The 57,671-nt window shown below is 70.0% G+C and carries 48 protein-coding genes and 2 pseudogenes (2 of these 50 running past the window's edge); 20 read left to right on the top strand and 30 right to left on the bottom strand.

The genetic code is table 11. The annotated features are described in order from the left end of the window. Window positions 1-613, bottom strand: the beginning of a protein-coding gene (locus ACWDSL_RS01325; RefSeq protein WP_450480474.1) for a FlgD immunoglobulin-like domain containing protein. Its footprint begins 1,694 nt before the window's first position; the window shows 613 of its 2,307 coding nt (coding positions 1-613); its start codon is at window positions 611-613; the stop codon falls past the left edge of the window. A 416-nt stretch (window positions 614-1,029) separates the two neighbouring features. Between ACWDSL_RS01325 and ACWDSL_RS01330 the strand changes: the two genes are divergently transcribed. Further along, window positions 1,030-2,664 (top strand): ABC-F family ATP-binding cassette domain-containing protein, encoded by a 1,635-nt coding sequence (locus tag ACWDSL_RS01330; protein WP_450480476.1) that lies wholly within the window; start codon window positions 1,030-1,032, stop codon window positions 2,662-2,664. Window positions 2,665-2,745: 81 nt separating this feature from the next. Beyond that, window positions 2,746-4,407, top strand: a complete 1,662-nt coding sequence (locus ACWDSL_RS01335; protein WP_450480478.1) for an ABC-F family ATP-binding cassette domain-containing protein — start codon at window positions 2,746-2,748, stop codon at window positions 4,405-4,407. Between the two features lie 62 nt (window positions 4,408-4,469). On the opposite strand, the gene ACWDSL_RS01340 is transcribed toward ACWDSL_RS01335, so the two are convergent. The 5 genes and pseudogenes from ACWDSL_RS01340 to ACWDSL_RS01360 all read right to left on the bottom strand — a co-directional run bounded on the left by ACWDSL_RS01340 (window position 4,470) and on the right by ACWDSL_RS01360 (window position 9,135). After that, window positions 4,470-6,011, bottom strand: a complete 1,542-nt coding sequence (locus ACWDSL_RS01340) for an ATP-binding protein (RefSeq protein ID WP_450480480.1) — start codon at window positions 6,009-6,011, stop codon at window positions 4,470-4,472. Beyond that, on the bottom strand, window positions 6,008-6,712 hold the full coding sequence (locus ACWDSL_RS01345) for a response regulator transcription factor (RefSeq protein ID WP_450480482.1): 705 nt from the start codon (window positions 6,710-6,712) through the stop codon (window positions 6,008-6,010). Before ACWDSL_RS01345 ends, ACWDSL_RS01340 begins: the two co-directional genes overlap by 4 nt. Window positions 6,713-6,760: 48 nt before the next feature. Then, window positions 6,761-7,636: an ABC transporter permease gene (locus ACWDSL_RS01350; protein WP_450480568.1), complete on the bottom strand. Its 876-nt coding sequence runs from the start codon at window positions 7,634-7,636 to the stop codon at window positions 6,761-6,763. Between the two features lie 171 nt (window positions 7,637-7,807). Then, window positions 7,808-8,170, bottom strand: a pseudogene (locus ACWDSL_RS01355) (ATP-binding cassette domain-containing protein); the annotation flags it as partial. Window positions 8,171-8,364: 194 nt separating this feature from the next. After that, entirely contained in the window at window positions 8,365-9,135 is a 771-nt protein-coding gene (locus tag ACWDSL_RS01360; RefSeq protein WP_450480484.1) for an SbtR family transcriptional regulator, read from the bottom strand. Between the two features lie 87 nt (window positions 9,136-9,222). On the opposite strand from ACWDSL_RS01360, the gene ACWDSL_RS01365 reads away from it, so the two are divergent. The 6 genes from ACWDSL_RS01365 to ACWDSL_RS01390 all read left to right on the top strand — a co-directional run bounded on the left by ACWDSL_RS01365 (window position 9,223) and on the right by ACWDSL_RS01390 (window position 16,992). Then, entirely contained in the window at window positions 9,223-10,137 is a 915-nt protein-coding gene (locus tag ACWDSL_RS01365; RefSeq protein WP_450480486.1) for an NmrA family NAD(P)-binding protein, read from the top strand. 96 nt (window positions 10,138-10,233) lie between these two features. Further along, entirely contained in the window at window positions 10,234-11,637 is a 1,404-nt protein-coding gene (locus tag ACWDSL_RS01370; RefSeq protein WP_450480488.1) for an alpha-amylase family glycosyl hydrolase, read from the top strand. Beyond that, the gene (locus ACWDSL_RS01375; RefSeq protein ID WP_450480490.1) at window positions 11,630-13,042 is read left to right on the top strand and encodes a glycosyltransferase; all 1,413 of its coding nucleotides are present in this window, start codon (window positions 11,630-11,632) and stop codon (window positions 13,040-13,042) included. Before ACWDSL_RS01370 ends, ACWDSL_RS01375 begins: the two co-directional genes overlap by 8 nt. Further along, complete coding sequence (locus tag ACWDSL_RS01380) at window positions 13,039-14,787, top strand: GMC oxidoreductase (RefSeq protein WP_450480492.1); 1,749 nt, start codon at window positions 13,039-13,041, stop codon at window positions 14,785-14,787. Before ACWDSL_RS01375 ends, ACWDSL_RS01380 begins: the two co-directional genes overlap by 4 nt. Window positions 14,788-14,800: 13 nt before the next feature. Beyond that, window positions 14,801-16,009: an MFS transporter gene (locus tag ACWDSL_RS01385; protein ID WP_450480494.1), complete on the top strand. Its 1,209-nt coding sequence runs from the start codon at window positions 14,801-14,803 to the stop codon at window positions 16,007-16,009. Further along, on the top strand, window positions 16,006-16,992 hold the full coding sequence (locus tag ACWDSL_RS01390) for a zinc-binding dehydrogenase (protein WP_450480496.1): 987 nt from the start codon (window positions 16,006-16,008) through the stop codon (window positions 16,990-16,992). The genes ACWDSL_RS01385 and ACWDSL_RS01390 overlap by 4 nt, the downstream gene beginning before the upstream one ends. 35 nt (window positions 16,993-17,027) lie before the next feature. Here ACWDSL_RS01390 and ACWDSL_RS01395 read toward each other — a convergent pair whose 3' ends face one another. The 3 genes and pseudogenes from ACWDSL_RS01395 to ACWDSL_RS01405 all read right to left on the bottom strand — a co-directional run. Next, on the bottom strand, window positions 17,028-18,698 hold the full coding sequence (locus ACWDSL_RS01395) for an ATP-binding SpoIIE family protein phosphatase (protein WP_450480497.1): 1,671 nt from the start codon (window positions 18,696-18,698) through the stop codon (window positions 17,028-17,030). Between the two features lie 302 nt (window positions 18,699-19,000). Beyond that, window positions 19,001-20,890, bottom strand: a complete 1,890-nt coding sequence (locus ACWDSL_RS01400) for an ATP-binding cassette domain-containing protein (RefSeq protein WP_450480499.1) — start codon at window positions 20,888-20,890, stop codon at window positions 19,001-19,003. A 266-nt stretch (window positions 20,891-21,156) separates the two neighbouring features. Beyond that, window positions 21,157-22,050, bottom strand: a pseudogene (locus ACWDSL_RS01405) (flavin monoamine oxidase family protein); the annotation flags it as partial. Between the two features lie 67 nt (window positions 22,051-22,117). On the opposite strand from ACWDSL_RS01405, the gene ACWDSL_RS01410 reads away from it, so the two are divergent. Further along, window positions 22,118-22,624, top strand: coding sequence for a MarR family winged helix-turn-helix transcriptional regulator (locus ACWDSL_RS01410; RefSeq protein ID WP_450480501.1), 507 nt, complete (start codon window positions 22,118-22,120; stop codon window positions 22,622-22,624). Between the two features lie 30 nt (window positions 22,625-22,654). Here the strand turns inward: ACWDSL_RS01410 and ACWDSL_RS01415 are convergent, their stop codons facing one another. From ACWDSL_RS01415 to ACWDSL_RS01460, 10 genes are all read right to left on the bottom strand, one after another. Continuing rightward, complete coding sequence (locus tag ACWDSL_RS01415; protein ID WP_450480503.1) at window positions 22,655-23,626, bottom strand: WD40 repeat domain-containing protein; 972 nt, start codon at window positions 23,624-23,626, stop codon at window positions 22,655-22,657. Window positions 23,627-23,692: 66 nt separating this feature from the next. Beyond that, window positions 23,693-24,001: a hypothetical protein gene (locus ACWDSL_RS01420; RefSeq protein WP_450480505.1), complete on the bottom strand. Its 309-nt coding sequence runs from the start codon at window positions 23,999-24,001 to the stop codon at window positions 23,693-23,695. Continuing rightward, complete coding sequence (locus tag ACWDSL_RS01425) at window positions 23,998-24,558, bottom strand: RNA polymerase sigma factor (protein ID WP_450480506.1); 561 nt, start codon at window positions 24,556-24,558, stop codon at window positions 23,998-24,000. The genes ACWDSL_RS01420 and ACWDSL_RS01425 overlap by 4 nt, the downstream gene beginning before the upstream one ends. A gap of 168 nt (window positions 24,559-24,726) precedes the next feature. Continuing rightward, window positions 24,727-26,652 (bottom strand): bifunctional serine/threonine-protein kinase/glutamate ABC transporter substrate-binding protein, encoded by a 1,926-nt coding sequence (locus ACWDSL_RS01430; protein WP_450480570.1) that lies wholly within the window; start codon window positions 26,650-26,652, stop codon window positions 24,727-24,729. 186 nt (window positions 26,653-26,838) lie between these two features. Beyond that, entirely contained in the window at window positions 26,839-28,083 is a 1,245-nt protein-coding gene (locus ACWDSL_RS01435; protein WP_450480508.1) for a cytochrome P450, read from the bottom strand. A gap of 49 nt (window positions 28,084-28,132) precedes the next feature. Next, window positions 28,133-29,527 carry an NAD(P)/FAD-dependent oxidoreductase gene (locus tag ACWDSL_RS01440; RefSeq protein WP_450480510.1) on the bottom strand — a complete coding sequence of 465 codons (1,395 nt, stop codon included), beginning with the start codon at window positions 29,525-29,527 and terminating at the stop codon, window positions 28,133-28,135. After that, window positions 29,517-29,744: a ferredoxin gene (locus ACWDSL_RS01445; protein ID WP_014172977.1), complete on the bottom strand. Its 228-nt coding sequence runs from the start codon at window positions 29,742-29,744 to the stop codon at window positions 29,517-29,519. Before ACWDSL_RS01445 ends, ACWDSL_RS01440 begins: the two co-directional genes overlap by 11 nt. Window positions 29,745-29,931: 187 nt before the next feature. Further along, window positions 29,932-30,828, bottom strand: coding sequence for a dioxygenase family protein (locus tag ACWDSL_RS01450; protein ID WP_450480512.1), 897 nt, complete (start codon window positions 30,826-30,828; stop codon window positions 29,932-29,934). Between the two features lie 142 nt (window positions 30,829-30,970). Further along, entirely contained in the window at window positions 30,971-33,526 is a 2,556-nt protein-coding gene (locus ACWDSL_RS01455) for a PA14 domain-containing protein (protein ID WP_450480514.1), read from the bottom strand. 251 nt (window positions 33,527-33,777) lie between these two features. Next, complete coding sequence (locus ACWDSL_RS01460) at window positions 33,778-34,812, bottom strand: helix-turn-helix domain-containing protein (RefSeq protein WP_450480516.1); 1,035 nt, start codon at window positions 34,810-34,812, stop codon at window positions 33,778-33,780. A 117-nt stretch (window positions 34,813-34,929) separates the two neighbouring features. Between ACWDSL_RS01460 and ACWDSL_RS01465 the strand changes: the two genes are divergently transcribed. Beyond that, window positions 34,930-35,829, top strand: coding sequence for an alpha/beta hydrolase (locus tag ACWDSL_RS01465; RefSeq protein ID WP_450480518.1), 900 nt, complete (start codon window positions 34,930-34,932; stop codon window positions 35,827-35,829). Between the two features lie 52 nt (window positions 35,830-35,881). Next, a complete protein-coding gene (locus tag ACWDSL_RS01470) occupies window positions 35,882-37,078 on the top strand; it encodes a serine hydrolase domain-containing protein (protein WP_450480572.1) in 1,197 nt (398 codons plus the stop codon). Window positions 37,079-37,107: 29 nt separating this feature from the next. On the opposite strand, the gene ACWDSL_RS01475 is transcribed toward ACWDSL_RS01470, so the two are convergent. From ACWDSL_RS01475 to ACWDSL_RS01495, 5 genes are all read right to left on the bottom strand, one after another. Beyond that, window positions 37,108-38,061, bottom strand: a complete 954-nt coding sequence (locus ACWDSL_RS01475; protein WP_450480520.1) for a DUF5996 family protein — start codon at window positions 38,059-38,061, stop codon at window positions 37,108-37,110. Between the two features lie 86 nt (window positions 38,062-38,147). Beyond that, window positions 38,148-39,662, bottom strand: a complete 1,515-nt coding sequence (fumC, locus tag ACWDSL_RS01480; protein ID WP_450480522.1) for a class II fumarate hydratase — start codon at window positions 39,660-39,662, stop codon at window positions 38,148-38,150. Beyond that, on the bottom strand, window positions 39,662-41,332 hold the full coding sequence (locus tag ACWDSL_RS01485; protein WP_450480524.1) for an NAD-dependent malic enzyme: 1,671 nt from the start codon (window positions 41,330-41,332) through the stop codon (window positions 39,662-39,664). Before ACWDSL_RS01485 ends, fumC begins: the two co-directional genes overlap by 1 nt. 98 nt (window positions 41,333-41,430) lie before the next feature. Further along, window positions 41,431-42,447 carry an alpha/beta fold hydrolase gene (locus ACWDSL_RS01490; protein ID WP_450480526.1) on the bottom strand — a complete coding sequence of 339 codons (1,017 nt, stop codon included), beginning with the start codon at window positions 42,445-42,447 and terminating at the stop codon, window positions 41,431-41,433. A gap of 151 nt (window positions 42,448-42,598) precedes the next feature. Beyond that, window positions 42,599-45,046, bottom strand: a complete 2,448-nt coding sequence (locus ACWDSL_RS01495; RefSeq protein ID WP_450480528.1) for a GcvT family protein — start codon at window positions 45,044-45,046, stop codon at window positions 42,599-42,601. Between the two features lie 165 nt (window positions 45,047-45,211). Between ACWDSL_RS01495 and ACWDSL_RS01500 the strand changes: the two genes are divergently transcribed. Further along, the gene (locus ACWDSL_RS01500) at window positions 45,212-45,958 is read left to right on the top strand and encodes an IclR family transcriptional regulator (RefSeq protein WP_450480530.1); all 747 of its coding nucleotides are present in this window, start codon (window positions 45,212-45,214) and stop codon (window positions 45,956-45,958) included. A gap of 79 nt (window positions 45,959-46,037) precedes the next feature. Here ACWDSL_RS01500 and ACWDSL_RS01505 read toward each other — a convergent pair whose 3' ends face one another. Genes ACWDSL_RS01505 through ACWDSL_RS01515 form a run of 3 tightly spaced genes read right to left on the bottom strand, consistent with a single transcriptional unit; the run spans window position 46,038 to window position 48,756 of the window. Continuing rightward, window positions 46,038-47,159, bottom strand: a complete 1,122-nt coding sequence (locus ACWDSL_RS01505; RefSeq protein ID WP_450480532.1) for an aromatic ring-hydroxylating oxygenase subunit alpha — start codon at window positions 47,157-47,159, stop codon at window positions 46,038-46,040. A 56-nt stretch (window positions 47,160-47,215) separates the two neighbouring features. Continuing rightward, on the bottom strand, window positions 47,216-48,397 hold the full coding sequence (locus ACWDSL_RS01510; protein WP_450480534.1) for an NAD(P)/FAD-dependent oxidoreductase: 1,182 nt from the start codon (window positions 48,395-48,397) through the stop codon (window positions 47,216-47,218). After that, window positions 48,394-48,756: a bifunctional 3-phenylpropionate/cinnamic acid dioxygenase ferredoxin subunit gene (locus ACWDSL_RS01515; RefSeq protein ID WP_450480536.1), complete on the bottom strand. Its 363-nt coding sequence runs from the start codon at window positions 48,754-48,756 to the stop codon at window positions 48,394-48,396. The genes ACWDSL_RS01510 and ACWDSL_RS01515 overlap by 4 nt, the downstream gene beginning before the upstream one ends. Window positions 48,757-48,900: 144 nt before the next feature. Here ACWDSL_RS01515 and ACWDSL_RS01520 point away from each other — a divergent pair, with 144 nt between their 5' ends. The 4 genes from ACWDSL_RS01520 (at window position 48,901) to ACWDSL_RS01535 (ending at window position 52,588) form a co-directional block, all read left to right on the top strand. Next, the gene (locus tag ACWDSL_RS01520) at window positions 48,901-49,356 is read left to right on the top strand and encodes a MarR family winged helix-turn-helix transcriptional regulator (RefSeq protein WP_450480538.1); all 456 of its coding nucleotides are present in this window, start codon (window positions 48,901-48,903) and stop codon (window positions 49,354-49,356) included. Then, entirely contained in the window at window positions 49,353-50,222 is an 870-nt protein-coding gene (locus ACWDSL_RS01525) for an ABC transporter ATP-binding protein (RefSeq protein WP_450480540.1), read from the top strand. Before ACWDSL_RS01520 ends, ACWDSL_RS01525 begins: the two co-directional genes overlap by 4 nt. Beyond that, window positions 50,182-51,051 (top strand): ABC transporter permease, encoded by an 870-nt coding sequence (locus tag ACWDSL_RS01530; RefSeq protein ID WP_450480542.1) that lies wholly within the window; start codon window positions 50,182-50,184, stop codon window positions 51,049-51,051. The genes ACWDSL_RS01525 and ACWDSL_RS01530 overlap by 41 nt, the downstream gene beginning before the upstream one ends. 169 nt (window positions 51,052-51,220) lie before the next feature. Then, window positions 51,221-52,588, top strand: a complete 1,368-nt coding sequence (locus ACWDSL_RS01535; protein WP_450480544.1) for a serine/threonine-protein kinase — start codon at window positions 51,221-51,223, stop codon at window positions 52,586-52,588. 100 nt (window positions 52,589-52,688) lie between these two features. Here ACWDSL_RS01535 and ACWDSL_RS01540 read toward each other — a convergent pair whose 3' ends face one another. After that, window positions 52,689-53,141 (bottom strand): PaaI family thioesterase, encoded by a 453-nt coding sequence (locus ACWDSL_RS01540; RefSeq protein ID WP_450480546.1) that lies wholly within the window; start codon window positions 53,139-53,141, stop codon window positions 52,689-52,691. A 197-nt stretch (window positions 53,142-53,338) separates the two neighbouring features. After that, window positions 53,339-54,400, bottom strand: coding sequence for a LacI family DNA-binding transcriptional regulator (locus ACWDSL_RS01545; protein ID WP_450480574.1), 1,062 nt, complete (start codon window positions 54,398-54,400; stop codon window positions 53,339-53,341). Between the two features lie 123 nt (window positions 54,401-54,523). On the opposite strand from ACWDSL_RS01545, the gene ACWDSL_RS01550 reads away from it, so the two are divergent. The 4 genes from ACWDSL_RS01550 (at window position 54,524) to ACWDSL_RS01565 (ending at window position 57,497) form a co-directional block, all read left to right on the top strand. Beyond that, window positions 54,524-56,269, top strand: coding sequence for a cellulase family glycosylhydrolase (locus ACWDSL_RS01550; RefSeq protein ID WP_450480548.1), 1,746 nt, complete (start codon window positions 54,524-54,526; stop codon window positions 56,267-56,269). Window positions 56,270-56,403: 134 nt separating this feature from the next. Continuing rightward, window positions 56,404-56,730, top strand: coding sequence for a plasmid stabilization protein (locus ACWDSL_RS01555; RefSeq protein WP_450480550.1), 327 nt, complete (start codon window positions 56,404-56,406; stop codon window positions 56,728-56,730). A 69-nt stretch (window positions 56,731-56,799) separates the two neighbouring features. Further along, the gene (locus ACWDSL_RS01560; RefSeq protein WP_450480552.1) at window positions 56,800-56,958 is read left to right on the top strand and encodes a hypothetical protein; all 159 of its coding nucleotides are present in this window, start codon (window positions 56,800-56,802) and stop codon (window positions 56,956-56,958) included. A gap of 23 nt (window positions 56,959-56,981) precedes the next feature. Further along, entirely contained in the window at window positions 56,982-57,497 is a 516-nt protein-coding gene (locus ACWDSL_RS01565; protein WP_450480554.1) for a DUF6328 family protein, read from the top strand. Window positions 57,498-57,573: 76 nt separating this feature from the next. On the opposite strand, the gene ACWDSL_RS01570 is transcribed toward ACWDSL_RS01565, so the two are convergent. Further along, window positions 57,574-57,671 carry the final stretch of an SGNH/GDSL hydrolase family protein gene (locus ACWDSL_RS01570; protein WP_450480576.1) on the bottom strand. Its footprint extends 1,201 nt past the window's final position, so the window shows 98 of its 1,299 coding nt (coding positions 1,202-1,299); its start codon lies off the right edge, out of view; its stop codon occupies window positions 57,574-57,576.

The following is a 57,671-nucleotide window of genomic DNA, read 5'->3' on the forward strand; positions in this document are numbered from 1 at the left end:
GCGAGGTGCTCTCGCCGCCGAGCACCACCGGCTCGGACTCGGCGGTGGCGTCCGCGGGCAGCTGCACCTGCACGTCGTAGGGGGTGTCCCCGGCGCGGGCCCGCAGCACCCGCAGTTCGTATGTGCCGTCCTCCAGAGTCCGGGTGGCGAGGACGAACCCGCCGTACACCTGGGGGTGTGCGTAGCCGTCCGGCAGTCGCAGGGTGGACTTGGTGTTCTGGTCGACGTTGAGCAGAGTGATCGTGGTCGCGCCGTCCGCGGCGGTGGTGGCGTAGGCGACCCGGTTGGACTGATCGTGGCTGGAGAAGATCGACTCCCGTTCCACACCGTCCAGCGCCTTCACGGGAACGGTCTGGCGGTTGTAGGTGTTGGTCCACAGATAGCTCGTGGAGCCCTGCTCCTGGTGCAGCACACCGGTGTCGCCGGTGGACAGCAGCGTCTCGGCCCGATCCGCGTAGGCATCGGGCGACGGGATGGCCACCTCGGTGGCGTCGGCCGCGTGGGCGGTGGCCGACGGCAGTGTTACGGCCACGCCCGAGGCGAGCGTGAATGTGGCCGCGACCAGCGCCGCGGAGTGCGCCGAGCGTCTGAGACGCGATTGCCGCAGGTTCATTTCCATATCCCCCTCGCTGATCGACCGGTGGCGATCAGCCGCCCCCGGTCACCCACGGACCTGCCGACCAGGCGAGGCCCACGTCAGGGTAAGGACAACTCCCTTATCGCGGCGGCTTATGGCGGCTCTTGCGGAAGATTGCGCATCCGGTGGACCAGCACCGGGTGATCCGATAAAGCATTCGGACCGCCGCGAGCCTGCTGTTACGGTGGTGCGGACGTATTCGTGTATCGAGGAGCGGTCGACATGGTGGGTGACGACGACATCTGCGGGTGATCCCCGGATGTGAGCGGCCACCGGCTGGTGCACAGGAGCACCGCTGATGTGGTCTCGCAGTCGTTCCCTTTTTCTGTCTGCCTGTCTGCCCGGGGCAGAGGTCTCTTTCCTCCCCCTCTCACATCGCACGAGGTCACCCCATGTCCGATGCTGCCATCGTCTGCTCGAACGTCTCCTTCGCCTGGCCTGACGACACACCCGTCTTCCAGGACCTGTCCCTGACCGTGGGCACCGGCCGTACGGGGCTGGTCGCTCCGAACGGCTCCGGCAAGAGCACCCTGCTCAAGCTGATCGCCGGCGAGCTGCGGCCCGGCGCCGGCTCCGTCTCGGTGCAAGGCACCCTCGGCTATCTGTCCCAGAGCCTCCCCCTCACCGGCGAACTCACGGTGGCCGAGGTGCTGGGCGTGGCCGCGGTGATCCGGGCCATCGACGCCGTCGAGTCCGGCGACGTCGACGAGAAACACTTCACGACCATCGGCGACGACTGGGACATCGAGGAGCGCACCCGCGCCCAGCTCGACCGCCTGGGCCTGACCGACCTCACCCTGGACCGGCGGCTCGGCACGCTCAGCGGCGGTCAGGTGGTCTCCCTCGGGCTCGCGGCCCAGCTGCTCAAGCGGCCCGATGTGCTGCTGCTCGACGAGCCCACCAACAACCTCGACCTCGACGCGCGCCACAAGCTCTACGACGTGCTGGAGGACTTCAACGGCTGTCTGCTGCTCGTCAGCCACGACCGGGCCCTGCTCGACCGCATGGAGCGCATCGCCGAACTCGGCAGCGATGAACTGCGTTTCCACGGCGGCAACTTCACCGCGTACGAGGAGGCGGTGCGGGCCGAGCAGGGCGTCGCCGAGAAGAACCTGCGCAACGCCGAACAGGAGCTCAAGCGGGAGAAGCGGGAGATGCAGCAGGCCCGTGAACGCGCCGAGCGCCGCGCCGGCAACGCCGCCCGCAACCTCAAGAGCGCCGGACTGCCCCGTATCTTCGCCGGCAACATGAAGCGCGGAGCCCAGGAGTCCGCGGGGCGGGCGGGGCAGATGCACGCGTCCCGGGTCGGCGAGGCCAAGTCCCGGGTGGACGAGGCGGGGCGTGCGCTGCGCGACGAACAGCGCATCACCCTGGACCTGCCGGACACCGATGTGCCCGCCGGGCGCAACCTCTTCCTCGGCGAGGCCATGCAGGTCCGCCACGACGAGCGGCCCGTGTTCGCCGGCAAGGGCGTCGATCTGACGATCCGTGGGCCCGAACGTATCGCGCTCACCGGGACCAACGGAGCGGGCAAGAGCACACTGCTCCGGCTGATCAACGGCGATCTGACGATGGACAGCGGCGAGATCAAGCGCGCCGACGGGCGGATCGCCTATCTCTCGCAGCGGCTGGACGTGCTGGACCGCAGCCGTACGGTCGCGGAGAACTTCGCGGCCTTCGCCCCTCAGCGGCCACAGGCCGAGCGGATGAACCTGCTCGCCCGCTTCCTCTTCCGCGGTGCCCGGGCACATCTGCCGGTCGCGGTCCTCTCCGGCGGCGAACTGCTCCGCGCCACCCTGGCCTGTGTCCTGTGCGCCGAACCGGCCCCCCAGCTGCTGCTCCTGGACGAGCCGACGAACAACTTGGACCTGGTGAGCGCGGCGCAGCTGGAGAGCGCCCTCGGCTCCTACCAGGGGGCTTTCGTGGTGGTCAGCCATGACGAGCGGTTCCTCGCGGAGATCGGCGTCGACCGGTGGCTCCGGCTGGCCGACGGCGAGCTCACCGAGACGGGCACGCCCCAGCGGTAGCGGGTCGGCCCGCGCCGACCGGGCCCGCGCCGAGGTGTGCCACCCCGCGGGCCGAACAACCATCACCTGGGACGGACCACCATGCCCCAATCACCCCTGCTCGCCCATGACCTCGTCCGCACCCTCGGCAGCAGACGGGTGCTCGACGGCGTCTCCCTCGTCGCCTCCCCCGGACACCGCATCGGGCTGATCGGGGAGAACGGTGTCGGCAAGTCGACTTTGCTGCGCCTGCTCGCCGGGGTGGACGAACCCGATGCCGGGCGGGTCGAGCGCCCGGCCGATCTGGGCTTCCTCCAGCAGGAGATGCCGTTCGACGCCGAGGCGACCATCGCCGACGTCATGGACGACGCCCTGCGCGAGACGCGCGAGGACCTCGTCGCGCTGGAACGCCTCTCCGACGAGCTCGCCCGAACACCACAGGACGCCCCCGGCTACGCGGCGTTGCTGGAGGCGTACGGCGGGCGGCTGGAGCGGGCCGAGGAGCGTGAGGCGTGGGACGCCGACCGGCGGGCCGCGCTCGTCCTGGACGGGCTCGGCCTCGGCGCGGTCGGCCTCGGTACGGTCGGGCAGGATCGCGCCCTCGGGTCGCTCTCCGGCGGTCAGCGCGGCCGGCTCGCGCTGGCCGCCCTGCTGGTCCGACGGCCCTCGGCGCTGCTGCTGGACGAGCCGACCAACCACCTCGACGACGGCGCCGCCACCTTCCTGGAGGAGCAGGTACGCGGTCTGCCCGGCGTTGTGCTGCTGGCCGGCCATGACCGTGCCTTTCTCGACGCCGTCTGCACCGACCTGATCGACCTCGACCCGGCCGTGGCCGGCCCGGTCCGCTACGGCGGCAACTACAGCGCCTACCTGTCGGAGAAGCACGCCGAGCGGGAACGCTGGGAGCGGCGCCACGCCGAGGAGCAGCAGGAACTCGAGGCGCTGCGGCACACGGCCGGTGTCACCGCCCACACCTTCGCCCCGAACCGCGGGCGCAGGGACAACGAGAAGATGGGCTACGGCCACCGCGCCGGCCGGGTGCAGCACCAGATCTCACGCCGGGTGCGCAACGCCACCCGCAGACTGGAGGAACTGGAGCGCACACAGGTCGGCGCGCCGCCACCGCCCCTGCGGTTCCAGCACACCGCGCTCGCGAAGGAGTCGGCGGACGGCACCTTGGTGGCGCTGCGCGACGCGCGGGTCCCGGGCCGCTTGGCCGTCGGGCGTCTCGATGTGGTGGCGACGGACCGGCTGCTCGTCACGGGCGGCAACGGAGCGGGGAAGTCCACGCTGTTGGGCGTGCTCGCCGGGCGGCTCGCCGTACAGGGCGAGGTACGGCGGCGGCGCGGGCTGACGGTGGGGCTGCTGGCCCAGGACACCGTATTCGACCGGCCGGAGCGTACGGTCCGGGAATCCTACGAACTCTTCCTCGGCGCCGAACGGGCGCAGGCCGTCCCGCTGGACTCATTGGGCCTGATGCACACGGCCGACCTGGACAAGGCGGTCGGCCAGCTGTCGGTCGGTCAGCGGCGCCGCCTCGCGCTGGCGCTGCTGGTCGCGCGCCCGCCCGCGCTGCTGCTGCTCGACGAGCCCACCAACCACCTCTCGCCGCGGCTGTGCGACGAGTTGGAGGACGCCCTGGGGTCCGGACCCGGCGCGATCGTCGTGGCCAGTCACGACCGGTGGCTGAGAAAGCGCTGGCAGGGCCGGGAGCTCCGGCTGGACTCCGGCGCGCCGCCAAACGTTGCCGGAGTGTTCGGATAGGCCGCCGTCGGCCGGTTCGCCCGGCGGCGGTGACTCGTACTGCGGGCCGCTGCCTCGGGCGCTCAGCCGTGCAGGGGAAGGAGTACGCGGAAGGTGGCGCCCTCGCCCGGGGCCGTGTGGACCTCCACCCGGCCGTGGTGGGCCGTCACCAGGGAGTCGACGATCGCGAGACCGAGACCCGCGCCTCCGCTCTCGGTGCGGCCGCGGGCGCCGTCCGCGCGGTAGAAGCGGTCGAAGACACGGGCGGCCTGCTCCTGGGACATTCCCGGACCCTCGTCCCGCAGCTCCAGAACCGCCAGGCCGTCCTCGGCGCCGACACCGATCCGGACCGGGGTGCCGGGTGGCGTGTGGGCCACCGCGTTGCCGACGAGGTTGGTGGTCACCTGCCGCAGTCTCGCCTCGTCGCCGAGCACCGGCGCGCCCCCCGGCGGGCCGCCGCCGGGGCCGGTGAGGGTGACGGGGCGGAGCGGATCGAGCGCGCGGAGGTCGTGCAGGGCGTCGGCGGCCAGGGTGCGCAGATCCATGGGGGTGGGCCGGAGCGGGAGGTCCGCGGCGGCGGCGTGCTCATCGAGGCGGGCGAGCAGCAGCAGGTCTTCGACCAGCCGGACCAGCCGAGCCGCTTCCCGTTCGATGCGGTTCATCGCGGCGTCGACATCGGTGCGCTCGGGCATGCCGCCCATCCGGTACAGCTCGGTGAACCCCTTGATGCCGAAGAGGGGGGTACGCAGCTCATGGCTGGCGTCCGCGATAAAGCGGCGCATGAGCTCGGCGGCGGCGGCTCGCGCGGCGTCACTCGCCTCGATCCGGTCCAGCATCCCGTTGAGCGCCGTGGCCAGCCGGCCGAGTTCGGTACGGGAGGCGGCCAGCTCGGGGACCCGGCTGGACAGGTCGCCGTCCGCGATGGCCGCCGCGGTGGTCTCGATACGGCGCAGCGGACGCAGCCCGCCGCGCACGGCGAACCACCCGACCACGGCGAGCAGAGCGAGCACCAGGGAGTCGATCACCAACATCCGGGCGCCGAGCTGCGTGATCGTCGAGTCGACCTCGGCGAGCGAGCTTGCGACGACGATGCTGTGGGCGTCGGCGGCCCGCGCCTTCGGCCCCGTGGGCGCTCCCTCCGTCGGGTCGAGCGGTACGGCGATCACCCGCCAGGATTCGTCGCCGTCGACGGCCGGGGCTTCGAAGGGGCGGAGGTCGCGTTCGCGGACGGCCGCGGCGCCGAGCGGGGGCAGCTCGGGAGCGCTGTGCGCGGCCGGCCGGATGACCCGCCGCACGCGGCCGTTCGAGCCGAGATCGGCGAGATAGACATCACCGGTCAGGTGCTGCTCCACGGTGGAGCGCAGCTGCGGTGCCTGGTCGCCCGCCGCGCCGGACGGATCGGCCAGGCGCGCGGTGACCGTGGCGGCGGCGCGGAGCCGGTCGTCCAGCTGATGCACCAGGTCCCGCTGGAGCAGGGCGACGACCAGGGCGTTGCTGCCGAGCAGGGCGACCACGAGCAGCAGCAGGGAGATCGCCAGCAGCCGGCCGCGCAGCGAGAAGCGGCCGCGCAGCGAGAACCGACCGCGCAGTGAGAAGCGGCTGTCGCGCAGGGGGCTCTTGTTCACTGCCGGGGCCTGCGGAGCACATAGCCGGTGCCGCGCACCGTATGGATCATCTTCGGCTCGTCCAGGTCCACTTTGCGCCGCAGATAGCTGATGTAGGAGGCGACGATGCTGTCGTCGCCTCCGAAGTCGTACTGCCAGACCAGCTCCAGGAGCTGGGACTTCGACAGCACCTGCCCGGCGTTCTCCATCAGCACGCGCAGCAGGCTGAACTCGGTCGGGGAGAGCTGCACGGGGCGCCCGTCCCGGGTCACCTGATGGCTGTCGGGGTCCAGCTCCAGACGGCCGACGATCAACCGCCCGTCGGCCTGTCGGCCACTGGTGCGGCGCAGAATGGCCCGGATGCGCAGAACCAGCTCGTCCAGGTTGAAGGGCTTGGTGACATAGTCGTCACCGCCCGCCCTGAGCCCGCTGATCCGGTCCTCGGGCGCATCGCGGGCGGTGAGGAACAGCACCGGCGGATGCCCCGCCGCCGCGGTGGGATGCTGCCCGCGCAGCCTGCGGACGACCTCGAAGCCGTCGAAGTCGGGCAGCATCACATCCAGCACGATCAAGTCGGGACGCTGCTCGCGCACCGAGGCCAGCGCCTGCGTGCCGGTCGCGACCGGCGCCACGGCGAATCCGGCCAGCCGCAGGCTCGCGGACAGCAGTTCGCGCACCGTCGGCTCGTCCTCCACCACCAGTAGCCGTTCCGAAGCCGTCATCCGTCCCGTCCCCACCCGATCGTTCCGCTGGTTCATTCTCCCGGCCCGCTATGCGTCGCGCTTGCGGAAGACGATGAACGCCACCGTCAGCAGGGCCGCGACACACCCCGCCATGACGCCGAGCCCGGACCAGGGAGCCAGCAGCGCCGGATCACGGTAGCCGGTGATGATCTGTCCGCCCGCGATGGACGGCCAGTACTTCTCCACCCAGTCGTCGACCGCACCGGGCAGGGCCGGCGCGAACGCCTGCACGATCAGCATGGTGCCGAACAGGGTCGTCACCGTCGCCGTCGTACTACGGATCACCGTGCCGATCGCGAGCCCGAACAGGGCGGCGAGTGTGAGATAGAGCCCACCGCCCCAAATCCCGCGCAGCGCCTGAGGATCGGACAGACCGAGGTGCGGGGCGTGCGCACCCGCCAGCGCCGCCTGCCCGACGAGAAAGCCGCTGAGCGACACCAGCAGCCCGACCGGCAGCGCGACCACGATCAGGACCGCGGCCTTGGCGGCCAGCACCCGGGCCCGGTGCGGTACGGCGGTCAGCGTGCTGACGATCGTGCGGGCACCGTACTCGGAGGTGATCACCAGACCGCCCAGCAGGCCGAGGGCGATCTGCGCCACCAGATAACCGCGCAGGCTGGTGGCCAGCGGGTCGAAGGCGGCCCGGTCGGCGGCCGTCATGCTCGCGTAGTCGCCCCCGGCGGATGTGCCGTTGAGGGAGGCCAGGCCCACACAGAACGCCAGGGTGCCGAGGATGACGAAGCCGGTCGACCGCATGGTACGGATCTTGATCCACTCGGCGCGCAGGCAGTGCGGGAACGTCGCCCGGCCGGCCGGTGCCGGAGGCTTCCGGCGCCCGCGCGGCGCCTCCGGCGTCAACTCGTCCCCTACGGCCGTCCAGGTGTCCGCGACACTCCCGCTCATCGGCTCGTCTCCATCGCTGAGTTCTCTGAGTTTTCTGCGTTCTCCGCGTGATACTCGAGGGCATCGCGGGTCAGATCCATGAAGGCCCGCTCCAGCGACGGCTGCCGGGGCGTCAGCTCGTGCAACTCCACTCCGCCGACCGCGGCCAGCGCACCGATCTCGGCGGCGAGCCACGCTCTCGAGCCCGACCTCCGCCAGCACCGCCGCAACCCGGCTACGCGGAATCCCGTTGCCGGCCGCCAGCGCCAGTAGATGATGGTAGGCCGTACGGCTGGGCAGCACCGCGCCCGCGTCCAACAGCGCACCGACGGCCTTCAGCGGTGCCGGCTGCGCGGAATACGGGCGCCCGCCGACCGTGGCGGTCCCCGAACTGGCGGCGTCCAGACCCAGGATCATCCGCAGTGTGGTCGACTTCCCGGCACCGTTGGGACCGAGGAACCCGGTCACTTCCCCTGGGCGGACGGCGAACGTCAGGCCGTCCACGGCCAGGACCTCCCCGTAGCGCTTGGTGAGTCCGCAGACTTCGATCATCATGACTCCAGAGCCGATGGTGTGCGTGGTGCGCGCGGTCGCCGCGCGCACCACCTCACAGTGATCCGCTCTTCTGGGCCGGATGTGCACGAGTCTGGGTGCGCCATGGGAACCGGGAGGCCCGTCCGGCGGAAACCGCCAGGTCACGGCGGCCGGCCCGGCGGCAACTCACAGAAACTCACAGAGTGATGGCGGGGTCAAACGGCGGGACGGCGCCGGTGGGCGCGCTGGCGGCAGGTCGGGCCGCAGTAGCGGGCCGGCCGTCCGGTGGCGTGGACACGCAGCGTCGCACCGCATTCCACGCAGTACTTCAGGGCGCTGGTTTCGTGACGGGGGAGGGCGGACGGGTCACGGAAGGGGTCGGCTTTCGTGACGGGGTGGGTACGCAATCCGTCGAGCAGTATCCGCACCAGCCAGGTGCCGCGTGCCGGGTCCCGGTGTGCCGAACGCACTGCGACACCGCCCATGGCCAACGCCGACAGATCGTCGGCCCGTACGTCGGGGCGTATCGCACCGGCCTGTTTCGCGTCGCGCAGCAGGTGCTCAAGCGCCTGGTGGAACCGCTGTCCCGCGGCGGCCAGCACGGCGCGCGGCCAGCTCTGGTCGGCGGTGAGCGCATCACAGAAGTGGCGGCGGCCCATCGACTTCTCGGCCACTTCGAGCAGAAACCCGAACAGCGCGTCACCGGGCGCGGCGCGGGCGGACCACCGGTCGGCGGCGGCCACCAAACCCTCGACGTGTTCGGCGAGTACCGCCTCGATCAGGATCTCCTTGGTCGGGAAGTGCCGGTAGACGGTCCCGGCGCCGACCCCGGCGCGCTGCGCGATCCGGCCGAGTGACACTTCCAGCCCCTCCTCGGCGAATACGCGCATCGCCGTGCTCAGTACGAGCGCTCGGTTGCGGCGGGCATCCGCGCGCCCGGCGGTTGCCGCACCCGGCGCCGCTGTTGTGTCCGGTGCTGCTGTCATGTCACGAAATCCTTGTCCGCGGGGTCGAAACGGGTGGAGCATCCCGGATGACGTTCAGCATCCTCCACCTTCTCCGGAAAGGCCACCATGACCACCACGACACCGGCCAACCCCGACGCCCCGATCCTCGTCACCGGCGCCACCGGTAAACAGGGCGGCGCCACCGCCCGGAGGTTGCTGGCCGGAGGGTGGCCGGTACGAGCCCTGGTGCGCGACCTGACCGCGCCCGCCGCTGCCGACTTGGCCGCCGCGGGCGCCCAACTCATGCGCGGTGACTTCGACGACCCGGCCAGTCTGCGGCCCGCGCTCGACGGCGCCTCCGCCGTGTTCGGCATACCGCCCGTGTCCTACGGACCGACCGGTCCCGAAACGGAGCTCGAAGCGGCCCGCGGCAGGCGGCTGATCGACGCCGCGGCCGCTGCGGGGATCGAGCAGATCGTGTTCAGCACCGTTGCCTCGGCATCGGCTGCTTCGCGGGGTTCTGAGGGGAAAACGATGATCGAGGAGTATCTGCGCGACCACATCGCACTGCCCACCGTATTGCGCCCCGTCCGGTTTATGACCAACTATCTCGGCGTCGGGAGGATCGGTATCGACGGCATTTCCCACGGCGTACACCGGCACCTTTTCCCGCCGCACGAGCCCATGCAGATCATCGCGCTGGAGGACATCGCCGAGTTCGCCGCCCTCGCGTTCGCGGACCCGGCCCGATTCGCCGGCCGCACCCTGGAACTGGCCGGCGACGAGCCGACGCCGGTCGAGGCCGCTGCCGCGATCGCCGAGGCCACCGGCGCTCCGATCCGGTACGAACAGCTCACCGACGGCGAGGCCGCCGCGCTCGGCCCGGAAATCGCCGAGACCAAAAAGCGCTGGGAGGCCGGTCACCGCTGGCACGCCGATATCGAGGCACTACGCGTCATTCACCCCGGACTGCGCACCCTCACCGACTGGCTCACCGAATCCGGCGCCGCCGCCATCCGCGCCCATTTCACCACGTCCTGACTCCGAAGATCTGGCCGAAACCGGTGTTCGGCGGGTGTGTGTCCTGGGGTAGCCCGTAAGTGACAGGAGCATGACACACACCTGGGAGGTCGAACGTTGGGGGATCCGGAATGGTGGCAGAACGCGGTGATCTACCAGTTGTACGTACGCTCATTCGCGGACTCCGACGGCGATGGCGTGGGCGACATTCCCGGCATCGTGTCTCGTCTGGACTACCTTTCCTGGCTCGGAGTGGACGCCGTCTGGTGCACCCCCGTGACCGCTTCTTCCAACCATGACCACGGTTACGACGTCACCCACTACCGGGCCATCGAGCCATCGCTCGGCACCATGGAGGATTTCGACCGGCTCATCGCGGAGGCCGAAAGCCGAGGCATCCGGGTGCTGCTCGACCTGGTGCCCAACCACACCAGCATCGACCACCCATGGTTCACATCCCCGCGCACCAGGCGCTCCTACTATGTCTGGGCCGATCGCCCCAACAACTGGGTCAGTTCACTTCATATCCCGGCGTGGTCGTACGACGAGGCCGAAGGCTCCTACTACCTGCACAGCTATCTGCCGCAGCAGCCCGATCTGAATTGGTGGAACGACGATGTGCGGGCCCAGTTTGATGACATTCTCGCCTTCTGGTTCGACAAGGGTGTCGCAGGCTTCCGGATAGACGCCTGCTACGTGATATTGAAGGACCGTCAGCTGCGCGACAATCCTGTCGCGCGCAAAGGCGACCACATGTGGGACCTCAACCGCGGACAGCGGCCCGTCCACAGCGCCCATCAGCCCGAAGTCCACGATGTCCTACGGCGATGGCGGGCGGTAGCCGACCGATATGACCCGCCGCGGCTGCTGATGGGAGCCACCTGGGTGCCAGAACCGGCCGACCTGGTGGCCTACTACGGCAAGGGCGACGAGCTGCAACTGCCGCAGTACTTCCAGCTCATCTTCTCGGACTTCGACGCCGACGCCCTGCGCTCGTGTGCGGAGACCTGGCTGGAGACACTGGGCCCCGGCGACACTCCCGTGTGGCTCGCCTCGAACCACGATCTGTCGCGTTTTCCCACCAGATGGTGTGACGGCGACGACCGTAAGACCCGCCTCGCCCTGGCGATGCTGCTGACCCTGCCGGGCGCATGTGTGCTGTTCCAGGGCGATGAGATCGGGATGGAGGACACCGTCGTCCCGGTCGCACGGCTGCGTGACTCGGCGCCGTGGCCGCGCGACGCCAGCCGTACGCCCATGCCGTGGCAACGGGGACACCTGGGCGGATTCACCACCGGGGAGCCCTGGCTGCCGCTCGGTGACACGGAGCGCAACGTCGCCGATCAGATGACGGACCCCGACTCGGTGCTGAACGAGACCCGCAGGCTCATCGCGCTCAAGAAGCGGCTCACCGGATCGTACAGACCACTGCCCGCCGAGGACGGCCACTGGCGCTATCGGCGCGGGGCCGTCGCCGTGGACCTCGACTTCGCCGGATCGGCGGTGTGTATCGATGGCTGAGATCACCACCGTGGAGGTGCCGACTCCACGAGACACACGGGCCACCCAGGGCGGGGTTGTCGGGGCGGCGCTGGACGCCCTCGACGGCCGCACCATCTGGCACATCAACACCACCGCGGTCGGTGGCGGGGTCGCCGAGCTGCTGCGCTCCGCGATGTCCCGGCACGCGGAGGCGGGGATGCGCGCCCGCTGGCTGGTCATGAACGGGGACCAGGAGTTCTTCGGCATCACCAAGCAGTTGCATCACCTCTTCCACGGCAGCCCCGGCCATGGACGGCCGATGGGCGAGGGTGAGTTCGCGGCGTACGAGCGCACGACAGGGGAGGCCGCCGCCCGGGCGCTTACCCAGATGACCCCCGGCGACCTCGTACTGCTGCATGATCCGCAGACTCTCGGGATGGCGCCGGCGCTGCGGCGAGCGGGCATGCGGGTGGCCTGGCGGAGCCATATCGGCACCTCGTTCCCGGGCCCTGAGGTGACCGTCGCCTGGACGTTCCTGAGGCCCTTCCTGAAGGAGCCGCTGCGCTGCGTCTTCTCCCTGCCGGACTACGTTCCGCCGGGCCTCGACCCGCAGCGGGTGGCGATCATCGCACCGGCCATCGACGACGTGTCGGACAAGTGCCGGCCCATGGGGGAGGCGGAGGTGCGCGGCGTGCTGGCAACCGTCGGGCTGCTCGGCTCGCCCGGCCCCACCAACCTGGGCGAAGAGGTAGCGGCATACGCGGGCCGACGCGTCACGGTGTGGCAGGACGAGCCGGTGCCGCCCGGCGCTCCGACCGTACTGCAACTGGCCAGGTGGGACCCGCTGAAGGACATGGCGGGCACCCTGACCTCCTTCATCCGCCACATCGATCCCGCCACCCGCGCGCATTTGATCCTGGCCGGTCCCGACCCGGCCGATGTCGCGGACGACCCGGAGAACATGGCCGTGTTCGACGCGGTCCTGCGGGACCGCGCGGCGCTCCCGGCCGATGTACGCCGACGTGTTCACCTCGTCGGCCTGGGGCTCGCCGACGACACCGCCGAACTACGGGCCAATGCCCTGATCGTCAACGCGTTGCAGCGCTACGCGACGGTCGTCGTCCAAAAGAGTCTGGAAGAAGGGTTCGGGCTGGCGGTGGCCGAGGCGATGTGGAAGGGGCGCCCGCTGGTGGCGAGCGCGGTCGGAGGCATCCGCGCCCAGGTGACACACGGTGTGACCGGCCTTCTGGTGGACGACCCCACCGATCTCGCGGCGTTCGGCCGACAGGTCGGGCGGCTGCTCGGCGACGAGGCGCTGCGCGACAGACTGGGACGGGCCGCACATGACCACTGTGCGCCGCGCTATCTCGCGGAACGCGAGTTCCGCGACCACGCGTCGCTCTATCTCGACCTGTGCGGCGCCCCCACGGCGGTCAGTCGGTGAGCGCGCCCGGCGCCCGGCTGGCACCGCGTCAGGAACCAGAAGTCATCATCATCGGGGCAGGCACATTCGGCTCGGTTCTCGCCTGGCAGCTCGGCCGGGGTGGTGGCAGCGTGCCCACGCTGCTGCTGGAGTCCGGTCGGCTGGAGCGGACCGAGCATGTGCAGAACGCCCCGTTGGCCACGGAGACCGTGCCGCCGCCGTCCCCGCCCGACGCGGTGGCCGATGCCCCGCCCGCGGGGAACGGCCGATGGCGAGTGCCGTGGCGTTCCCCTCTGCCGTACCACGGCCTTGCCTACGGGGTCGGCGGACGGTCGTTGTTCTGGGGCGCCTACTGCGTATGGCCGGTGCTCGACCAGGACGGCATCAGGGACCGCTGGCCGGCCCGCGTGAGGGCCGAACTCACCGACCGCTACCTGCCCGCTGCGGCGAACCTGCTGGGCCTCCCGCGCACCGCACCGCACTTCGACGGCGAGCTCAACCGCCGACTGCGGGGGCGGCTGCTCGGCGCGCTGGCCGGGAACCATCTGCCGGGACTGGTCCGGCCGAACGAACTCCCCGCTCCGCCGTACGCACCTGACGTCGGTGGCAGCCACCGGTACAGCTGTGTGTCACGGCTGAACATGCCCCTGGCGATCGACGCCGTCGAGGACGCGGACGGGGGATCGCCGCGGCTGGTGCGGTTCAGTTCGGCGCCGCTGCTGACCGAACGGCTCGGCGACGGCACCGGCGACCTGGAACTGCTCACCGACTGCCATGTCGTCGGGCTCCAGGCGAGTGGTGGCAGGATCACGGCGATCGACACCAGCCGAGGGAGGCTGCGGGTGCCCGATCGCGCCCGGGTCGTTCTCGCGGTGGGCACCATCGAGAACGCCCGGCTCGTACTCGGCGCCGACGGCCTGCCGCACACCGCACACCGCGCGCACCACCTGACCACCCATCTGCGATCCAACCTCACGGTGCGCATTCCCTTCCCCTTCGACCCCCGCCCGGGGCCCGGGCGGGAGTGGGGCGCCGCCGCGCTGCATATGCGTGGCGGGTGTCGGCGCCCGTCGGGGCCCGATACGCGCTTCCACCACCAGATCACCGCGTACGCAGTCGGGTCGTTGCCCGAGGAGGCCGCCCGGCGGCTCTACACTGAAACGCCCAGATACGACGTGGAGGCGTTGGATCGGATGCTCCGTATCCCGCCGCGGCATCTCGTCGTCACCCTCGCCAGTGTGGGGGAGATGGCAGCGGACGGCACCGGCGAGGTGAGTCTGCTCGACGAACGGGATCGGTACGGCGCCCAGCTGGCGTATGTACGGCTGTCGCCCGGGCCGGCGGATCGGCGGACCTGGGATGCCATGGATCGCTCGGCCGATGCCGCCGTGCGAACTCTGGTCGGTGACGGCCCCGTCGAGGTGTTGCGCTCGGGGCGGTTCGTATCTGTCGCCGGCCGTCGGCCTGTGGCCCTGCTGGAACCGACGGAGCGGCGAGAACCCCTTGGCTGCGGCCACCATGAGATGGGCACCCTGCGCATGGGTGATGATCCCCGCGATGCGCACACCGACGCCGACGGGCGGATCCACGCCACACAGAACCTGTATGCCGCCGGCCCGGCGCTCTTCCCCGCACTCGACTCGGCCGGCCCGGTGCTGCCGGGAGTCGCGCTGACGCTCCGCCTCGCCGATCATCTGCGGCACACCGTCCCCCGAGGACGGGCGGTGCCGGAGCCGAGGCGGGAAACGGAGCGGTCCGGTGCGTGAGGGAGGCGGCCGCATGCCCACGCCGCTGCGGCGGGCACGGACAGCGGTGTCGGCGATCTTCTTCGTCCATGGTGCGATCTTCGCCTCCTGGGCCGCCCGAGTACCCGCCGTACAGGATGAACTCGCGCTGTCCGCAGGCGTGTTGGGTCTGGTGCTGGCGGGCCCGGGGCTCGGCGCGCTGGCCGGCAGCCAGGCGGGCGGGCTGCTGGTGCGGCGCCTCGGCAGCCGTACGGTGAGCGCGCTGGCCCCCGTGGTGCTGTGCCTGCCGCTCGGCGTCGTCCCGACCGCGCATACCGCGTGGTCGCTGATGGCCGTGCTGCTGCTGCTCGGCGCCGCCGACGGATGTACGTCGGTGGCGATGAACGCCCAGGCGGTCTCCGTGCAGCAGCGGTACGGACGCGCGGTGCTCAACTCCATGCACGCCATCCGCAGCATCGGCGCCGTCGCGGGCGGCCTGGCCGGAGTCGCCACGGCATCCCTCAACATGCCGCTGACGGCGCAGTTCGTGTCCATGGCCGTCCTGCTCGCCGTCGTGTCTGCGGTGGCGGCCTGCGGGCTCCAGCCGGATGTGGAAGATGCGACGCGCACACCGCCGAGCGACCAGGCCACGGCGGCGGACGGCTCGGCGGAACCGGTCGGCCAGGGTCCGAAGGGGCGGCTGACCGTGCCGCTGCTCGCGCTGATGACCTTCCTCGCCGCTCTGGTGGAGGACGCCCCCGCGTCGTGGAGCGGTGTGTATCTGCGCCATGTGGGGGCGGACGCCGCGATGGCCGCGGCCGGGTACGCGGCCTTCTCGGCGGGATCGGTCGTCACCCGGCTGTTCAACGACTGGCTGGTCGATCGCCTCGGGTGGGTACGCCTCATTCGGATCGGCACCCTGTGCTGTGCGGCCGCGCTGACCGTCGCCCTGCTGCTCGGACGGCCCGGGGTCACCTTGGCGGCGCTCGTCGTCGCGGGTGCCGGGATCAGCGCGGTCTTCCCCGGCGCGTTCACCGCCGCGGGGGCGCTGCCCGACTCGGCCCGGGTGATGGGCCATGTCGGCTTCGCCGGAAACCTCGGCTGGCTGCTGGTCTCCCCGATCATCGGCGGTCTGTCGACCCTCGTCGGGCTGCCGACCGCCCTCGGTCTGCTGGCGGTCGCGGCGGTGATCATCGCCGGTCTGGCCCCGGTCACCTGCTCGGTGGCGCCCGTACGTGCACGGGAGCGGCAGGTCGTCCCGTGAAGGCGCCGACCACCTCAACCACCCAGGCCCTGTTGACCGGTCCCGGCCGGGTCGATCTCATTCGCAGACGGCTTGAGCCGGTCCGTACCGGCCAGGCCCTGATCCGGGTCACCCAGTGCGGTCTGTGTGCGTCGGAGGCCGATCAGTGGCTCGGCAGATCAGGCCGCTATCCGGTCGAGATAGGTCATGAAGTCGCCGGTGTGGTCGAGGAGATCGCGCCGGGCGACGAGGGAGGTCCGCTGAGCGTCGGCGATCACGTGGTGGCGTGGGTGCCCGGCGGCGGATTCACCGAATTCATGGTCATCGAGACGCGTCACGCCCTACCTGTCCGCCCCGGCCGCGTCTTTCCGGCCGTGGCGGAGCCGCTGTCGTGCTGCGTCAACGCCGTCGAACTCGCCGCTCCGAGGGTGGGGGCCGATGTGGTGATCATCGGAACCGGCTTCATGGCCCTGCTCATCCAACGTCTCTCGGTTCTCAAGGGCGCGCGATCGGTCATCGTGGCGGGCCGCCGTCCCACCGCCCTGGCCCGCTGCGCCGAGCGGGGCGCGACACGGGTGGTGGATCTGCGCACCGAATCGCTCGCCGCTGTCGTCGCGGCGGACACCGAGGCCGGTGGCGCGGACGTGACGTACGAGGCCACCGGCGCCCAGGACGCCCTCACCCTCGCGGGCCAGGTCACCCGCACCAGTGGCACGATCGCGATCGTCGGATACCACCAAGGGGAGCCCCGGACGGTCGACCTCGCGCACTGGAACGAGCGGGCGTTCCGGATCGCCAATGCCCACTTCCGCGATCTCCCCACGATCCTCGGCGGCATGCGCACCGCGATCGCGGTGGTCGACTCGGGCCAGCTGGATCCCTCGGACCTCCTGACACATCGCTACCCGCTGCACGAGATTCCCGCCGCGTTCCGGGACGCGGTCCGCAGGCCCGATGGGTTCATCAAGGCCGTCATCGAACCCGCCCCCTCCGCCCGAGCCTGACGCCGCCCGTTCCGTAGCGGCGTCGGGCTCGGGCGTCAGAGCCGGCGCGCGGTCGCGCGGGACGCCGGGGCGGGCAGGTTGCTTTCGAACCAGACGGTTCTGCCGGTGGCGGTGTCGGAGCAGCCCCATCGCGTGGCGAGCTTCTGGAGCAGGGTGATGGCGCAGTGGGACGCTTGAGTGCCGGGGGTGTGCGGGAGCATGGGCGTGATCTGCTGGTCGCCGGTGACTTCACACAGGAGTGTGTCGGTGTGGACCAGCCGCAGGCCGACCGGATGGCTGGTGTGGCGGATGGCGTTGGTGAGCAGTTCGCCGGCGAGGAGTTCGGTGGTGTCACAGAGCGGGCCCAGACCCCATGCGGTGAGGGTGTCGCGCACCCGGCGCCGGGCGACGCTCACCTGTTGGGGCTGCGGCGGAAAGCGCCAGGTGGCCATCTTGTCGTCGGGGATGCTGTGCAGGCGGGCCATGAGGACGGCGATGTCGTCGTGCTCGCCGATGGGGTGCTGCTGCCGGAGCAGGGACTCGCACGCCTCGTCCAGCGACGGGTGGGTCGCGGTGAGGCCGCAGCGCACGGCGAGGAGCCCCTCCTCGATGTCGTGTCCGCGCGCCTCCACCAGGCCGTCGGTGTAGAGGACGAGAAGACTGCCGGAGTCGATGGCCACGTCCAGCGTGTCGAAGGCGGTGCTCCCCACACCGATCGGCGCGCCGACGGGAATCTCGAGAAGTTCGTCCGTGCCGTCGGGGCGCAGCAGGACGGGCGGCAGATGGCCGGCGCTGGCGAAGGCGGCTCGGCCCGCGATGGGGTCGTAGATGGCGTACAGACAGGTGGTCAGGGGGACGTGGCCGAGGTGTTGCGCCAGCTGATCGAGGTGGGCCAACAGCTGCGCGGGCGGAAGGTCCATGGTGGCGAGGGTCCTGACGGCGGTGCGCAGTTGGCCCATCGCCACGGCGGCGTGCAGTCCGTGGCCCGCCACATCGCCGATGACGAGGCCGACCCGGTGGCGGGGCAGCGGGATCACGTCCAGCCAGTCGCCACCGACCTGTGTGGTGCGGCTGCACGGGTGGTAGCGGTAGGCGATCTCCACGCTGGGCAGACGGGGTGGCCGCGTGGGCAGAAGGCTGCGCTGCAGCACGGCGGACGTTCTGGCCTCATGGCTGTAGAGGCGGGCGTTGTCCAGGGACAGGGCCGCCTGCTCGGCCATCTCCTGGCAGGCGGCCAGGTCCACCGGGCTGAAGGCGAGCCGCTCCGGTTTCCGCCCGAACACCATGAAGCCGAGGACCAGGCCCCGTACGGTCAGCGGCACCAGCATGACGGACGAGCCGGAGAGCACCGACCGGGCGGCCGGGCTGTCGAGCTCCTGCGGCAGCTGGTGCAGGGTGTCCTGGTCGACCCGGGGGATGAGGATGGGTTCGACGAGCGCGAGAAACCGGGCCATGGCCGTGTCGGCCTGGTAGACGAAGGTCCGCTCCGCGTGGAGTTCTTCCGCGCCGGGGTCGTCGGTGTGCGCGCTCGCCACGCGGTGCATCACGACGGAGCCCGGCGGCTGCTGCGGAACGGAGGCGTCGTCCTGGGCGGTTACGTGGTCGTGCAGATGGACGGAGGCGAAGTCGGCGAACCGCGGTACGGCCGAGGTGACCAGTACGCGGGCCATGTGGCCGAGGTCCAGGGTGGTGCCGATACGGCTGGTCGTCTCCCGGAGGAATGTCACTCTGGCCGCATCGGCTTGCGCCTGCGCGACGGCCGTGCCCCGCTGATCGAGAGCGACGCTGTTCGGAGCGCATGGTGATGCCTCAGGCAGCAACGAGGCCCCCTTGACGTAGTGCCGGGCTCCGGTCGGGCCCGTGTGACGACGAGGGAACGGCGGCGGGCCGCGGGGTCCGGCAGCTGGTCCGGATCTTCCCGCAAGACCGTATCGCCTGAATCGTCATAATGTGGTCACCCACAGGAGTGATCCGTTTCCAGCGGATGATCAGGGCATCCGTACGAGTTCTCCCGGCGCGGCGCATCGGTCTACCGGTCCTTGGCCAGGGCGACGAGCTCGGCGAAGAGGCCGTCGGCGGCCACGAGATCGTCGTACCGGCCCTGCTCGATGATCCGGCCGTTCTGCATGACGACGATCCTGTCCGCGAGCCGGGTGTTCTCGAGCTGATGCGTCACCACGATGGTCATGCGCTCAGCGGCGATGCGTTTGACTTCCAGAAAGATCTGATGCTCGCCACGCGGATCCATCTGCGATGTCGGTTCGTCCAGGATCAGCAGCGGGGTTTGGCGGTACAGGGCCCGGCCGCAGGCGAGCCGCTGCCACTGCCCGCCGGACAGCTCGGCGCCGCCGTAGAGTTCGCGGGCGAGCAGGGTGTCCAGCTGCTTGGGCAGTTTCTCGATCGCCCCGCGCATGCCGACGGCGTCGACGGCCGCCCACACGGGGGCGTCGTCGAAGGTCTTGGGCTGGCCGAGGGTGATGTTCTCGCGGGTACGCAGGGGCCAGCAGGCGAAGTTCTGGGGCACGAGCGATGTCCGCGCCCACACCGCGTCGGGCTGGGCCTGGGCCAGATCCGTTCCGTCCCACAGGACACGGCCCTTGTCCGGGAGGAGAATTCCGGTGATGAGCTTGGTCAGCGTGGACTTGCCCGAGCCGTTCTCACCCACGATCGCCAGGATCTCGCCGCGGCGTAGGGTGAGGGAGACACCGTCGACGGCGGGTTCGTCCTTGCCGGGGTACTGGTAGACGACCTCGTCGAGACGGATCTCCGCCACATGGTCCGGGATGGTCAGCTCCCCGCGCCTGGGGGCGCGGTCGGCCGCCATGTCGAGGAACGACCGCATGTCGGCGAGGTAGAGCGAGGTGTGGAACATCGCGGCGCCGTGGATGACGAGCTGGGAGAGCGCGGCGAGCGCGGTCTGGACGGCGACGACCGCGGTGGCCGCGACGGGCAGGGCCACCCGGCCGGTGGTGGCCAGCCAGGCGAGCGCGCCCCAGGTGCCCAGGAGGAACAGGCCGCCGAGGGCGGAGGTCGCCAGGACGATACGGAGGGTGCGGGGTGCGGCGGTCACGGTGCGCTGGTCGATGCGCTCGGACAAGGCGCGGTACCAGAAGACGAGATAGCCGGTCATGCCGTTGGCGCGCACCTCGTCGCTGTGGCGGGGGTAGGTGGCCCACCAGCGCATCATGCCGCGTACGTTGCGGTCGCCGACGTTGGCGTAGTGGGTTTCGTAGTCGACGCGGGCGGACAGGACGGCGCCCAGGCCGGCGGGGAGCACGGCGAGGAGGAGCAGGGGCAGCATGAGCCAGTGGAGGACGGTGATGACGCCGCCGGCGGCGACGATACGGACCAGGGCGGCCATGAAGCGCTGGCCGTCCTGGATCATCAGCCTGGTGCGGGTGACGCCGATCTCGGCGGCCTCCTGGCGGTCGGCGAACCCCGGCTCCGAGTACGCCGAGGCCTCGACCCGGCACACGGCGGAGACGAGGGCGACATCCGCCTCGGTCATCAGACGAGGGGTGATCCGGCCGTCGGCGTACGAGGACAGGGCACCGCCGATTCGGCCGACAGCGGAGGCCGCCGCCACGACGACGAGGGCGGGCAGGGCGGCGTGCAGACGTTCGGAGACCGCGCCGGTGCCGAGGATGTGCGTCATGGCCTTCGCGGTGAACCCAAGGGTGAAGGCGGCCGCGGCACCGGTGAGGATCTGGCAGGCGAGGAGGAGTACGAGGGCGGGTCGGTCGACGGTCCAGGCGATGCGCGCGGTGTGCGAGAGCACGGAGGGGAGCCGTGCGCACATCTTTGTGAAACTGGCCTCTTCCAGCGGGTTCTTGCCGTGTTTCCCCTCGAAGCTGATGGTGGCGGGCGGTGGAGGGGGCGGTGTGGCGGAGCTTGCGGCCGAGGTGTTGGTCACGGTCACCTGCGTCCTCCTCGAAGGTCGGCACCGCACCTGGATGGTCCGGCGGTGCCAGGCTCAACGAGCGAAGGGGCGAATCGAACGCGCTCGATTTTGGACGAAGCGCGGAGCCCGGAATTTCGGGGGCGTCGAACGCCTGGTCGCAGTGGCGTACGGGTTCCGGTGCGGTCGGGCTTGGCCGAAACGCCGATGCCTGTGACGTGTGTGACCTATGAGGTTTCACGGATGGTCACGGATGGCGGGCGGCTCCGCCGTTCAGTGTGCGGCGGCTACGACAGCCTGACCGGCTTCAGCTCGTCGAAGCGGTCGCCCGGACCGGGGTTCGCCGCGCTGGTCTTGCCGCCCAGCTGGGTCATGACGCCCCACACCGCGTTGAGCCCGGTCGTGACCGCTCCCTCGGCCCAGCCGCCGGTCCAGGACACATCGTCGCCCGCCAGGAAGATGCCGCGGTGGGCGGGGTCGAAGCGGTCCTGCATGAAGTGGGTGTAGAGGCGTTCCTGGTAGCGGTAGTGGCCGGGCAGGTTGTCGCTGAAGGCGCCCATGAAGTCCGGGTCGTCCTCCCAGGAGATGGTGACGGGGTCGCCGATGATGTGCGAGGCGATGTCGACGTTCGGATAGATCTGCTTGAGGGAGTGCAGCATCAGCCGTACGCGCTCGTCGACATCGAGCGGCAGCCACTTCAGCGCATCGTCGTTCCAGGTGTACGACAGACAGATCAGCGCCGGCTTGTCGGGGCCGTCGTCCAGCAGATAGGTGCCACGCGTCAGCCGGTCCGTGAGCGTGGCGCTGAGCACATGCTGCCCGGTGTCCGGGTCGATGTCCTTCCAGAAGGGCCGGTCGACCACGACGAACGTCTTGGACGACTGCATGTAGTGCGTCCGCTCGATCGCCGTCCACAGGCTGAACAGCGACTCGTCGGTGTCGATCCGGGCGGACAGCAGCCATGACTGGCATGTGGCGACGACCGCGGGGTAGCCGGCTGTCCTGCCCCACCGGTCCGTCACCTCGATGGGGCCACCCCGCCTACCCGGTCCGCCCGGCCCGTCCGCCCGCCGTATCCGCCGCACCGCACCGCGAGGCGAGCCGCCGTGCAGGGAGGCGAGGCTGGTCCCGGCGCGGCGGGGGTGCTGGTGGTCATGGTGTCTCCGGTGGCGCCTGAGTGGTTTAAATTTGAACGCGACACTGAAGATGTGCTGCTGTTCCAATTTGAACAACAGGGGGAGTGGTGACATGGGTCATACTCGATGGCTGAATGAGGACGAGATGCGCGCCTGGACGGCGTTCACCAACACCCACGCGCTGCTCTACCGGCGGCTTGAGCAGCGGCTCAAGCGGGATTTCGGCCTGTCCGGGCTGCAGTACGAAATCCTCGCCCGGCTCAGCGACGCCCCGGACCGGGAGCTGCGGATGGCCGAGCTGGCCTGCGCCCTGGTGAACTCCAAGAGCGGGCTGACCTATCAGATCGGGCAGCTGGAGAAGGCCGGGCTGGTGCGCCGGCGGTCCTGTCCGAGTGATGAGCGTGCGGTCTACGCCGTACTCACCGACGACGGCATGGCCCTGCTGGAACGGGCAGCGCCGGGCCACGTCGCCCTGGTCAGGGAACTGCTCATCGACGTGCTCACCCCCGACCAGGTACGGGCCCTCGCCGACGGCCTCGGCGAGGCGAGCCGCCGGATGACCGCCGGACCCGTGTGCTCGGGCCCCGACACCGAGGCCGCTGCCGACCTCGGCGGGTAGGCGGCCATCGGCTCGACCCGGCGAGGAGCGTCAGAGAGTCAGGTCCCAGACGCGTACGGTGCCGTCCCGGCCGGCGGTCAGGGCGACCGGGCGATCCCGCAGCGTGGTGACCGCCACCGCCTCGACGCGCGCATCGTGGCCGGTCAGCGGCGGCCCGACGGGGCGACCGCCGGCGAGATCCCAGATCCGTACCGTCCCGTCCTCGCCACCGGTCACCGCGACCGGCCGGTTGCCGACCATGGCGATGTCCAAGGCGTTGATCCCGCCCTCATGGCCGGTGGCCGGTTCGTGGATCGGGTCGTCGTCCTCGCCCGCGGCCAGGTCGAACACGTACACCTTCCCCGCGTCCGTGCCCGCCACGACGACAGGACGGCCGTCGACCTCGGAAAAACCGACAGCGTATGACCGCTGCTCGCCGTCCACGTAGCACGACGCGACCTCCTCACCATTCGCGGCATCCCATACCGTCACCCCCTCTTCCCCGCCCCCGGCGACCAGCGAGCGGCCGTCGATCCGTGCGGTGGCGAGACCCCAGACGGAGCCGGCCTCCAGCTCGATCGGCGGCTCCTCGCCGAGTCCCCACAGCTGAACTCCGTCCCAGTGGATCCCACTACTTGCCACGAACAGCGGTGGTCCCTCGTTCTTCACCGTGGCGACGGACGCGACATAGGGCCCGTTGTGGGTGTTCCCGCGCAGCAACTCGCCGCTGAACAGGTCCCAGATGGACACTCCCTGCTCATCGCCGCCGGCGGCCAGCACCACGCGCCCGGCGGAAACGGCCACGGCAACCGAGTCGATATCGTTCTCGGCATCCGGGTGCTCGGCGGCGAAAGCGGACGTCAATGGCCGCTCCAGCCATTCGTCCCGCAGCGGAGCCCACGTCCACACCTTGTAGAAGCCGGTGCACACCACCAATGGCTCCCCGTCCACATCGACGACGGCAAGGCCGTCGACCGGGCCGCCGGGTGCCACACTGCTCAGCATCAAACGATCGTCAGACATCCCGGCAGGATAATTGGCGCGTACGACAAGCCGGTTGGCGAGGGCCGTTGGGCGAGGGCCGACTGGCTAGGGGGCGGCGACCGATTCGCTGTGGCGCTTCCCGCGGTCCGTGACGGTCAGTGTGCACTGGCCGTCCTCGCAGGAGCGCTCCAGGCGGCCTCGGGAAAAGGTCTGCATCAGCCCGACTGCCCAGCACATCGGACACCCGCGCAACGCGAACAGACCGGCCGGCAGCAGCACCAGGCTGACCGGGCCGACGGCCGGTATGAGCGCGACCGAGCCGATCAGCGCGCCGAAACCCACCGCGCCGCGCACCAGGTGGCGGGGCAGGGAGGCGCTTGTGAAGCCGGGATCGTCGGCCTTCGTTCCGGTCATGGTTTCCCTCCGGGAGGTGAGTCGGATGTGGCGGCACGGAGCGTGTGCCGAACGGCCGCGCGGGCTCGGTGCAGACGCGATTTCATCGCCGCAGTACTGAGGCCCAGCGCATCGGCCACCGACCGTCCGCTGTGGCCCTGCACGTCTCGCATGATCAGCACCCGGCGCTGATCGGGTGGCAGCGCGGCGACCGCCGCCGCCACCCTGCTCGTGTCCAGGCGCCGCAGCGCCTCGTCCTCGGCGGAGTCCACGGCAGTGTCCGGCAACGGCGGGTGGCCCCGCATCATCGTCCGTGCGCGCCGTAGACACTCGTTGCGGACGATGCGGAACATCCACGACGCCAGCGCGCCGGAGGCTCGTAGCATCCCGATCTTGCGATACAGGATGATCAAGGCTTCCTGCGCCGCGTCCTCGGCGTCCTCCGGGGTCGCGCACAGGGAGTGGGCGAAGCGCTGCACATTCGGGTGTGCCCCCGACACCAGCGCGGCGATCGAGTCGACATCACCGCGCTGCGCGGCGACGACCAGCTGCTCGCTGGGCCAAGCCGAGTCAGCCACGCCCACCTCGCTTGCGCTTCATGACGAACATGCAGGTGCAGAGCAGCACCACACCAACGGCTGTACCGATACCAACGATCACGACAACCTCCACATCCTGGCCCGACGTTTGTCGGTGCAGGTATAAGAGGCGGGGGCCGCGCGAAAGGATTCAGCCTGCGCTCGCCATCACCGGGTCGGCGCGTCCGTCTGCAGGAGGGGGAGGTTCTTGCTCAGCGCCCTGTTCCAGGACCCGTCATCCGTCATCTTGTCCAAAGCCCGCTGGATTTTGTCCTTGAGCGGGCTGCCCTTGGGGATGCCGATGCCGTAGCGCTCCTCGGTCATCGCGAGGCCGCCCAGCTTGAATCCGTTCGGTTGCGCGGCGGCGTAGCCGGCGAGAATGGCGTCATCGCCGGTGATGGCATCCACGGCTCCGTCCGTCAGATCGGAGAGGCAGAGCGCGTAGGTGGCGCGTTCGCGGACCTGCGCCTGCGGTGCGAACTTCGTTCGGACGTTGAGCGCGGAGACGGACCCCGTGACCGCGCAGACCTTCCGGCCGTTGAGGTCCTGGGCCGTGCCGACGGATGTGTTGTCCCTGCTGATCAGGACGTCCTGGTGGGCCTCCAGATAGGGGCCCGCGAAGTCGATCCTCTTTTCCCGCGCGTCGGTCATGGCGTACGAGGCGACGACGAAGTCGACGTCTCCGCGCTCCAGCATGGCCTCGCGGTCGCTGCTGAGGGTCTGCTTCCACTCGATGTCGGCGGGATCGTGGCCGAGCGCTTTGGCGATGTACGTGGCCACGTCCACGTCGAAGCCCGTGTAGCGGCCGCCCGGCGTCTTGAAACCCAGGCCGGGCTGGTCGAACTTGACGCCGATGGTGATTTTCTTGCCGCCGCTCGGTCCGTTGCTCGCGCCGCCGCTCGGGGTGTCGGTCGACGCCTTGCCGGGGGTGCCGGAAGTGTCGGGCTTCTGGGAGGTGTTGTCGCCGTCGGAGCCGTCGCCCAAGGGCAGCAGCGCCCAGAGGAGGGCGCCCGCGAGTACGACTGCACCGAGGGCCGACCCGTACACCCAGCCGCGCCGTGACCGGGCCACCGGCGGCGGCGCCGGCGGGTGCACCGGTGGTGCCTGCGGCATCGGCGGGGGCGGCGGGGCGACATACGCGGGCGGCTCGCCTTGCTGCGGCACGGGCCGCGCCGGCTGCGGTGCGGCCGTGTGGGGCGGGGCGAGCGGGTAGGAGGTGGGACCGTCGGCGGGAGCCTTGGCCGCCGTGGACCCGGCCGCCGGCGCCGGCCCGGTCGTCGGCGCGGATTCGGCCGCCGGCGCTGGCCCGGCCGCCGCCTCCGCCTCGGCAGCCGCCTCCGCCTCGGTCAGCAACCGGTCCAGCGTACGGGCGTCCGGTCGCTCCTGCGGGTCGCGTACCAGTACGGACATCAGTACGGGGGTCAGCGCTCCGGCACGCTCCGGCGGCGGCACGTCCTCACCGAGGACGGCCGCGAGCGTGGCGAGCGTATTGCCGCGGCGCATCGGGTTGCGCCCCTCGACGGTGACGTAGAGCGTCATGGCCAGCGACCACAGGTCGGCCTCCGGCCCGCCGTCCTCGCCTGACACGCGCTCGGGCGCCATGTAGTCGGGTGTGCCGATGACGGAGCCTGCGGCCGTGAGGGCGGTGGATCCTTGGACGGCCGCGATGCCGAAGTCGGTGAGGACCGGGCTGCCGTCGGGCCGCAGCAGGATGTTGGCGGGCTTGATGTCCCGGTGCTGGATGCCCGCGGCGTGTGCCGCCTCCAGCCCGGCCAGCATCCCCCGCCCGAGCCGGGCCGCCTCGGCGGGGGAGAGGAGACCGCGGTCGAGCCAGCCCTGCAGCGAACCACCGGCGATCAGTTCCATGACGAGCCACGGGTACGTGTGTTCGTCGCCGTCCACGATGTGATGGATGGTCACCACGTTGGGGTGGCCGATACGCGCGAGCGCCCTGGCCTCCCGCAGGACACGGGCGCGCAGCGCGCGGGCGGCCTCGGGGTCGTACTCGGCGAGTCCCGGGTCGGGCGGGCGGACCTCCTTGAGCGCGACCTCACGGTGCAGCGCCAGGTCATGCGCTCTCCACACCAGTCCCATGCCGCCACCGCCGAGCCGCCCCAGCAACTCGAAACGGCCGTCGATCACCCGTGCCACACATCCCCCTCACCCCGACGAAGGCCCTGGTCGGAGTCGGCTCCGCGGGCCCCCGGAGCACAGCCCTGCCCAACTCTGCCACAGGTGCCGCAGCGCGGACAGGAGCTTCGAGGGGAGTCGGTCCTGCGCTCAGGCGGTGACGCCCTCGATCGCCACGGGAAGGTGACGGGGACCGCGCAGCACGGCGTTGGCGCGGTACGGTGGCGGGTCCGCCAGCAGCCGGAAGTTCTTGACCCGACGGAACAGTTCGGGCAGGGCGAGCTGCGCCTCTATACGGGCGAGCGGGGCGCCGAAGCAGTAGTGGATGCCGGTGTAGAAGCCGAGGTGTTCGTTGTCCTTGCGGTCGGGCATGAACCGGTCGGGGTGCTCGAAGCGTCTCGGGTCGCGGTTGGCCGCGGCCAGCATGAGCCAGACCGGGGAGCCCTTGGGGATGGTGGTGTCGGCGATGTCGATATCGGCCAGGGCGGTGGTCCACGGGACGAACTGGACCGGGGGCTCGTAGCGCAGTACCTCCTCGATGAGGGGGGTGGCCAGGTCCGGGTCGTGTCGGAACCGCCGGAGGACATCGGGGTGGCGCAGCAGGGTGAGCGTGGTGTTCGTGATCAGGTTGACGGTGGTTTCATGGCCGGCGACCAGGAGCAGCACCGCCGTGGCCACCAGATCCTTGGGTGTCATGCCCCCGCCGGGGCCGGTGTGGGGGGCGAGGGCGCTGAGGATCCCGGGGCGGGGACGGCGGCGTGAGGCGTCGATCAGATCGGCCAGGTAGGCGCCCATCTCCTGGCGTGCCGTGTCCGACTTCTCTTGGGGGCTTTGGCCGCTTTCGGCGCCCTCGGCGCGGTGCGGATCGATCCCGGCCGCCAGGGCGTCGGCCCAGCCGTGGAAGCGCGGCTCGTCCTCACGCGGCACGCCGAGGACCTTGCAGATGGCCGTGACCGGAAGCGGGTAGGAGAAGTCCTCGACGATGTCGACCTGGTCCTTTCCCTCGAAGGCGTCGAGCAGTTCGGTGACGACCTTGCCCAGGTCCGCTTGCAGATCGTGGAGGAACCGGGGGCTGTGCGGGGGGCCGAACGGGCGGTTCGCCGCATCGCGCAGCCGGTCGTGTTCGGGCGGGTCGGTGAAGATGAAGCTCGGCGGCAGGCCCGTGTCCTCCGCCGATTCCCCGCTGCGGGGGCAGCCGGGCGCGCGGTTGCGTGTGTCGTTGCTGAGCCGTGGGTCGTTGGCCAGGCTCCTCACCTCGTAGTAGGTGCTGACCAGGTAGGTGCCGTCGTCTTCCCGGATGACCGGCTGCTTGCGCAGTTCCGCGAAGAGCGGGTACGGATCGGCCCGGTTGGCGTAGTCGTTGATGCGTGCGGACATGCTGCCGAGCGTCGTCATGGTGTCTCCTAGAGGCTTCGGGCGGTCCGGGGCCGGTGGTCAGGCGCGGTCAGGCCCGGGACGGGACGAACTCGATACGCCGCTCGCTCGGTGAGTGACCCGTCAGCGTGACGGTGGGCTGGTGGGTGGGGAGGTGGGGGTCGGGCAGGGCGGGATCGACCGGCTGCAGCGCCTCGGTCCTGCGGTCGACCACGGGATAGTCGGGCGGGAACGGCGCGCCGCGCTCGATCCGCTCCCGGTAGAACCCCAGCCATTTCGCCCGGTCGAAAAAGGCCGCGGCGATGACACGGCCGCGGTACCCGTACACCGCGACGAACGCCTTCTCGGCGAGTGTCCCTTGGGTGACGACCAACTGGTCGCCCATCGTGGGGACGCCCACGGACTTGATGTTGATGCCGAACTGGACCGACCAGAACGTCGGCAACCACAGATGCGGACTGCGGTCGGGAGCCGCACAGATCATGTTGTGGGCCGCGATCCCGGCCTGTTCGACCGCGTTGCCCCAGTGTTCCAGTGCCAGGAACTGGTAGTCGAACAGCGGATGGGGGCTGCGTGCGACGTCACCGGCGGCGTAGATGTCATCGGTGACGATGCCGTTGACGTCGAACACCCGGCAACCGGCGTCGCAGGCGATCCCCCGGGGACCGGCGGCCACCCCGGAGCCGGCGAGCCATTCGGTGTTCCGTATGGCGCCGAGCGCGATCACCGCCACGTCCACATCGATGGCCGAACCGTCGGACAGGTGGCCGCGCCTGAGCCGTCCGGCCTCGTCGCCCTCCAGCGCGGTCACGCTGGTGCCGCAGCGCAGGTCCACCCCGCGATCGCGCTGGAGCCGGGCCGCCACCTCGCCGACCACTCCGCCGAGCGCGCCCACCAGCGGTGTCGGGCCGCGTTCTACGACGGTGACCTCCAGGCCCCGCTCCCGGCAGGCGGAGGCGACCTCGGACCCGGTGAAACCGGCGCCGACCACCAGCACCCGGGACGGGCCGGCGGCCAGCTTCCGGTACAGCCGGGCGGCGTCGTGGCGGGTGCGCAGCACGAACACCCCGTCCAGCGCCTCCTGTTCGGGGTGGAACCAGGGGCGGGCCCTGGTCCCGGTGGTGATCAGCAGACGGTCGTAGGCGATCGTGTCGTCGTTGGCCAGGCGTACCCGCTTGGCGTCCCGGTCCAGGCTTTCGGCAGCGACGCCCAGCCGCCACTCGGCGTCGATATCGCGCCGCCGCGGCAGCGCGGTGTCCTCGGCATGCGCCCGCCCCAGCAGCACCTGCTTGGACAGCGGTGGCCGGTCGTACGGCTCGTACGGCTCATCGCCGATCATGGTCAGGGACCCGGTGAACCCCATGTCACGCAGGGTCTCCGCCGCGCGCAGACCGGCCAGCGAGGCACCGACGACGACGATATGCCCCGCTCGCCGCAGGACCTCGACCTCGCTCTCAGCCGACACGGGGCTCCACCCCCTTCGTCGGCTCGTCGGAGTAGTCGACGAGGATGGCCTGGACCGGACAGGCCGCCGCGGCCCGTTCCACCAGCTCGCGCTGTGCCTCATCGAACTGCGGCGAGAACAGCAGTGCCTCTTCGCCGTTCAGGGCGAACACATCCGGGGCGAGGAACACGCACTGCGCGAATCCCTGGCACCGATTGAGGTCGACGACAAGTCTCATCCGGAACCCGCTCCCTGCTCGGGCCGCGGTCGCCGCAGGCTACGCGGCCCCTATGCTCGGTCCACACGCTCGGTCGGCATGCCTCTCCTCCAGGATTGACCCCTGAGGAGTGGATCGCAAAGCGGGAGCGCCCTGCGGGTCGAGCGACCAGGCGGTGCGCCGGGCCGGGGAGGGGCCCGCCGGCCCGTCATGTGCTCTGCGGGGGCAACACGATGTCGAACCGCACGCGGGACCAGCTCTTCCCGGAAAGGTCCCGTCCGTTGGGAGCCGGTGTGCCGGCCGGCTGCCGTGCGAATCGCTTGACGAGGGATTCCTTGACGCCGAACACGGCGTCGGAGTCCAGCAGGCTGTCGCCCTCGACGAAGATGTGGGTGACGAGGGTGCGCAGGCCCGGTGCGGTGGCCATGATGTGCAGATGGGCAGCGCGCAGCGGCGAGCGCGCGGTCTTGTCGAGCAGGGCTCCGACGGGTCCGTCGTGGGGGATGGGGTACGGCGTGGGGGTGAGCCCCCAGAAGGCGTAACCGCCCTTGTCGTCGGTGTACAGGTGGGCCCGGCCGGCGAGGTGGCCGTGGTCGTACTGCACGTCGTAGAGGCCGTCCTTATCGGCTTCCCACACCTCCAGGCGTGCGCCGGGGACGGGGTTGCCGTCGGTGTCGGTGACGGTGCCCTCGACCCAGCAGGGTTCTCCCGGGGCGCCGGCGGCCATGTCGCCGCCCAGGGGGATCTCGGGGGAGCCCTCGACGAAGAAGGGGCCGACCACCGTGGCTTCGGTGGCGTCGGCGGTGGCTTCATGGTTGACGTTGATGGTCTGCATGGACGCGCCGAGAACGTCCGACAGCAGCACGAACTCCTGGCGGCGGTCGGTGGTGATGTGTCCGGCCGCGGTGAGGAAGTCGATGGCCTGCTGCCATTCGGCCTCGGTCGGGCGGACCTCGCGGATGAAGGCGTGCAGATGGAGCACCAGGGCCCGCATCACCTCTTTGAGGCGGGGATCCGGCGTGTTCCGGAACGATGCGAGCACCCTACGGACCAACTCGTCCTCGGCCCCGGGCTGTTGGTCCGGCGCTGCGGGAGTGGTGGTCATGTGGCGGAACCTCCTCGGGGCGGCGTGGTGGTCGGAGTGTTCCCGGTGGGCCGACCGGGGAACACGTTGCAGGGACGGGCCGCGCGAGGACACGGACGAGGCCGCCCGGCGGGACGGGAGACGTCCGCCGGGCGGCTTCGGATCAGGCGCAGTTGGCGGGGGCCGCCCGCGACACGTCGTCGATCAACGCCTCGTGGGCCGCCTTGAGCCGCCGTACATCGGGCTTGGTGACCTTGCGGTCATAGGTGAGCAGCCCGTTGAGCTCGCCCTCGACATCCGTGATCTGCGTGTACACCGCGCCGTTGCCGCCCCGGCAGGCCAGGGCGTGCACCTCGGCCAGTTTGGTGAGGTAGTCGTCGGTGTAGGTGGCCGGGTCGACGTCGACATAGGACTGCTGGACCGACCAGGCGTGTCCGGGCACGGCCAGGCCGAGGCCGCCGTACTCGCCGCTGACCAGGGCGCGTTCGCCGTCCGGGTGGGGTGGCAGCGCGGGGCTCGGATAGCCGTGTTCGTCCATGATGTCGCCGGTGCCGCCGTCCGCACCGAGGTTGAGGCCCGACATGCTGTTGATCAGCCGGGTCGGGTCCCAAGCCTTGGCCTGGTCGGCGATGCGCGCCATGTCGTACTGGCCCCAGCCCTCGTTGAAGGTGACCCACATGACGATCGACGGGCTGCTGATGTGCTCGTCGATCATCTGCTTCATCTCGCGCTCGTACTCGGCGCGGGATGCCGCGTCCGGGTTCACCCCCGCGGTCATCGCGGGCATGTCCTGCCAGACGAGCAGGCCCAGCCGGTCCGCCCAGTAGAACCAGCGGTCCGGTTCGACCTTGATGTGCTTACGGACCGCGTTGAAGCCCATCGCCTTGTGCATCCGCAGGTCGTAGGCCAGGGCCGCGTCACTCGGCGCGGTGTGCAGACCGTCCGGCCAGAAGCCCTGGTCGAGGGTGGCCATCATGAACACCGGCTTGCCGTTGAGAACGGTGCGCGGGGTGCCGTTCACCTTCTCGACCGCGATGGAGCGCATACCGAAGTAGCTGCCGACGCGGTCGGAGCCGACGCTCACCTTGAGGTCGTACAGGAACGGATCGTCCGGCGACCACAGGCGCGCGTCGCGGATCTTCAGGGTGAGCGGGGTGCCGCTGCGCCCGGTGGCGGTGGCCACGGGCCGTTTGCCCTCGTACGCCGTCGCCGTGACCGGAAGGCCGTCCCGTACGCCCCGCGGCTCGACCGTCAGGGTGCCCGCGCTCACATCCGGGGTGAGCTTGAGCGAATCGACGTGGTCGGCCGCCACCGGCTCCAGCCACACCGTCTGCCAGATGCCGGAGGAGGGCGTGTACCAGATGCCACTGGGGTCGAGGCGCTGTTTGCCGAGGGGCGGGTTCTCACCGCTCGTGGCGTCGGTCGGGTCGTAGACGCCGACGATCAGCTCCTGGGTACGGCCCGGTTTGAGGGCGTCGGTGATGTCGGCGCCGAACTTGTCGTAGCCGCCCTGGTGATCGGCGACCTTGGTGCCGTTGACATAGACCTCCGTCCGCCAGTCGACCGCGCCGAAGTTCAGCCGCAGACGCTTGCCGGAGCCGATGTGCCAGTCGGCAGGGACGGTGAAGGTGCGCCGGTACCACATGCGGTCCTCATGCCGTTCGAGGCCCGACAGCTGGGACTCGACGGGGTACGGGACGAGGATCTTCTCGGCGAGGTTCCTGCCCACCGGCGGCTGCTCGCCCGCCTTGGCCGCGGCGAACTGCCAGGTGCCGTTGAGGTTCTGCCAGTCGCCACGAGTCAGCTGCGGTCTGGGGTACTCGCGGTGGGCGTTGCCCGGGGTGACGTCGTCGGCCCACCGGGTGCGCAGTTCGTATGTGGAGAGGTTGGCGCCGCTGCTCCAGAAGGATCTGACAACGTTGCCATCCATGCCGGTCAGACCGCCCGTTCCGTCGTAACGGACATCGGCGGTGCCGCGTGCGGTGCCGGTCTTGTTGCCGACGACGGGCTCTTTGAGTGCGACCAGCAGCGACGTGGGGTCGGCTTCATTCAGCCGGGCCTCGCCGAGCGGCCAGGTGGCACCGCCGATCACGGCGGTCAGGTGGTCGGCGAGTTCGGCCGGGGGCGTCTGGAGCTTCTGGGCGAAGTCGAGCCTCAGCGTCCGGCCGTCCTCCAGGACCGTGGTGGCGATGGCGCCGTTGTAGTCGTAGCCCTCGGGCAGCGCCAAGGCGGACTGCGGGATGGCCGTCTTCGTGCCGCCGGGCGGTGTCCAGCGCACATGGAGGTTGGAGCCTCCGTAGTGCTCGAAGTACTCGACCTTGATGTCGTACGCCGTGCCCGCGGTCAACTCCACGGGCTCGCTGGTCTGTTCCCGGTCCCAGTCGTCGACCCAGTGGTCGATGACGAGATTGCCGCCGACCCAGAGGCGGAAGCCGTTGTCCCCGCTGATCGAGAAGGTGGTGGGCCCCGTCTTCTCCGGTACGATCCGGCCGGTCCAGCGGACGCTGACGTCGTCCGACCGGCCGGTGGCGGAACGCAGCCGGGACTCCAGGGAGTCGAAGTCGAGCCGCGGATCGAAGCCGGTGGCCTTAAGTTCGTGGAAGTCGAAGGCGCCGGGGGCGGACTGGGTGTAGTACTCGCCCTTGAGGCCATGGACCTCGGGGGGATCGTCCGCCGCCGTCGCGACGGGTGCGGCGGTCAGTCCCGCGACACCCAGCATTACCGCGATGAGCAGGGCGATTCGGTTTCTCAGCGGTCTGGACCGCCTTAACGGTCTTGGCGGACGGAGCGGACTGAACGGACTGAACGATCTGATGCGCACGGATCCTCCTTGGCTGAGGAAGGGTGGCGGCTCGGTGCTTCAGTCTGTACAACGTTGTCATCAGGAGTAGTTGGCATAAGAGCATGGCTCCCGACCTCAAGTCCAGACCATGAACACGCTCCCGGCCGGGCAACCACATCGTGGGTGGCTCAGTCGTTGTGCAGCCGCCATAGGGTGAGGGCGAGCCTGGCCCGGGTCAGCCCGGTGGGCCCGGTGAGCTCGATGTCCAAGTTCCTGGCGATCTGTTCGACCCGGCGGGCGACGCTGCTGTGGTGCAGATGGAGCAGGTCGGCGGCCCGGCGCAGGGAGCCGGTGGCGCAGTAGGCGTCCAGCACCTCCATGTCGTCCGCGTTGCCGGCGATACGGCCGATGGCTGCCACGTCGGCGTTGTCGAGTGAGGCGTCCCGGGGTATCTCGGCCAGAAGCGCCAGCGCGCCCAGATCGGCGTGGCGGACGACGGGTTCGCGCGCGGTGGTGAAGCGGAGGGCGGTGCGGGCCTGCCGCCAGGAACGGTCGGGGCCTCCGGCGGCGCCGATGCCCGCGCGTACGTCCGCCGGAAACCGGGCCGGGTCCACGGTGGCGGCCAGGATGACACCCACGTCGGCGAGCGGCGCCGCCTTGACCGGGCGGGCCGGGCAGATCAGGCCGCCGATCCGGTCGAGCGGGAGCCGCGAGCGTACGGCGACGACGTAAACCGGCAGACCGGGGGCGAACCCCAGGAGCCGCAGCGCCCGCGCTCTGGCCGCCTCGTCGCTGCCTGCGCTGATCGCCAGTTCGACGAGGGCGGGGTCGGCCATGGTGGTGCGGGCCGGGCCGTACCGCTCGACGGCCGCCGCGGCGGCGATGGCGAGCCGGTCGAGGAGGACTTCGTCGAGCGGGCCCGCCGGGCCGGGCCGTTCCAGCCACACCGTGCCGATCTCCTCGTCGTCGAGGGTGATCGGCGCCGTGGTGGACGCGGGCGACGGCGGAGTCGACGCCTCCGTGCCATGGGGCGATACGCGGATGGTCCGGCCCGTGCCGTGGAGCCGTATCCCGGCGACGCATTCGGCCAGGCCCGCCGAGGCGCGGGCGAGCGCCGGGAGATCCACCCGTCGGCGCATCAGGGTGTCATAGAACGTAACGATGCGGATCGCGCCATCGACGTACGGATCGAGTCCCGACAGCCGTACGGCCAGTGCCTCCATGGCAGAAGGATAGAAGGACGGGGAGACGGACAGGGGCGCCGGTCGGTGCGTGATCGGGGCGGGATGCGCGACGGATGGCGGATGACCCCTCGCGGGACGGCCGTGAGGATGGTCGTCATGGATCCCGAACTCGAAGCATTCCTTCCGTTGTTCCCCCGGACCGATCTGACCGACCCGTCCACCGCGCGCACGAGCTTCGCCGGGTTGGCCGCCGCGGTGCCGGTACCGGACACCGCGGACATGGAGGTCGAGGACCGTACGGTGTCCGCCGATCCGGACGTGGCGGTGCGGATCTACCGGCCGCACCAGGCGCAGGGCGCCGTCGTCTGGCTGCACGGCGGCGGATTCGTCATGGGGAACCTGGACACCGAACACCCGTGGGCCGCCCGGATCGCCTCCGGCTCCGGCGCGGTGGTGATCTCGGTGGCCTACCGGCTGGCCCCCGAACATCGCTTCCCGGCCGCCCTGGACGACGCCTACGCCGTGCTGAAGTGGACGGCCGAGCACGCGGGCCAACTCGGCGTCGACCCGTCGCGGATCGCGGTCGGAGGGCACAGCGCCGGCGGCGGGATCGCGGCCGCGCTGGCGCTGCGGGCGCGTGACGAGCGGGGGCCGGCGATTTGCTTCCAACTGCTCAACCAGCCGGGGCTCGACGACCGCCAGGAGACGTGGTCGGCACGGAACTTCACCGACACGCCCTGGTTCAATCGCGACAAGGCCACCGCAGCGTTGCGGCAGTACCTGGGCGACCAGGCCGCGACACCGTACGCCGCCCCCGCGCGGGCCGCCGATCTGTCCGGTCTGCCACCGGCCTATATCGCCACCGCGGAGCTGTGTCCCAACCGCGACGAGGACATCGCGTACGCGCTGCGCCTGCTGCAGGCGGGCGTGTCGGTCGAACTGCACCAGTGGCCCGGCACCTTCCACGGATCGCAGGCGATTCTGTCCGCCGCGGTCTCCCAGCGGCAGAACGCCGAACTCGGCGCCGCCCTGCGCCGCGCGCTGAACGGGGCCTGACATGGGGAGAGTCCCCGATGCATTTATGGATCATGAAAGGACGGATGTCTTGATAACCGAACCCAACGAGGCATACGACGTGGCGGCCGGCGGCGCGGGCTCGTCGACCGATCTCGATTTCGCGGAGCTTCAGTCCGCCGTGGACGGTGTCCACCGGGCGGGGATGCCGGGGGTGTTCGCCGAGGTGCGCGACGGCGGCCGGATATGGCGCGGCGCCTCCGGGGTCGCCGATGCCGAAACCGGCCGTCCCGTCGGTCCCGAGATGCGCCATCGCGTCGGCAGCATCACCAAGACCTTCACCGCCGCCGCCATCATGCAGCAGGTCGAGCGGGGCCGGATCGAACTCGACGCGCCGATCGGCGGCTATCTGCCGCGGCTGGTGCCGGGAGAGCGCGGCAGCGCGATCACGGTGCGGATGCTGCTCAACCACACCAGCGGCATCTGTGACTACATCCCCTCCGCGTTTTCGTCCCTCCGCGGTGTCCCCTCTCTGTCGGACATCTCGCCCGAGAAGGTGGACGACAACCGGTTCCGGCAGTTCGACCCGGCCGAGCTGATCGAGATGGGGCTCGCGGCGCCGCCCGTCGGCGAGCCCGGAGGCCCTAAAGGGGTGTACTCCAATACCAATTACGTGCTCCTGGGCAAACTCCTGGAGCAGGTGACCGGTACCCCGGCCGAGAAGTACGTGACCGAGAATGTCATCGAGCGCGCCGGTCTCCGGCACACCGAGTTTCCGACCGGCACGCATATCGAGGGACCGCACCCACGGATATACGAGGCCCTGTACGGCCTGATCGACCCGCCGCGCGACTACAGCGTCTACAACATGTCCTGGGTCTGGCTGACGGCCTCCTTGATATCGACCATGGAGGATCTCAACCGTTTCTTCGGCAAGCTGCTCGACGGCGAGATCGTCGACCAGCCGTCGCTGGCACAGATGCAGCGCACGGTCCCGGTCCGCGCCCTGGACGGAACGACGATCGACTACGGCTTCGGTCTGCACAAGGTCAGCACCCCGGACGGCGCCACCTTCTGGGGCAACACCGGCACGGTGTGGGGAGCCGGAACGATGTCCCTGACACGGGCCGACGGCAAGCGTCAGATGTCCGTCGCGATCAACCTCATGAGGTGGAACAAGCCGGATTCCTCGGGGAAGCCGCAGCACCACCCCATCGACGACGCGCTGCCGACGCTGTACCGGCAGGCGATGTGCGGTACCGCACACGCCCCGGCCGAGAAGACCTCGTAGGGTACGGACCGGCCCGAAAGCGGCGGACGTCAGTGGTGCTGGGCCTCGGCCAGGGAAGGCGGTGTCCTGCTCATGTACCAACCGTCGTAGCGGGGCCCGACGAGGTCCGACGGCCAGCCCGCCGTCTCCACGGCGGCGTCGTAGACGGCGTCACCGAACGCGACGATGGACCGATGCGGGTTGGGTGTGTCCCTGAGCGTGGCCCACGGCAGCAGAACCAGACCGGCGTCGGGATTCCAGGCCGCGCCGTCGACCCCCCAGGACCGGCCCTCGAGGCCGTCCGGCTGGGGCCAGATATAGGCGTACATGCCCGCATCCGGCGCATCGGGGGTGCCGAACGCGAATCCCACCGCCATGTACTCCTCGATCTGGGCGTTCTGCTGAAACGCCGGGCCTTGGGCCGGTGGCGCGGTGGGCCGCGCGCGGTGGCGCGTGGCGGAGAGGTCGAAACCGCCCCACATCACACCGACCCGGGGGCGGTGGCCTTGGAAGGGCGCCTGCCACGCCTCGAGACCGCCGGCGGCGAGGTTCAGCGCGCTCCAGATCAGCCCAGCGGTGCGGTCATCCCAGTGGCGTTCGACGCGATCGTCTCCGAAGGTCGCCGGGGCACCGGGAATCTCGCAGATCAACGAGGAGCCCGGGCGGCGAATGCCGAGGTCGCCCACCGCGTGGCAGAACGACGCGTAGAACGCGGCCAGCGATTCGTCGAACAACGGCACGGTCCGTGTGCCCGAGTCCGTCTCGATGACCACGTCGCCGTCGAGCAGACGGTAATGCACGGTGAAGGTCACATCTCGCTGCCGGAGCGTTGGTGTCCTGAGCCCACGGGGTGTGACATCGAGGACGATGTTTCCCCAGCCGATCTCGAAGGGCTCGTCGAGGGTGTATTTGCCCGCGACCTGCACCAATCGGTTCACGAAGGCAACCATGGGAGCCAGTTCCTCGTAGACCAGCCGTGGCCATACGCGGATGGATGTGCTCACGACGAACCTCCCAACTCATCGATGGGAACGGCGAGTCGCCCGGGGGCCACCGCGATGGACCGCGATGCCACCTCGTACCCATTCTGCTACGCCGACCGGGATTTCTCCTGGCCGACCATGGCGGTGGGCCTGACGATGTGGTCGAAGTCCTCCGCGCTGATATAGCCGGACGCCAGTGCGGCCTCGCGCAACGTGGTGCCCTCGTCGTCGGCCTTGTGGGCGATCGCCGAGGCCCTGTCGTAGCCGATCACCGGGGAGAGCGCGGTGACCAGCATGAGCGACCGGTTGACATAGCTGTCGATCTGGTCCCGGTTGAGCTCGACGTCCTCGATGCAGTACTCCCGCATCTTGGTGCAGGCGTCGGCCAGGATGGTGGCGGAGTGCAGAAAGTTGTTGATGATGACCGGACGCATGGCGTTGAGTTCGAAGTTGCCCTGTGAGCCGGCGAAGGCGATGGCGGTGTCCTCGGACAGCGCCTGGATGCAGACCATGACCATCGCCTCGCACTGGGTCGGATTGACCTTGCCCGGCATGATCGAGGAGCCGGGCTCATTCGCCGGGAGGTGCAGTTCGGCCAGGCCGCACCGGGGTCCTGAGGCCAGCCAGCGGATATCGTTGGCGATCTTCATCAACGGCACGGCCAGCGCGCTCAGCCCGGCGGAGGCGCCGACCATGGCGTCCAGACCGCCCTGAGCCGCGAACTTGTTCGCGGCGGTGGTGAACGGGAAACCGGTCGCGGAGGCGATCTCGGTGGCCACCTGCTCGCCGAATCCGGGCGGGGCGTTGAGCCCGGTGCCGACCGCCGTGCCGCCCATGGCCAGCTCGTACAGTCCCTCGGCGGATCCGGCGACCCTCTCGATCGCCTGCTTGAGCTGATAGGCGTAGCCGGACCACTCCTGTCCCACGGTGAGCGGGACCGCGTCCTCCAGATGGGTGCGGCCGATCTTCACCACGTCCTGCCACTGCCGTGCCTTGGCCTCGATGGCGTGGTGCAGCGCCCGCACACTGGGCAGCAGATGTTCGTGGACCTCCTTGACCGCGGCGATGTGCATGGCGGTGGGGAAAGTGTCGTTGGAGGACTGCCCCATGTTGACGTGGTCATTGGGGTGGATGGGGGACTTGCTGCCCAGCTCCCCGCCGACCAGCTGAATGGCGCGGTTGGAGATCACCTCGTTGGTGTTCATATTCGACTGGGTCCCGGAGCCCGTCTGCCACACATACAGCGGGAAGTGCTCGTCCAGCTTGCCCCCGATGACCTCGTCGGCCACCCGCTGGATCAGCTCGCTCTGCCAGGCCGGGAGGCGTCCGGTGCGCCCGTTGACGATGGCGGCGGCCTTCTTGACGTGGCCGTACGCGCGGTAGACCGCCGTCGGCATCCGGTCGTCGCCGATGGAGAAGTGGATCAAGGACCGTTGGGTCTGCGCTCCCCAGTAGCGATCGGCGGGCACGTCGATGGCGCCCATCGAGTCGGTCTCCCGCCGGGTGCCGGTCGCGGCCAGGCCGACGGGGACATCGAGGATCTTCGGGGCCCCGCCGTCCCTGGCCTTCTCGGCCTTCTCGGCTTTCTCAGTCTGACCGACGCCGGAGCGGCGCGCGGTCATCACGTCGCTCCGGCGGTGTACGCGGGCTGCCACATGGCCTCCCGGACGGCGTCCGCGACATCGGCCGGCTTGCAGGTGGCCACTCCCCCGTCGAGCGCGGCCTTGACCACGGCGGTCGCGGTGATCGCCGAGGACTCGCGGAGGTTTTCGACGGGCGGCAGCAGAGAGGCGCCCGGCCCGCTCGTATCGACCTGGTCCGCGACCGCCTGGGCCGCCGCGAGCAGCATGCCCGCGGTCACCTGGGAGGCTCCGGAGACGATCGTGCCCAGGCCAAGACCCGGGTACAGCAGGGCGTTGTTCGCCTGCCCGATCCGGTAGGTCACACCGCCGTACTCCACGGGCGCGACGGGGATACCGGTGGCGACCAGCGCCTTTCCCCTGGACCAGGCGATGACATCGGCGGGCATGGCCTCGATCCGTGAGGTGGGATTGGACAGCGGGAAGACGATCGGCCGCTCCGTGCCCTCGGACATGGCCTGGACGACCTCGCGGGTGAACGCTCCGTGCACGGTGGAAGTGCCCAGCAGGATGGTGGGTTTGACCCGGCGCACGGTTTCCAGCAGCGAGATCGCGCCGCCGTCCCTCGCCCAGTCCGCGACCTCGGCGGGATCGCGTGCGTAGGGCTGCTGGAAGTCACGTAGATCGGCCATGCCCCGGGTGAGCAGCCCCTGCTTGTCGATCAGCCACACCTGTGCGGTGGCCTGCCCCCGATCCGCGCCGTCGCGGACCATCGCGTCGCGCAGCTGATCGGCGATGCCCACCCCCGCGGTGCCGGCCCCGAAGACGACCAGCCTCTGGTCCCGCATCCGCACACCGCTCACCTTGACGGCCGACAGCGCGGCGGCGAGCGTGATCGCGCCCGTCCCCTGCATATCGTCGTTGAAGATCCGGTAGCGCCGGCCGTACTGCTCCAGGATCCGTCGCGCGTTGCTGGGGCCGAAGTCCTCGAAGTGCAGCAAGGCGTGGGGGAACAAGGACGACGCGGTCTCCAGGTATTTCTCCATGAACGCGTCGTAGTCGGCGCCGCGGACGCGGGGGTGCCGGTTGCCCAGATACAGCGGGTCGTCCAGCAGTGACTTCCGGTCCGTACCCACGTCCAGCGATACGGGCACGACTCGGCGCGGATCCACACCGGCAGCCGCCGTGTACACCGCCAGCTTACCGACCGCGATCTGGATACCTCCGACGCCCCAGTCGCCGATGCCCAGGATCTGCTCCGCGTCGGAGCACACGATCAGATCGACGTCCTCGGGCCCGAGCTCAAGCGTGGCGAAGGCCCGCTCCATGTCCTCCGGTCGATCAATGGACAAGAAGATGCCCCGAGGGCGGCGGTATTCGTTGGAGTACTTCTCGATCGCCTCGCCCACGGTGGGGTCGTAGACGATGGGCAGCAGTTCTGCCAGATGATCGGAGAGAACCTTGAAGTACAGGGTCTCGTTGCGGTCGTGCAACTGCTCCAGATAAACATTCTTGGCCAGGTCGTCGCCCTGCGCATTCATCTGCTGATAGGCGCGCTGAGCCTGCTGGTCGAGGGTGAGGACCCCGGACGGCAGCCGTCCGGTGAGGCCGAGGGCGTCCCGCTCCTCCTGAGTGAAGGCGACGCCGTGGTTACGTGGCGGATCGGCCAGAGCGGCGGGGGTGGCCGGGGTCCGCCGGCGGGTCTCGGTCATGGGATTCTCCTCTGTGCGTATCCCGTCCCACGTCCGACGCCTGTGCGGGCAACCACAGCAGGACTTTCAGGCTAACCACCAGCCGACCGGCCGGCGACTCAGAATCCGTCGACCTCGACGACCGCCGCCGCGAACGCTCGCGGAGCCTCCTGGGGAACGTTGTGTCCCACCTTGAGGGTCCGGTGCGCGTATTTACCCACGAACTTCTTGCGATAGGCCGATCCGTGTCCCGGGGGCGTGAAGGGATCGTACGCTCCGTCAATGGTGATCGTCGGCACCTTGATCACCGGGGCCGCGGCGAGACGTTTTTCGATGGCGGCATACCGGGGCTCGCCCTTGGCCAGACCGAGCCGCCAGCGGTAATTGTCGATCACGATGCTCACGTAATCGGGGTTGTCGAATGCCGCTGCGGTGCGGTCGAAGGTCGCGTCACTGAATTTCCAGGTCGGGGAGTTGAATTTCCACACCAGCTTCGCCAAATCGTGGCGGTACTTCCTGAGACCCCGCACGCCTCTTTCCGTGGCGAAATAATACTGGTACCACCATGCCCATTCGCTCTTGGGCGGCGTCGGGAACTTGTTGGCTTCGACATTGACGATCAGATAGCCGGTGACGGAGATCAGCGCCTTGCAGCGCTCCGGCCAGAGCGCCGCGATGATGTCGGCCGTCCGCGACCCCCAGTCGTAGCCGGCGAGGATGGCCCGATCGATCTCGAGGGCGTCCATCAGGGCGATGATGTCGAGAGCGAATGCCGATTGCTGGGCGTCCCTGGGCGTTTTGCCGGAAAGGAAACGCGTGGTGCCATGGCCGCGCAGATAGGGGACGACCACCCGGTATCCCTTGGCCGCGAGCAGGGGCGTGACCTCGACATAGCTGTGAATGTCATAGGGCCAGCCGTGCAGCAGTACGACCGGCGGTCCGCTCGCGGGTCCGGCTTCGACGTACCCCACATTCAGGTCCCCGGCCTTGATCTGCTTCACCGGGCCAAAAGAGGTGTCGATCCCGGACCGCGCAAGCGTATCGCCGGTCATGGCGAATTGGGCCGCCACAGCGGTCGCGGCAGCGGCACCAAGGAAGTGGCGACGGCTGTGTGAGATTCCCTCGGGTATGTCCATCGGCGAGTCTCCTCCCTGTCACCCAACAGTCGCCGGAGTGACGGCGCAACACGGGCGGGGCAAACACTGCTCCGCCCGAGTGATTTCGCGCCCGGACACATGGCCGTCGAGGATGGTCGCCGTCGAGGAGGGTCACGGGCCCGTCTCCTTCTCAGCCGCGCAGGCGCCGCATGCCCGGGTCGAACAGGGGCTCCTCGGCGACGGCCGCGGGGACGCGCTGGTCGAAGTAGCCGACGGTCAGGGAACGTCCCGTGGTGGCCAGGTCGGCGGGCAGCCACGCGTACGCGATCCCCTTGCCGATCGTGTAGCCGTACGCGGCGCTGGTGACATAGCCGACCGGGCGGTCCCCGTCGTAGACGGGCTCCTTGCCCATGACCACTGCGCGCGGGTCGTCGATGGTGAGGCAGGCCAGCCGGCGCCGGACGTCGGCCGCCCGCCGCTCCAGCGCGGCGCGGCCGATGAAGTCGCCCTTGTCCATCTTGACGGCGAAGCCGACGCCGGCCTCGTAGGGATCGTGCTCGTAGGTCATATCGGTGCCGAAGGAGCGGTAGCCCTTCTCCAGGCGGAGGCTGTTGAACGCGCCCCGCCCGGCCGCGATCCCGCCGTGCGGCCGGGCCGCCTCCCACAGGGTGTCCCAGAGCTTCAGGCCCATATCGGCGGTGGTGTAGAGCTCCCAGCCGAGTTCCCCGACGTAGGACAGCCGCATCGCGGTGACGGGGACGGAGCCGATATGGGCCTTCCGGGCGCGGAAGTAGCGCAGCCCCGCGTTGGAGAAGTCCCTGTCGGCCAGCGGCTGAAGCACCTCGCGGGCCTTCGGGCCCCATAGGCCGATGCAGCAGGTGCCGCCGGTGATGTCGCGGACGGCGACGGATCCGTCCTCGGGCAGGTGGCGGGTGAGCCAGTCCAGGTCCAGGTTGCCGTTGGCGCCGACCTGGAAGTGGTCGCGGCCCAGCCGGGCGACGGTGATGTCGCTGCGGATGCCGCCGTCGTGGTCGAGCATCAGGGTGTACGTGACCGAGCCGACGGACTTGTCGACGTTGGCGGTGGTCATCCGCTGGAGGAAACCGGCGGCCCCGCGGCCGGTGACCTCGAGCCGCTTGAGCGCCGTCATGTCGTACAGGGCGACGGATTCGCGGGTGGCCTGGGCCTCGGCGCCGACGACGGGCGACCAGTAGCGGGCGGCCCAGTCGTTCGGCGTGGGGATGTCCCGCCCCTTCAGCAGGGCCTCGTTCGTGGCGTACCACTGGGGCCGCTCCCAGCCGGAGGCCTCCAGGAAGTAGCCGCCGAGTTCTTGCTGGCGGGGGTGGAACGGGCTGGTGCGCAGGGGCCGGGGCGCGCCGGCGGGCTGTAGGGGGTGCAGGATGTCGTAGACCTCGACGAAGTTCTGGCAGTCGCGCGCGAGTACGTACTCGGGGGCGAGCTGATGCGCCTCGAAGCGGTTGACATCGCATTCGTGCAGGTCGAAGGACGAACAGTGGCCGTCGACCAACCATTCGGCCACCGCGCGGCCGACGCCGGCGGAGTGGGTGACCCATACGGCCTCGGCGACCCAGAAGCCCTTGACGTCGGGCGACTCACCGAGCAGCGGAAGCCCGTCGGTGGTGAAGGAGAAGAGGCCGTTGATGCCCTCCTCGATCTTGGCGTCCTTGGTGGCGGGCAGGAGGGCCTGGGTCTCGCTCCAGGCGTCGGCGAAGTCGTCCTTGGTGAAGCGGAGCACAGACGGCATCCGCTCGGCGGAGTCGGCGGAGTCGACGGAGGCGATGTCGTCGGGCGACACCGGCATCGGGCGGTGGCCGTAGTAGCCGATGCCGAGCCGGTCGAAGCGGTCGCGGTAGTAGAGGTCGGCGTCCTGGTGGCGGAGGATCGGGCGGACGGCTTCCGCCGCTTGTCCGGCGAGGGCGGGAACGGGGCCGGTCCAGGCGAGTTGGTGGGCCAGTGGTGTCAGCGGAAGGTTCATCCCGACCATACGGGCGACTTTGGGGCCCCAGATACCGGCGCAGCAGACGACGATGTCCGCGGGGATCTCGCCATGGTCGGTGACCACGGCGCTGACGCGGCCGTCCTCCTCGCGGATGTCGAGGACTTCATGGCGGCCGAGGGTCCGCACGCCACGCTCCCGGGCGGCCTTCAACTGCGCCTCGACCGCGAGGACGGCCTTGGCCAGGCCGTCCGTGGGGATGAGCAGCCCACCGAGCACACGCTCGCGGGCGACCAGCGGATGCAGCTCGACGCACTCGTCCGAACCGATCAGCCGGGCCTCGACGCCCCAGGAGGTCACCCAGCCGTGTCGGCGGTGCAACTCCGCCAGACGCTCGGGGGTGGTGGCGATTTCGAGGCCGCCGACCTGGAGGAAGCAGGGATGCCCGGCAACCTCGAGGGAGCAGAACTTCTCCACGGTGTAGCGGGCCAGTTCGGTCATGGTCTTCGAGGGATTGGTCTGGAACACCAGGCCCGGGGCGTGGGACGTGGATCCGCCGGTGGCGGGCAGCGGGCCCTGGTCCACGATCGTGATGTCCGTCCAGCCCCGGGCGGAGAGTTCGTCGGCCAGGGCGGCCCCTACGACGCCGGCTCCGATGATGACCACGCGCGGTCCCGCCATCGCATAACCTCCGGTTGCTGTTTATGCAACGTGCATCGCATTATGCAACTCACCGTGCAGGGCCCCCTGGTTGCTGTCAAGGGGGGCGCGCAGCACAGCGCATATAGTTGCGCTATGAGCAACCACGCGGCAGCTAACGAAACAGCAGGCCCCGCAACAACGGGGGTGCAGTCCGTCGACCGCGCCGTGAGCGTCTTGGAGATCCTGGCCCAGCGTGGCGAGGCGGGTGTCAGTGAAGTCGCAGCCGAGATTGACGTGCACAAGTCGACCGCGTTCCGCCTGCTCGGCGCGCTGGAGTCACGCGGTCTGGTGGAGCAGGCCACCGAGCGCGGCAAATACCGCCTGGGCTTTGGCATCGTGCGCCTGGCCGGCGCGGTCACCGGCCGTATCGATGTCACCCAGCAGAGCCGCCCCGTCTGCGAACGGCTCGCCGGGGAGATCGGCGAGACCGTCAACATCGGTGTGCTCCAGGAGCACTACGCGGTCAACCTCTACCAGGTGCGCGGCCCCGGTGCGGTCGGCGCACACAACTGGGTCGGGCAGCTCACCCCGCCGCACGCCACCTCCAGCGGCAAGATCCTGCTGGCGCACCTGCCCGCGAAGAACCGCGCCCACCTGCTGGGGGAGTTCGGCATGAAGAAGCTGACCCCGCACACCATCACCGCCAAGACGAAGCTGGAGAAGAACCTCGCCGAGGCGCGGGAGCGCGGATACGCGGTGACGTTCGAAGAGCTCGAGGTCGGGCTGCACGCCATGGCGGCCCCGATCCGGTCGCGGGACGGCGAGGTCGTCGCCGCGATCAGCGCGTCGGGGCCGGCGTACCGCTTCACGGAGGAGCGGATGCGCGAGGTCGCGCCGGCACTCGTCGGGGGTGCGGAGGAGATCAGCCACCGGCTGGGCTACCTGGGCTGAGCGTCCCGCGTCCCGCCCCGGTGGGGCGCCCTTGCCGGCCGGCCCGCGGTCGGCGAGTTCGCCCACCGGGTGGCTTGTGTCAGGCACCCAGCTTGTTCTGCAGCCAGGTGTGGAATTCGCCGATGTGGTGTTCGCTGGGCACCAGCACGCCGCCCTTGGCGTAGGCCCGTGAGCTCATCGCGGGCTGGGTGCGCTCGCAGGCGTCGAAGTCCTGCTGGTTGACCCGGTGGAACAGCTCGACCGAACGGTCCACGTCCTGACCGCTCTCCACCACATGCGGCAGATAGAGCCAGTCGCACTCCACGACCGTGCGGTCGGGCGACATCGGATACATCCGGTGGAAGATCACATGGTCCGGCACCAGATTGATGAAGACCTGCGGTCTGACAGTGATCGCGTAGTAGCGCCGGTCCTGGTCCTCTCCGACGCCGGGGATCCGGTCGAGCCCCGCACCGCCGTCGACGGTGAACCCCTGGACATCCTCGCCGAACTCCGCGCCGTGACCGACGTAGTACTGGGCCGCGTACCCGTCGGCGAACTCCGGCAGCACCTCCGTCAGCTCCGGGTGGATGGTGGCGCAGTGGTAGCACTCCATGAAGTTCTCGATGATGAGCTTCCAGTTGGCCTTGACGTCATAGGTGTTCCGCCGGCCCACCTCGAGGTTCTCGATGTCGTAGTTGTCGATCGCCGCCACATCGCCCAGACGCTCGATCACCGTGCCGATCACGTCCTCTTCGAACGACGGGGGAGTGTCGGCCAGGGACACCCACACATAGCCCAGCCATTCCCGGATATGCACATTGACCAGGCCGTACTCCACCCGGTCGAGATCCGGCATCGACGTCAGGTTCGGGGCCGCGACGAGCTTTCCGTCCAGGCCGTAGGTCCAGGCGTGGTACGGACACTGGAAGGCCCGCTTGACCTCACCGGACTCCTCCAGGCACAGCTTGGCGCCCCGGTGGCGGCAGATGTTCAAGAACCCCTTGATCGAGCCGTCCCTCGAACGGGAGATCAACACGCTCTCCCGCCCGACCTGGTACGTACGGAACCGACCCGGCTTGGCCAGCTCGGCGGAGCGGGCCACACAGAACCACATGGCCTCGAAGACGCGCTCCTGCTCGAGCGCGAAGATCGCGGGATCGGTGTAGTGCTCCCCCGGCAACGTGCGGATCAAGCTGGGGGGCAGGCCGGTGGTGGTCACGGTGCTCCTTGAGGGTTACGTCCTGGAAGGGGCTGACACGTGGGGAGGCCTGTGCCTCAGAAGGATCCGGCCCACTGCGCCGCCTCCGTGGCCAGCCGGCGGCGCCAGCGCATGAACGGCTTGGCCCGGTTCACGCCGAGCACCGCGACCGGGCGGTGCGCGCGCCAGGAAACGGCCAGGAAGCTTCGGTCGTCGGCCGCGCCCTCCTCGATCGTCACCCGGTCCGCCTCGGCGGCGTATCCGGCGAACTGGAGGCGGACACCGTACTGGTCGGACCAGAAGTACGGGGGGCGGACGGGCTCGGGGGCGGCGGTGCCGCCGGAGAGCAGGGTGGTCACGGCGGCCGCCGCGCGCTCCAGTGCCCCGGTCCAGTGCTCGACCCGGCGGTATGCCCCTGCCGTGGGGTCGTACCAGGCCGCGCAGTCGCCGACCGCGACGATCCCCGGAACGTTCGTGCCACCGCCCGCGTCACACCGCACCCCGTCCGCCAGCGCCACGCCCGAGCTGTCGAGCCATTCGACACAGGGGCGGGCGCCCACTCCGACGACGACGGTGTCGGCCGCGAGGCGGCGGCCGTCATCGAGCAGCACCGCCTCCACCCGGTCCCGGCCACTGAGCTCCCGTACGCCCGTGCGGCACAGCAACCGGACGCCGTGTTCGGCGTGGAGGGTGGAGACGAGCCCGCTCATCCCGGGTCCGAGCGGACCGGCGAGCGGGGTCGGTGTGGCCGAGACCACGGTGACCTCAAGGCCCAGCGCACGGGCCGTCGAGGCGACCTCGGCGCCGATGAAACCACCGCCGACCACCACGAGGGTGCCACCGCGCGACAGGTCTTCGCGCAGCGCACGGGCGTCGTCGAGGGTGCGCAGCACATGGACACCGGCGAGGCCGTGTCCCGACGGCAGGGTGCGGGCCGCCGCTCCGGTGGCCACCACCACCCCGTCGGCGTGGACCGTGCCGCCGTCCGACAGCCGTATCGCGCGGTCGGACCGGTCAAGGCCGACGGCGCGTGCGCCGAGCATCCAGTGGGCGTCGAGGGCTTCGTCGTCTGTCTCGAGCGCGAGGGCGGCCTCCGGTATGTCTCCGGCCAGGAACTCCTTCGACAGCGGCGGCCTGTCGTAGGGGCGATGGGCCTCCTCGCCGAGGATGACGAGGCGTCCGTCGTAGCCCTGGCTGCGCAGTGCGCGGGCGGCCGACAGTCCGGCGAGCGACGCACCGACGATGGCCACCGTCCTCATGTCACCCCCTCGCCGGCCAGGCGGTGGGCGACGCAGGGCGGGAGGTTGGGCGCGTGCTGGGACAGCCGCACGTAGATCATGCCGCCCTCGACAACGACCTGGTGGGCGCGCACGGGGAGCTTGGCCGGCGGGGCGTCCACCCGGCCCGTGCGCAGATCGAACTTCGAGGCGTGCAGCGGGCATTCGACCTCGCACCCCTCCAGCCAGCCGTCGGACAGCGAGGCGTCCTGGTGGGTGCAGGTGTCGTCGATGGCATAGACCTCACCGTCATCGGTATGGAACACCGCTATGGGAGGGGTGTTCTCGAACCGGAAGGCCTCGCCTCGCGGCAGATCGGCGAGACGGCACACGGGAATCATCACGACCACCTCGATGCGTATAGTGAAACCAATTGCGCCACACGCAACGCCAGTTTGAAGTCGGCCATATCCCTTGTCAAGGAGCCGACATGGACACGAAACGCCGCTCGCCAGTTACCTCTCATTGAGAGGTAATGTGGAGGCATGGCCACAGAGGAGTTCCCCGACTCGTTCGCCGATGTGCTGGCCGGAGTCCAGCGGCTGATCCGGCGGCGGCTGCGGGCCGGAATGACGGAGCCGCGGCTGCGCGGCGCCCAGGTGGACCTGTTGCGGCTGGTCATGGCCAGTCCCCGGATCCGGGTGTCGGCCGCGGCCAAGGAGCTCTACCTCGCGGGCAACTCGGTCTCCACCCTGGTCAACCAGCTGGTGAAGGCCGGCTATCTGCACCGCGAGACCGACCCCGAGGACCGGCGCTCCGCGCTGCTGACGGCCACCCCCGCCGCCGAGGCCCGGCTGCGGGAGTGGCAGGTACGGCGTGGCGCGCTGGTCCGCGAGCAGGTGGCGCGGCTGTCCGAGAGCGACCGGGTGGCGCTGGCCGCCGCCGTTCCGGCGCTGCGCAAACTGGCCGAGAACCTTCATGAGGAGGTGGACGGGATATGACCGACGTCCGGGAAACCACCGCTCAGCCCGCGCTCGTCTGCGAGGGGCTGCGGTACGCGTTCGGGGAGACCAAGGCGGTCGACGGCCTGGAGCTGTCGGTCCGGCCGGGCGAGGTCTTCGGGCTGCTCGGCCCCAACGGAGCGGGCAAGACCACCGCGATCCGCTGCATCACCACCCTGCTGCCGGTCCCCGCGGGCATGGTGCGGGTGTTCGGGCACGACGCGGCGAAGGAGCGGATGGCGGTCCGCAGACTGCTGGGCTACGTACCGCAGCAGCTGTCCGCCGATGCGGGGCTCACCGGCCGGGAGAATGTGGAGCTGTTCGCCCGCGTCTTCGACGTCACCCGCCGGGAGCGGGCCGCCCGTGTGGCGCGGGCGCTGCAGGCGGTCGATCTCACCGCGGCGGCCGACCGGCTCGGCAAGACGTACTCCGGCGGCATGGTCCGCCGCCTCGAACTGGCCCAGGCACTGGTCAGCGCGCCCCGGCTGCTGATGCTGGACGAGCCGACGATCGGCCTCGACCCGATCGCCCGCACCAGCGTATGGGAGCACATCAACGCGGTACGGACGGCCACCGGGATGACCGTGCTGGTCACCACGCACTACATGGACGAGGCCGACCAGTACTGCGACCGGGTCGCGCTGATGCACCGCGGCCGGATCCACGCCCTCGGAACGCCGGAGGAGCTGCGCTCGGAGCTGGCCGACCGCCGCCGGGCGGAGGGGGAGGCCGATCCCGCGCCGACCCTGGAGGACGTCTTCCGGGACGTCGCCGGCCGCGGTCTCGATGAACAGGGACCCGATGAGCAGGGAGGAGACTTCCGCGATGTCCGAAGCACCCGTCGCACCGCGTCCCGGGTCGGCTGAGACCGTCGGGCTCGCGCCGGACGGCCGGCCCGATCCGCTGCTGACGCCGCCGCGCCCCCGCACCGGCTGGCGGATACTGCCCGCGCGGGTCGGCGCGATGTGCGTGGTCGAGCTGCAGAAGCTGCGGCACGACCGCACCGAGCTGTACACCCGGGCTGTCCAGCCCGCCCTGTGGCTGCTGATCTTCGGTGAGACCTTCACTCGGCTCAAGGCCATACCGACCGGCGGCACACCGTATATCGACTATCTCGCGCCCGGCATCATCGCCCAGTCCGCGATGTTCATCGCCATCTTCTACGGGGTCCAGATCATCTGGGAGCGGGACGCCGGGATCCTCACCAAACTGCTGGTCACCCCGACCCCGCGCGCCGCCCTGATCACCGGCAAGGCCTTCGCCGCGGGGGTGAAGGCGCTGATCCAGGCGGTCGTGGTGATCGTCATCGCGGCGCTGCTCGGGGTGGCGCTGACCTGGAATCCGCTGCGGCTGCTCGGGGTGGCCGTCGCGGTGATCCTGGGCTCGGCCTTCTTCTCCTGTCTGTCGATGACCATCGCGGGGATCGTGCTGACCCGCGACCGGCTGATGGGCATCGGGCAGGCCATCACCATGCCGCTGTTCTTCGGCTCCAACGCGCTGTATCCGGTGGCGCTCATGCCCGGCTGGCTCCAGGCCGTCAGCACCGCCAATCCGCTGAGCTACCAAGTCGACGCGTTGCGCGGACTGCTGCTCGGCACACCGCACCATCTCGCACTCGACTACCTCGTCCTGGTGCTGGCCGCGGCGGCCGGTATCGCGGCGGCCGCCTCGCTGCTGGGGCGGCTGGCGCGCTGACCGCGGGCCGGGAAAGTCGGCCCCCGCGTCGACAGGGCAAGAACCCACACGGTACTGATGGGATATGAGCTAAGGCAGCGACAGTGGTGGACGCGCGGGACGCGCGGGAATCGAGGGGTGGCTGATAGGCGGCCGTTACCGGATCGCCGAGCGTATCGGCTCCGGCGGTATGGGCACCGTATGGCGGGCGCATGATGAGCTCGTCGACCGTGAGGTCGCCGTCAAGCAGCCGAAGATCTCCGGCGACCCCGAGGATTCCGCCTTCCATCAGGCCGCCGAACGCCTCTACCGCGAGGCCCGCGCCGCCGCGCGCGTCGAGCATCCCGCCGCGGTCGCGATCCACGACGTGGTCGTCGAGGACGGGTTGCCCTGGATCGTCATGGAGTTGGTCCGCGGCGAGGCCCTGGACAAGGTGCTGCGGCGCGGGGCTCTGCCGCCCGCCGAGTCCGCGCGGATCGGACTCGCCGTCGTGGAGGCCCTGGCGGCCGCGCACTCCGTCGGTGTCATCCACCGCGATGTGAAACCCGCGAACGTCCTGCTCGGACAGAACGGCCGCGTCGTGCTCACCGACTTCGGCATCGCGCACATCCGGGGTGAGGAATCCCTCACCGCCAGCGGGGAGTTCGTCGGATCGATCGAGTTCATCGCCCCGGAGCGGATGTCGGGCCGCGGCGCCGACGCGGCCGCGGACCTGTGGTCCCTGGGGGTGGTGCTGCACGCGGCCGTCGAGGGCGGGAACCCCTTCCGACGGGACACGCTCGAGTCCACGCTCGCCGCGATCCTGGCCGCCGAACCGCCCCGGCTCGAGCAGGCGGGGCCGCTCGGGCCCCTGATCCTCCGGCTCCTCGCCAAGGAGCCGGACCGGCGGCCCGACGCGTCGTCCGCCGCGGCCACGCTGCGGGCGGTGGCCGAGGGGCGGCCCTCACCGGACGGCCCCGAACCGCTGGTGGCGACCCAGCACGGCTGGCAGCTGGCGGAGTTCGGGGAGAGCACGGGGAAGGCGGAGCCGACGGGCGGGGCCGGCGCGCCGCCCGCCGCGGACGCATCCGCTCACGTCCACACCATCGGCCCCGCCGCCAAGCCCCCGCACGCCGCCAAGCGCCGATACACCACCGGACAGCTGCTCGCCTTCGCCCTGGTCGGCGTGATGGCCGCCGGGGGCGCCGTCTGGGCGGGGGCCACCGCGGGCGACGACGGAGCGAAGTCGGTGGCGGAGGAGACCACCGGGCCGAGCGCGAGCGGCAGCCCGTCGCCGCGCCCCGGCACCTGGACCGCCCACCGCGAGAAGCAGTTCGACGCGATCGTGTCGGTGCCCGCCGGCACCGTCGAGTACGACCGCTCGGACTCCGGCGCGGACCACCGGAACCCCTCCCAGTGGGTGGCCTACGGCGACAAGACCGTCCAGCTCCGGCTGACCAGCAAGGAGGCGGTGCCCACGACCATCAAGGAGTGGGCGTCGGAGGCCACCTTGTCCTGGGCGGACGACTGGACATGGGTCCGAGCCGCGCTCTTGGATCGATCTCTTAGATCGATCTAAAATTGCGATGCGATGGAGCATGCTGGTGTTTCCAGGGGGTGTCAAGAGTTTGTTCACGGCCTCTGCCGCCAGGTCACCCCGGACGGCGGAGACCGTGGGCTCAGCGCTCGGGCCCGTCCACTCGGATCAGTGTCTGCTGCCCATTGGCGACGAGATTCCGCCGGCCGTCCCGTACGCCGAACACCTCGAGACCGCATACGGTCAGGGTGCGTCCGGGCTTGAGGACGGTTCCGATCGCCTCGAGGTGGTCGCCGAGGGCGGGCGCGAGGAGGTTGATCTTGTACTCGACGGTGAGCACTTCGGTGTTCTCGGGGAAGAGCGTGTACGCCGCGTAACCGCCGGCGGTGTCCGCGATGGCGCTGGTGGCGCCGGCGTGGAAGTAGCCGTGCTGCTGGGTCACCTCGGGCCGGCTCGGGAGCACGATATGCACACGGCCCGGCCCGATATGGGTCAGCCGTGCACCGAGGTGGCTCATCAGCCCCTGCCGCCCGAAGCTGGCCCGGATGCGCTCCTCGGTCTCGGGGCTCGCCTGTTCGCGCTGCTGCTCTTCCACATGCTCTCCTTCGGCGGACGTCACCGTGACAATGCCAGGTCGACCACTGCCTCGGCATGTGCGAGGGCACGGCCTGCGGATGCTCACCGATCGGCTGCTGAATGCGGCGCATGGCCGAGCTGCGTCGCCGCATCGTCGACACGGCTCCCGCGCTCTTCTGGCCGGCTTCCGCCCCTTTCGCCCTTCCGCCCCGGCAACTATCGCTGCGGTGTTGCGAAACTTTCGCTCTTCGGCGGTGCGGTGCTGGCCCGGACGGTCAGGGTTGTCGCGATCTCCAGACGGGCCCGGGATGCCTCCTCGCCGCGGCCGAGGGTGAGTGCGAGCTCGGTCGCCGCCACGGCCATCTCGGTCAGCGGCTGGTGCATGGTGGTCAGGGGCGGGTCCACCCAGGAGACCACCGGCAGGTCGTCGAAACCGACCACGCTCAGGTCATCGGGGATGCGCAGGCCCGCTTCGCGCGCGGCCTGGTAGACACCGAGCGCCTGAAGGTCGTTGGCAGCGAAGATCGCGGTCGGACGGTCGGGGCGGGCCAGCAGGGTGCGCGCCGCGGCGCGGCCGCCCTCATGGGTGAGGTCGGAGTGCACGACGTATCCCGGAGCAGCTGACAGACCGGTTGCCCCCAGCGCGGATCGATAGCCGTCCAGCCGGGCGCAGCAGCACAGGACGTCCTGCGGTCCGCTGATCATCGCGATACGGCGATGCCCCAGCTCGGTCAGATGGCGGGTCGCGGCCCGGCCGCCGGACCAGTTGGTGGCGCCCACGAACGGGACGTCGTCCGGCAGTTCGGTGGTCGGGTCGAAGACGACGAACGGGATCCCCTTAGCCGTGAGCTGGTCGCGTTCGGCCTGGGAGAGCTGGGCCACGGACAGCACGCAGTTCGGGCGCCGGGAAACCGTGTCGTCCCAGTTCGGCGCGGGGCTGTCATGCAGGCCGAACTCCGAGACCATGACGCCGACGCGATGCCGGCGGGCCACCTTTTCGACGCCCCGTATGATCTCCACCGCCCACATGCTCTCCAGCTCACGGAAGACCAGCTCCAGCACATTGCTCCGGTTGGCGCCGGTGGGTTTGCGATATCCGTACCTGTTGACCAGCTCCTCGACCCGGGCGCGGGTGTCCGCGGAGACCCCCGACCTGCCGTTGATCACCTTCGATACGGTCGGGACCGACACCCCGGCCGATTCGGCGATGTACGCGATCGTGACTGGCCTGGACGCGTCACTTCGCGGGCGGTCCCCCAAGGTCGCTTTCCTTTCGATTATTTGTACGGACGTACCCGTGGCCTCCGAAACACATGCATGTTAAATTCTCCGCCGCGCACAGAGAAAGTTTCTTGCACCCCTTATCCGGATCTCGCTTGGCTTGACTGGAAGGTGCACGTGATGACGAAGAGACCGGCAAGGCTCCTTCTCGCCTATCGCGGGCCCTGGCCATCCGCCCTGAGACTGTGGGCACTTGCCCTGGTGTTAACCCTGCTCCCGATCGTGCCCGCCACCGCGCAGGCCGCCACCGCGAAGCCCTCCGCACCCCGTAGTTCCCCCGCTGCCCGCAGCGCGGTGGCGGCCATGCAGCCCGGCTGGAACATGGGCAACACCTACGACGCCATCCCTGACGAAACCTCCTGGGGCAACCCTCCCGTGACCCAGGCGCTGCTGAAGAAGGTCAAGTCGCAGGGGTTCAAGAGCATCCGCCTCCCTGTGACATGGAGTGGCCACCAGGGCGCGGCACCGGGCTACACGATCGATCCGGCCTGGCTGGCGAAGGTGCGGAAGGTCGTCGACTGGGCGCTGGCCGAAGACCTGTATGTGATGATCAATATGCACCATGACTCGTGGATGTGGGTCAACAAGCTCGGAACGGATCACGACGCCGTCCTCGCCCAGTACACCGCGACCTGGACCCAACTCGCCGCGGAGTTCCGCGATGCGCCGTCCAGGCTCGTATTCGAGAGCATCAACGAGCCGACCTTCAGCGGCACTTCCGGCGACGACCAGAACTACCGGCTGGTGGCCGAGCTGAACACGGTGTTCCATCGGATCGTCCGTGACTCCGGCGGCGGAAACGCCACCCGCCTGCTGGTCCTGCCCACCCTGTACACCAACGCCGACCAGGGCCGACTCGACGCGCTTGCCGCCGAGATCGCCGCCTTGCGCGACCCCATGGTGGCCGCCACCGTCCACTTCTACGGATGGTGGCCCTTCAGTGTGAACATCGCCGGCTACACCCGCTTCGACGCCACCTCCGAGAAGGACCTCACCGCGACCTTCGACCGGGCGTACGACACCTTCGTCGCGAAAGGCGTCCCCGTCATCATCGGCGAGTACGCCCTGCTCGCCTACGACCACACCCGCCCCGGCATCATCGAGCGCGGCGAGGTGCGCAAGTACTTCGAGTACCTGGGCCAGTACGCCCACCAGCGCCAGCTCACCACGATGCTGTGGGACGCCGGGCAGTTCCTGAACCGCAATGAGCTGCAATGGCGGGACCCGGAGCTGTTCGCCCAGATCAAGTCGAGCTGGACCACCCGCTCCGGAACGGCCTCCAGTGACACGGTGTTCCTCCCCAAGTCGGGCGCCATCACCGGCCAGACGCTCACCCTGAACCCGAACGGCACCGACTTCCAGGGGCTTCGGCAGGGCAACCGCGACCTGGTGAAGGGCGAGGACTACACCGTCTCCGGCGACCGGCTCACCCTGACGGCCGCCGCCCTCAGCCGGCTGGCCGGCGACCGGGCGTACGGGGTCAACGCCACGCTGGAGGCCAGATTCTCCCGGGGCGTGCCCTGGCGGATCGACGTGATCACCTACGACCCCCCGGTGCTGTCGAACGCCACCGGGAGCACGGGCTCCTATGCCATCCCCACCCAGTTCCGGGGCGACATGCTGGCGACGATGGAGGCCAGATACGACGACGGGAGCAACGCCGGCCCGGCCGACTGGACCCCGTATCAGCAGTGGGACGCCGCGTTCTCGGCGTACACCGGCGACTCCATCAAACTGACCCCCGACTTCTTCAACGCGGTCAAGGACGGCTCCCGGGTGACGCTGACCTTCGACTTCTGGAGCGGCGCCTCGGTGACCTATCACGTCACCAAGACGGGAACCTCGGTGACCGGCACCATCGGCTGACCCGGCAGCGCCGTCCGTCATATGGTTGAAGACGACGTTGGAAGCCGTGTCCGCCACCTGGGGGACCGGCGCCTGCCCACCGGCCGGCCCTGTTCCCCGAAGGCGGTACACACGCGGGACAGAGAGGTTGAGCGATGCCTGCAGGATCCAGCCGCAAACGGGAACGGCAGTACGAGCACATCAAGGAGAGCCAGGAAGAGCGGGGGACCCCCACCTCCCGGGCCAAGGAGATCGCCGCCCGTACCGTGAACAAGGAACGTGCCCGATCGGGCGAGGCCAAGACCGCGAGCAGGACCTCCGTGCGGGACCCGAAGTCCGCGCCCGAGCGAGGCGGGCAGCGGTCGCACAGCGGGGCCAAGGGCCCCACCCGTGACCAGCTGTACAACGAGGCCAAGCACCGCGGTATCGAGGGCCGCTCCCATATGACCAAGGAGCAGCTGGCGAAGGCGCTCGGCCGCTGACGGCTACGCGTACGCGCTGACCTGTTACGACGCAGCGGCGGCGGCTGTCCGCCGCTGCGCCAAGGGGCCATGAACGCAATGTGCGGACGCTTGGTGGTGGGGTACGCCCGGCGCGCCGTCGATGTGGCGGCGGACGCCATCGAGCGCCGCCGGCCGACACCGCTGCCCCAGGCGTTCGTCCACGCCCAGATGCTGGAAACGGCGGCCCGCCTCGGGGAACGGCGGTAGCGCATCGCGAAGGAGGCATGGTGATGCGTGACGACGACGAAGAGCCGAGGCCCGAGGACCGTGCGGCACCGTCCGGTCGCGAAGAGACTCGGGAAGAGCGGGCCGACCGCCGATGGGCCGAGTTGCTGCAGGAGGTGAGGGTGACGCAGACGGGCATGCAGATCCTGTTCGCCTTTCTGCTCACGGTCGCCTTCACCCCACGCTTCCAGAGCCTGGGCCACGCGGATCGGACCATCTACATCGTGACGGTCCTCCTGGGCGCGGCGGCCAACGGTGCGCTCATCGCACCGGTCTCCTTGCACCGGATCGTCACCGGGCGTCGGCTGAAGCCGGAGACGGTGCATATCGCGGCCCGCTTCACCGTGGCCGGGCTGGTGCTGCTGCTGTGCACGGTGGTGTCGGCGCTGCTGCTGATCCTGCGCGTCGTCGTGGCCGATGTCACCGCGCTCTGGCTGGCGGTCGCGGCCCTGGTGTGGTTCGTGGGCTGCTGGATCGCCCCCGCGGTCTGGCTCTTCCATCGCCACCGCAAGGATCACTGAACGGGCGCGAAGCCATCGGGGCGGGGCCGACGACGCGTCGGCCCCGCCCCCTTGCGATGGGGCGCCGATCGCCGGATCAGTTGTAGCCGAAGCCGGGCGGCAGCGGCCGGTTCACAAAGAGGTCCAGGGGGAAGGCATCGCCGAGCACGCGATAGCCCTCGGGGTTGAAGTGCA

It is taken from the genome of Streptomyces sp. NPDC000941 (assembly GCF_053599555.1).

Excerpts from the sequence above, each read along its gene's own strand:
- ACWDSL_RS01330 (WP_450480476.1), top strand. The coding sequence starts at position 1,030 with ATGTCCGATGCTGCCATCGTCTGCTCGAACGTCTCCTTCGCCTGGCCT.
- ACWDSL_RS01335 (WP_450480478.1), top strand. The coding sequence starts at position 2,746 with ATGCCCCAATCACCCCTGCTCGCCCATGACCTCGTCCGCACCCTCGGC.
- ACWDSL_RS01345 (WP_450480482.1), bottom strand. The coding sequence starts at position 6,712 with ATGACGGCTTCGGAACGGCTACTGGTGGTGGAGGACGAGCCGACGGTG.
- ACWDSL_RS01350 (WP_450480568.1), bottom strand. The coding sequence starts at position 7,636 with ATGAGCGGGAGTGTCGCGGACACCTGGACGGCCGTAGGGGACGAGTTG.
- ACWDSL_RS01360 (WP_450480484.1), bottom strand. The coding sequence starts at position 9,135 with ATGACAGCAGCACCGGACACAACAGCGGCGCCGGGTGCGGCAACCGCC.
- ACWDSL_RS01365 (WP_450480486.1), top strand. The coding sequence starts at position 9,223 with ATGACCACCACGACACCGGCCAACCCCGACGCCCCGATCCTCGTCACC.
- ACWDSL_RS01375 (WP_450480490.1), top strand. The coding sequence starts at position 11,630 with ATGGCTGAGATCACCACCGTGGAGGTGCCGACTCCACGAGACACACGG.
- ACWDSL_RS01385 (WP_450480494.1), top strand. The coding sequence starts at position 14,801 with ATGCCCACGCCGCTGCGGCGGGCACGGACAGCGGTGTCGGCGATCTTC.
- ACWDSL_RS01410 (WP_450480501.1), top strand. The coding sequence starts at position 22,118 with ATGGGTCATACTCGATGGCTGAATGAGGACGAGATGCGCGCCTGGACG.
- ACWDSL_RS01415 (WP_450480503.1), bottom strand. The coding sequence starts at position 23,626 with ATGTCTGACGATCGTTTGATGCTGAGCAGTGTGGCACCCGGCGGCCCG.
- ACWDSL_RS01420 (WP_450480505.1), bottom strand. The coding sequence starts at position 24,001 with ATGACCGGAACGAAGGCCGACGATCCCGGCTTCACAAGCGCCTCCCTG.
- ACWDSL_RS01430 (WP_450480570.1), bottom strand. The coding sequence starts at position 26,652 with ATGGGACTGGTGTGGAGAGCGCATGACCTGGCGCTGCACCGTGAGGTC.
- ACWDSL_RS01435 (WP_450480508.1), bottom strand. The coding sequence starts at position 28,083 with ATGACGACGCTCGGCAGCATGTCCGCACGCATCAACGACTACGCCAAC.
- ACWDSL_RS01445 (WP_014172977.1), bottom strand. The coding sequence starts at position 29,744 with ATGAGACTTGTCGTCGACCTCAATCGGTGCCAGGGATTCGCGCAGTGC.
- ACWDSL_RS01450 (WP_450480512.1), bottom strand. The coding sequence starts at position 30,828 with ATGACCACCACTCCCGCAGCGCCGGACCAACAGCCCGGGGCCGAGGAC.
- ACWDSL_RS01455 (WP_450480514.1), bottom strand. The coding sequence starts at position 33,526 with ATGCTGGGTGTCGCGGGACTGACCGCCGCACCCGTCGCGACGGCGGCG.
- ACWDSL_RS01460 (WP_450480516.1), bottom strand. The coding sequence starts at position 34,812 with ATGGAGGCACTGGCCGTACGGCTGTCGGGACTCGATCCGTACGTCGAT.
- ACWDSL_RS01465 (WP_450480518.1), top strand. The coding sequence starts at position 34,930 with ATGGATCCCGAACTCGAAGCATTCCTTCCGTTGTTCCCCCGGACCGAT.
- fumC (WP_450480522.1), bottom strand. The coding sequence starts at position 39,662 with ATGACCGCGCGCCGCTCCGGCGTCGGTCAGACTGAGAAAGCCGAGAAG.
- ACWDSL_RS01485 (WP_450480524.1), bottom strand. The coding sequence starts at position 41,332 with ATGACCGAGACCCGCCGGCGGACCCCGGCCACCCCCGCCGCTCTGGCC.
- ACWDSL_RS01490 (WP_450480526.1), bottom strand. The coding sequence starts at position 42,447 with ATGGACATACCCGAGGGAATCTCACACAGCCGTCGCCACTTCCTTGGT.
- ACWDSL_RS01495 (WP_450480528.1), bottom strand. The coding sequence starts at position 45,046 with ATGGCGGGACCGCGCGTGGTCATCATCGGAGCCGGCGTCGTAGGGGCC.
- ACWDSL_RS01510 (WP_450480534.1), bottom strand. The coding sequence starts at position 48,397 with ATGAGGACGGTGGCCATCGTCGGTGCGTCGCTCGCCGGACTGTCGGCC.
- ACWDSL_RS01515 (WP_450480536.1), bottom strand. The coding sequence starts at position 48,756 with ATGATTCCCGTGTGCCGTCTCGCCGATCTGCCGCGAGGCGAGGCCTTC.
- ACWDSL_RS01520 (WP_450480538.1), top strand. The coding sequence starts at position 48,901 with ATGGCCACAGAGGAGTTCCCCGACTCGTTCGCCGATGTGCTGGCCGGA.
- ACWDSL_RS01525 (WP_450480540.1), top strand. The coding sequence starts at position 49,353 with ATGACCGACGTCCGGGAAACCACCGCTCAGCCCGCGCTCGTCTGCGAG.
- ACWDSL_RS01530 (WP_450480542.1), top strand. The coding sequence starts at position 50,182 with ATGTCCGAAGCACCCGTCGCACCGCGTCCCGGGTCGGCTGAGACCGTC.
- ACWDSL_RS01535 (WP_450480544.1), top strand. The coding sequence starts at position 51,221 with ATGGGCACCGTATGGCGGGCGCATGATGAGCTCGTCGACCGTGAGGTC.
- ACWDSL_RS01550 (WP_450480548.1), top strand. The coding sequence starts at position 54,524 with ATGACGAAGAGACCGGCAAGGCTCCTTCTCGCCTATCGCGGGCCCTGG.
- ACWDSL_RS01555 (WP_450480550.1), top strand. The coding sequence starts at position 56,404 with ATGCCTGCAGGATCCAGCCGCAAACGGGAACGGCAGTACGAGCACATC.
- ACWDSL_RS01560 (WP_450480552.1), top strand. The coding sequence starts at position 56,800 with ATGAACGCAATGTGCGGACGCTTGGTGGTGGGGTACGCCCGGCGCGCC.
- ACWDSL_RS01565 (WP_450480554.1), top strand. The coding sequence starts at position 56,982 with ATGCGTGACGACGACGAAGAGCCGAGGCCCGAGGACCGTGCGGCACCG.